The sequence below is a fragment of the Bacillus seohaeanensis genome (assembly GCF_042684945.1).
GTDB classification, from domain to species: domain Bacteria; phylum Bacillota; class Bacilli; order Bacillales; family Bacillaceae_B; genus Rossellomorea; species Rossellomorea seohaeanensis.
Window position 1 is genome coordinate 1095435 of record NZ_JBHUMF010000031.1, and the last position, 57671, is coordinate 1153105.

Genomic DNA, 57671 nt, shown 5'->3' on the forward strand with positions numbered 1-57671 from the left:
CAACTATTTCCTTCAAAATCCTCTTGAACTACTAGCATCTAATATCTATTTAAAAGGATTAAACGAAATTACTTTTTCCTAGAAACCACTTCTTTTACCTGTAACTCACCATTTCTTAAGATTGGTACTTCTTCGAATGAACTATGTTGTGTAATAAACTCAAGTTCCCTTTCAAACCCATAGTCCATCAGCATTTTCCCGACACGGCTTTCTTGAAATAATTCCACTGTGTTCGTACGATGTGCTAAATAAAATAAATGTGCTGCCTTTGCAGAATCTGTGTAGTTCAAGTCAATTTCGTTTTTTAAGCACTCGATAAAATAGCCTGCACCATAAAAATCCTCAATACAAAACGTATCGGAAGACCCTGCACAAACAAGCAGTATGTTTTCTTCCTTCAAACTTTGAACTATATCATTTACTACTGATTCGCTATTTAACAACGAAGCAGCATAGACTCTTTTTCCAGTAGTAGCTTTCTTAATCGCGACAGTACCATTTGTAGTAGACAAGATTACGTTTCTATCCTTTGCTTCACTTTTGAATGCCGTCGGATGCGGCTCTAAAAAACCATGAATCGCCTTTCCCTCATATTCGCCAACAAGCAAGTAATCCTTTTCCTTGTTTGAGTTCGAAATTTCATAGGCTTTTTCACCATTCTCAACAGGGATTACAGACTTGGCTCCATAATGAAACAGAGTTGCTATTGTAGATGTAGCAAGCAAAATATCAAACACTACAACCACTTTATTATTTATTTTTGAAGGATCAAGTTCTTCTTTTTTTAAAATGACATGGATGTTTGTCTTCATTTTTCCCATCCTTCATGGGCTGTCGATAAGGAATGCTGTATTAACGCTTTCACAAAGTGATTCATCTGCGAAAATCGTTCATCATTTGTTTGGCCCTTATAATATCGATAATAGATTTGTTGACAAATTACAGCTAACTTAAAGTAGGCAAAGGTAATATAAAAATGAATATTAGATACATCTCTGCCAGTTTTCTTACTATATGCTTCAACAAATTCTCTTCTAGTATAAAATCCATTCATTATAGTAACTGGAGGTTTTCTAAAGTTGCTTTTTATCAGAGGGGGGTCACTATCTTCCATCCAGTAACTCATAGCAGCTCCCAAATCTGCTAATGGATCCCCTACTGTAGACATTTCCCAGTCAAATAATCCAGTTACTTTTGTTAAATCGTTAGAGAAAAGCGTATTGTTCAATTTAAAATCATAGTGAATGACTGTTGGTTCTTGCGATTCCGGAATATGCGAGGCTAACCATTTTGTTAACAGTTCCACTTCCTTAATCTCCTCTGTCTTTGAACGTTCATAACGCTGTATCCATCCATGCACTTGTCTTTCCATAAACCCCTCTGGCTTGCTTATTTTTTCAAGAAACGTGTTTTTGTAAGGAACTTTATGAAGATCAACCATCGTATCGACCATTAGTTCTGAAACACGTTTGCAATTGGCTTCTGTTGCCTCTATTTCTTCTGGGAAAGATGTGTCTAACAATACACCATGTTTTCGTTCCATAATAAAAAATGGTTTGCCTACAATAGCTTTATCCCCACAGAAAAGATATGGTTTTGGTGCTTTGGGAAAATGATGGTGCAATGCCGATAATAATTGATACTCTCTTTCCATATCATGTGCTTTAGGTGCCACTGGACCAAATGGAGGCCGGCGTAAAACGGCCTCCCACTCTCCTATTTTTATTGCATAAGTCAAGTTAGAGGCGCCTGTACCGAATTGCTTTATTTCCAGAGAACCTTTGGGCAGGTCGGGAATTTCTCTTCTAAGATATTTCTCTAAATTAGTTAAGTTTAATTCTTCCCCTTTTCGAACTGGTATAAGCTGAGACATATACAAGCCTCCTTATCTTAATATTCAGTCACTTAAAACTGTAGAATACCCCATTAATAATGCTTTCATATTGTCTGGAATCTTTTCACTTCTTTGTTTTTCAAAATCAAAATAAACAATTGCCGCTTCTCCTCGAGCAATTAATTCGCCTGTATCTTTGTCGATAACTTCATGATAGAGTGTGAAACTTTTTGTACCAACACGTGATACTGTCGTCTTAATACTTAGAAATTGCTTAAAGTATCCTTGTGAAACAAAATCACATTTTGTGGACGCTAGTATGAATTGCCATTGATTCGGACTCGTATTCGCACCAATTTCATCGAAAAATTGAATCCTTGCTTCTTCAAAATAAATAAAATAACTTGTATTATTTAAATGACCAAGAGCGTCTGTTTCCCCAAAACGGGTTTTAACATTCATCTCATGAACCACAGGAATCCCCCCTCACTAGTAATAAAATTAAGTTATCCCTTTACTCCTTCTTTCGCATACTCATAAAAGCCGCGTCCTGTTTTTCTACCTAGATCCCCCTTGTTCACTCTTTCTTCCACACATTTAGCGGGTTTATCATTTGGATCTCCTGTCTCTTCAAATCGTTGTCTCATAACAAAATTAACGACGTCAATTCCCGATAAATCCATTAATTCAAATGGGCCAATCGGATGGGATAATGCTTTTTTGCATATTAAATCAATATCTTCAAAACTCGCATAACCATTTTCATAAAGGTATACTGCTTCCCTTTGTAATGCTCCTAAAATACGGTTTGCAATAAATCCGGAAATTTCTTTATTTAGTAGCACGGCAGTACGATTGATTTTTTCACATACCTCCATCGTCAATCGGGCAGTTTCATCACTTGTCGCATCACTTTTGACGACTTCCACACAATCCATCACAAGTGGAGGGAAAAAGAAATGCATATTCACCACGTTTTCTTTACGATTTGTCACTTCAGCAATTAGTGAGTTTACGATAGTTGAGCTGTTCGAAGCAAAAATCACATTTGGATTTGCTAATTCATCAAGCTGCTTAAACAGTTCTCGCTTTACATCAAGCTTTTCCACTATCGCTTCGATAACAAAATCTGTTTCCTTTACTGCTTCTCTCAAGTCTGTTGTAAAGGTAAGACGACCAAATGCTGCTTCAATAGCCGCTTTTGTCAATTTACCTTTCCTTTCCCATCTTGACATAATGGTTTCTAATTTCTGTTTAGCATCATGTAAAGCACCCTGTGATAAGTCTTGAATAACAGTTTCATAGCCACCGATAGCACATAACATCGCAATCTGGTGCCCCATTTGTCCTGCCCCTACTACCGTAATATGTTGAATTGACTCTGTTCTCATAAAAACTCCCCTTCCTACTAACCGGATAGTATGTCATAAATATATTTCTTTAAAAAATTTTTAAAAACTCTACGATTCGTTGTGTCGATCATAGGCCTCACTCAAATAAAAACATATCCTCAAGTATGACGATTACTCTTTGCGCGAGGCTTAAGTTAATCATTGGTCCTCCTGTACTTTTCTTAATTACTACGAATTTTTCGGTCCATTCATCCCCTGAACTAATATTTCATGAAATATTTTTGATACTTGCTCATCTGTTTTTTCTCCATCGGGCTGAAACCAAAAATAACTCCAGTTCGCTATTCCTAAAATTCCAAACGTAACAATATCTGCAGGTAAATCTGATCTAAATTCGTCTGCTACGATTCCTTCCTCAACGATTGATTGAATATTCAATCTGAATTTATCTCTCTTCGAAACGATAACATCAAGGTTTTCATCACTAAGATGTCTCATTTCACGGAAAAACACTTTCGCTGTTAATCCTTCCTTTTTAATATCATGAATTAAACTGTATATAATTTGGTACAATTTCTGTTCACAGTTCAAAGATTCATCATTTATAATAGATTCTTGGTGTTGGACCAGTCGATTTATATATTGTAGATGAATATCCTTTAGTAGTTCTTCTTTGCTTTTATAGTAATAGTAGAAAGTACCTTTTGTAACTTTCAACTCATCCATTAAATCTTGAATAGATGTTTCTTTAAAGCCCTTCTCACCAAACAATTGGATGCCTGTTTCCATAATCATATCTTTCATTTTAATTTCCCTCTCAGTCTTTATCTATCTAAGATAGCTAAGTTTAGTGGGCGGGTCTCCAACAGAAAGAGGCCCCGCCACCATGGGAAAATTATATCATAGCTTCCTTATTCTGTTTTCTTTCTTATTTTTTAACTTCTTCTCTCAATGCTCGACGAAGAATTTTACCTACATTTGTTTTAGGAAGCTCTTTCCTATACTCGATTACTTTCGGAACTTTATAAGGGGATAATCGTTCCTTACAGAATGTAATGATTTCCTCCTCTTTAGCACTTTTCCCTTCCTTAAGAACAATATAAGCTTTTACCGTCTCACCTCTATAAGAGTCAGGGATTCCGATAACTACCGCCTCCTGAACTGCAGGGTGCTCATATAATACTTCCTCAATATCACGCGGATAAATATTATAACCACTTGCAATGATCATGTCTTTTTTACGGTCTACTATGGAAACATAACCTTTTTCATCCACTTTGGCGATGTCCCCTGTATATAGCCAACCGTCTCTTAATGTAGTTGCTGTTTCTTCAAGGTTGTTCCAGTAACCTTTCATTACTTGAGGACCTCTTATAATCAACTCTCCCAATTGATTTGTTTCCACTTCTTCTGTCCCTGTTGCTACATCTACCACTTTATACTCTGTCCCAGGAAATCCAATCCCTACTGTTCCCGGTTTCCGGTCAGCAAAAGGAGGATTACAATGAGTAGTAGGTGAAGCTTCTGACAAACCATATCCTTCTAAAATTTTGGAACTGGTTTTTCTTTCGAACTCTTTTAATAATTCTACCGGCATTGGGGCACTTCCACTGTTGCATGTTCTGATACTATTAATACCGTATTCTTCTGCTTTAGGATGATTCGTAAGAGCAACATACATCGTTGGAACACCCGGAAATACAGTTGGTTGTTCTGTTTTGATTGTTGACAGAACTTCCTCAATATCAAAACGAGGGAGAAGTAGAATTGTATTTCCAGCATATATGGAAAGATTCATACATGATGTCATGCCAAACACATGGAAAAATGGGATAACAGAGAGGCAAATTTCTGCTCCTGGCACGAAATCATTTTTAAAGAATTCAAAGGTTTGAATAACATTACTAACCAAATTTCGGTGGGTTAGCATCGCACCTTTTGAGCGTCCTGTAGTGCCACCTGTGTATTGTAAAACTGCTATATCATTTTTGGGATCAATGTTGACGGGAGTAAATACTGGATCTGGGTTGGAAAGAAATTGTTTAAAGCTACTATCAGGTTCTGGTGGGGAAAACTCCTGTTGTAGACTTACAGTTATAACATTTTGGATATTTGTTTTGTCTTGAACACTTTTTAGCTTTGGATAAAGCGCATCTAATAGGATAATAGACTCTGAGCCAGAATCTCTTAATAAATACTGAAGTTCTCGTTCCACTAACATTGGGTTTACTTGTGTTACGATTCCACCTGCGAGTAAAATTCCGTAATAACTAATAACGTATTGCGGACAATTCGGAAGCATGATCGCAACTCGGTCTCCTTTTTGCACCCCCTTTTTCTGTAATGCGGCCGCAAAAACGACGGCACTCTGATAAAGCTCTTGGTAGGAGAGTGTGTAGTCATAGAAACGTACTGCCTTTTTCTCTGGAAACTGTTTCGCCGAGTCTTTTAGAAAGTCTGCTAATGAGATATTAGGAATGTCTAAGTCATGCGTGTAACCTTCTGGATATTCAGCCAACCATTGATTCTTACTCATTAACTATACTCCCCCTTATACATGTAGTAGTAGGAACCTTTTCCTTACATTGCATGTGAGCCACCATCAACAACTACTACTTCTCCAGTAATAAAATCAGCTGCCCCTGATGCAAGAAAAACAGCAACACCTTTTAAATCCGATTCTCCTCCAAACCTGCGTAATGGCGTTCTTTTTAAAAAGTATTCCTTTCCATGCTCCATTACTTCCTTCGACATTTTTGTTGGAAAAAATCCTGGTGCAATTGCATTAACATTAATATTATGACGTCCCCATTTCACTGCTAAATCTTTTGTGAACGTAAGGACTGCACCTTTACTCGTGTTATAGCCGATAGTATTCATATATTCAGGGTCAGTGCCGCCAAGACCAGCAACGGATGCTATATTAATAATTTTGCCACCTTGTTGCTTTATCATCACTTTTCCGACTTCCTGACTGAAGAGAAAAGTTCCCGTAATATTTACATTTATAACCTTTTGCCAAGCTTGAAGAGGCATTTCCTCTACAGGGGCCCCCCATGTAGCTCCACTATTATTTACTAAAATATCAATACGACCATATTTTTCTACCGTTTGTTCTACCACATGTTTTACTTGATCAGGATCTGTAATATCACATGCAAAAGCGCTAGCATTTACACCTTTTTCTCTTAAACTAGCAGCAACTTCCTCACAATTTTCTAGTTTCCGAGAACATACAACGATATTTGCTACTCCAGCCTCTGAAAATCCTTCCGCCATTTGTTCCCCTAAACCTCTACCACCGCCTGTGATAATCGCTGTTTTTCCTTGTAAATTAAATAATTGATTAATATGCAATTTCTTCCCTCCCTTATAACTTTTGAAGTGTTGATTCATACTCTTTTAATTCAAGTCTAGCCAATTGCCTGCGATGAACTTCATCTGGCCCATCTGCAAGTCGTAATGTTCTTGAATTTGCCCACAATGCAGCAAGTGGAATATCGCCACTTACTCCAGCAGCACCAAAACCTTGAATAGCACGATCGATTACTTTTAATGCCATATTAGGTGCAACTACTTTTATCATAGCAATTTCCTTCTTCGCTACTTTATTTCCGACAGTGTCCATCATATATGCAGCCTTTAATGTAAGTAACCTTGCCTGCTCAATTTCAATTCTAGAGTCAGCGATCCACTCTTGAATTACCCCTTGCTGTGCTAATGCTTTTCCAAAGGCAACCCGGTTTTGAACACGCTTACATAATTCCTCAAGAGCTCGTTCCGCTGCTCCAATTAGTCGCATGCAATGATGAATTCTTCCTGGTCCAAGTCTACCTTGTGCAATTGCAAAACCTTTTCCTTCTCCCCAGATAATGTTTTCTGCAGGCACTCGAACATTGTCAAAACTAATCTCTGCATGACCGTGTGGAGCATGATCATAACCGAATACACTTAACATTCTTTCTATCTTCACTCCAGGTGTATCCAAAGGTACTAAAATCATTGATTGTTGTTCATGCTTTGGTGCATTAGGATCATTTTTCCCCATAACAATTGCTATTTTACAACGAGGATCTCCTGCACCCGATGACCACCATTTTGTACCATTAACTATATATTCATCACCATCTCTAACTATACTAGCTTGTACATTAGTCGCATCTGATGACGCTACATCCGGTTCTGTCATGGAAAAACAAGAACGAATTTCTCCATTCAATAAAGGCAACAACCACTTTCTCTTTTGCTCTTCTGTGCCGTATCGAACAAGCACTTCCATATTCCCAGTATCCGGTGCATTGCAGTTAAATACTTCCGGCGCTATCAAAGAACGTCCCATTATTTCACAAAGAGGTGCATATTCTAGGTTGGTAAGACCTGCGCCATAGTCACTTTTAGGTAAAAAAAGATTCCACAAATCCTCTTTTTTTGCCTTTTCCTTTAGCGACTCTACAATTTCAGGAACAACAGACCATCTTGAAGGCTGTGCACTTAATTGTTCCTCATACCTTTTTTCATTTGGGTAGACATGCTCATCCATAAATCGGGTTAATTGGGATCTTAACCCTTCTACTTTTTCCGAATAAGAAAAGTTCATTCTATTACCTCCTCTTTTTATTTACTAACCGGTTGGTATGTAGCACATTTACATCATAAACTCTCTGTGTGAAATTTTCAAGTAATTTTCATAAAATTCTAAATCTACAAACTAATAAAAAGACCCTTATCCCGCTTCATCTATCTTACAAAAATTCCAGACATACATAGGGCAAATCATTTTAACTTTAAAATTCTAATAGTAATGTTGTCCACAAATACCTTCCTTGTATAAAAAATGATCCTGTAAACAATTGTTTACAGGATCATTTTTTTATTTAGCATATTCTACAGCTCTTGTTTCACGGATAACCGTTACTTTTATATGACCTGGATAATCTAATTCTTCTTCAATTCGTTTACGAATATCCCTCGCTAGACGATGTGATTCTAAATCGTCAATAGCTTCTGGTCTAACCATAATACGAACTTCCCGTCCTGCTTGGATAGCAAAAGATTTTTCTACTCCTTCATAGGATTCGGAAATATCTTCTAGCTTTTCAAGACGACGGATATAGTTTTCTAACGTTTCACTTCTGGCACCTGGTCTTGCTGCTGATAGTGCATCTGCAGCAGCGACTAGAACCGATAAAATGGACGTTGGTTCTGTATCTCCATGGTGAGAGGCAATACTATTGATTACAACTGGGTGTTCCTTGTACTTAGTAGCCAATTCTACACCAATCTCAACGTGACTGCCTTCTACTTCATGGTCAATGGCCTTACCAATATCATGCAGTAAACCAGCACGACGAGCAAGTGTTTCATCTTCCCCCAATTCAGCCGCTAACAACCCGGATAAATAGGCAACTTCCATCGAATGTTTTAGTACGTTCTGACCGTAGCTTGTACGGTATTTTAATCGTCCTAATATTTTTATTAAATCCGGATGGAGCCCGTGAACTCCCACTTCAAATGTAGTTTGTTCACCAATTTCACGAATATGTTCATCTACTTCACGGCGGGATTTATCCACCATTTCTTCAATACGTGCAGGATGAATACGTCCGTCCTGAACTAACTTTTCTAATGCAATTCGAGCCGTTTCTCGTCGAATTGGATCAAAACCAGATAAAATAACTGCCTCTGGTGTATCATCAATGATAAGATCTATTCCTGTTAACGTCTCTAAAGTACGGATATTACGCCCTTCTCGCCCAATGATACGCCCTTTCATTTCATCATTTGGCAGATTGACAACTGAGACTGTTGTTTCAGCAACATGTTCCGCTGCACAACGTTGAATTGCAAGAGAAAGAATATCTTTTGCTTTCTTATCCGCATCTTCTTTTGCACGTGTTTCGTGCTCTCTCACCATCAACGCAATATCATGGGAAAGCTCGTTTTCAACGCGTTCAAGAATGATTGTTTTCGCTTCATCACGAGTTAGGCCCGAGACTCGTTCAAGTTCAGATTGCTGTTTTTGTACCATCTCGTCCACTTTGCTTTCCATCTCTTCAATATGTTGTTGTCTTTCGTTGAGAGTATCCTCTTTTCTTTCAAGTAAAGATTCACGTTTATTAAGCGATTCATCTTTTCGATCGAGGTTCTCTTCTTTTTGCATTAAACGGTTTTCTTGTTTTTGCAATTCATTCCTTCGTTCACGTAAGTCATTTTCCATATCAGTACGAAGCTTATGATTTTCGTCCTTCGCTTCTAACAGTGCTTCCTTCTTCAGAGCATCCGCCTGGCGCTTAGCATCTTCTAATATCTGCTCTGCAGAACCTTTAGCACCTGCAATTTTTGCCTCAGCTATGGACTTACGAATAAAGTATCCAACAACTACACCGACGATTAGGCCAAGCAAAATGAAGATGATTGTAATGGGTTCCATCATTTCACCTCCTCTTGCTATGAACTTTCAAAATGTCTTTTTACATGTCGGCTTGTACATTGTTCCGTAAGAATTCAATATACAGCGCGCTAGGCTTTCAAATATTTCATTCGAAAAAATTTGTAAAATATACATGTTAATTTTAAATCTCTGAAAATTCATTGTCAAGGGGTTGGGCATGATAAGACTGGATTTCTCTGTGTTTTCTAGTGGAAAATTCACATTCGACAGAATATGACACCGACAAAAAAAGAGAGAAACAAACTTATATAGTAAGATTTGTTTCTCTCTTAATAGATTAGTCTTCTAATAAACTCTTTTCTCCGTCGTCGCTTGTTTCAGCACGACCAGTATCAAGTCCGTAATGTTCACGGATTTTATACATAATCTCTGAACGTACTTCTGGATTTTCTTTTAAGAATTGCTTCGCATTTTCACGTCCCTGACCAAGACGTTCTTCATTGTAAGAATACCACGCACCGCTTTTCTGAACGATATCTAGCTCAGAACCTAGGTCGACAATTTCTCCTTCTTTCGAAATTCCTTGTCCGTACATAATATCTACTTCCGCTACACGGAATGGCGGAGCAACTTTATTCTTAACAACCTTAATTTTCGTTTTATTACCGACGATATCATTACCTTGCTTCAATGCTTCGGCACGGCGTACTTCTAAACGGACTGACGAGTAAAACTTCAATGCGCGCCCGCCTGGAGTCGTTTCAGGATTTCCAAACATAACCCCAACTTTCTCACGAATCTGGTTGATAAAGATAGCAATTGTTTTTGATTTATTAATAGCACCTGATAATTTACGCAGTGCTTGTGACATCAAGCGCGCTTGAAGACCTACGTGAGCATCTCCCATTTCGCCTTCAATCTCAGCCTTTGGTACAAGTGCAGCTACGGAGTCAACAACAATAGCATCTACTGCACCGCTTCGTACAAGAGCTTCAGCAATTTCGAGTGCCTGCTCACCTGTATCTGGTTGTGAAAGTAATAACTCATCTATGTTAACACCAAGTTTTTGAGCATATTCAGGATCGAGCGCATGTTCAGCATCGATAAAGGCTGCTTGACCACCTTGAGCTTGTACTTCTGCAATGGCATGAAGTGCTACAGTCGTTTTACCGGATGATTCAGGACCATACACTTCAATAATTCTTCCACGTGGGTAGCCTCCAACTCCAAGAGCTGCATCTAATGCTAAAGATCCACTTGGGACTGTTACAACGTTTCTATCCGTTTTTTCACCAAGCTTCATAACGGATCCTTTTCCGAATTGTTTTTCAATTTGTTTAAGAGCCATATCTAAGGCTGCTTTACGATCGCTCACTAATATTTCCTCCTTCAAAATAGAAATAAGGACAAACTAATATCTTGTCTCATATCCAACCTATCTATACTATAAACGTTTTTATTATAGAAAACAAGCAAATAATCGAACGTTCATTCGGTTTTTTTACACTCAGTTTCTTCCCGATTTGCATTTTTCTTCTAGGAGAAAAATAATAAATTCAAGGAGCTTTTTTCTAAATAAGCAATTTCTAGTAGTTATCTGAATTTTATATTCACAAACAAAAAACTCCCTCGTAAAAAGGGAGCTTTTTGAAGCAATTTACTTGCTAAGTTCTTTAATAAGATAGAACCAGCCATATTTTACCGCTCTATTTCTATTCGCATTTCTGCCTCCAGCTAAGTTTAATTGGAAGGCCTTTGTTTTTTGATTAGCTCTTGAGATTCCAATCCATACGGTACCAGCTGGTTTACCATTGGCAGGACCAGGACCAGCCACTCCAGTAAAACTAATTCCTATATCAGTAGAGAACATTTTACGGACATTATCTGCAAGCTCTAACGCACATTCTTCACTTACTGCTGTATATTTTTGCAAAGTAGTTTCCTTTACAGATAGAATATTTTGTTTTATCTCATCTTGATAACAAACTACTCCTCCACTTAACACCGAGCTTGCGCCTGAAAAAGCAGTAATTTGAGATTGGAATAACCCTCCAGTCAAACTCTCAGCACTGGAAATAGTTACGCCCTGCTCTTTTAATAAACGAAAGCCAACTTCCATTAACGATGTATCATCATACCCATAGAAATATTCGCCAACAATATTTTTAATTTCTTCTTCAACCTTGTCTAACATCTCATTTGCAATTGCTTTCGAATCATGCTTTGCGGTAAGCCTTAATGTAACCTCCCCATCCGAAGCGAGGGGTGCTACCGTTGGGTTCGATTGTGCATCAATAATATGCATTATTTCTGTTTCAAGCTGCGCTTCCCCAATCCCAAAAAATCTTAACACTCTCGAATGAATCGTTTCTGTTTTCTTTAACGATTTTAACAGTGCAGCACAACCATACTTACGAAACATTGGTTCCATTTCAAAAGGAGGTCCAGGAAGTAGCATATAATAGTTATTTTCTGTTTTAAGGAACATTCCAGGAGCCATCCCATATTCATTTTTTAAAACGGTAGAGGATTCCAATACAAGTGCCTGTTTTTCGTTATTAGCAGTCATGACCCTATTTGTTTTACTAAAATATTCTTTAATGGAAACAAGAGCTTCATTATCTAAAACAAGGTTTCTATTTAACTTTTTAGCAATTGTTTCTTTTGTTAAATCATCTTTTGTCGGACCAAGCCCGCCTGTAAATATAATTAAATCCGCTCTTTTCTCTGCTATGGAGATCGCTTCTTCCAGCCGGGAATTATTATCTCCCACTACAGTATGAAAAAAGACATTCACACCTATTTCGGCTAATTGTTCTGATATAAATTTTGCATTTGTATTAACAATTTGTCCAAGTAAAAGTTCTGAGCCCACGGCAATAATTTCTGCGTTCATTTTCTTTCCCCCATTTCTTCTAAAAAGAAAAGCTAACCCATAGATAATGTTCACTTTTGGGTCAGCTTTTACTAATAGTATACAATTTTCATATCCTACTTGGAATTTATAAATACTTTACGACCTTTATAGAAGTAATCCCAACCTGACCATATAGTAAAAATCATTGCTATCCACAACGCAATAGTAGCAAATGGGAATGAGATCGCTTCAAAAATTATATTGTGTAAAAGCAATGCAGAAATAGCCACAATTTGCGCCCATGTTTTCACCTTACCAAGCATATTGGCTGCAACTACTTCCCCTTCTCCCGCTAATACAAGGCGAAGACCTGTTACAGCAAACTCTCTGCTGATAATGATGATAACAATCCACGAAGGAGCTAAGCCCAACTCAACGAGCACAATAAGAGCTGCTGAAACTAATAACTTGTCCGCAAGCGGATCTAAAAACTTCCCAAGATTTGTAACAAGATCCAGTTTTCGAGCATAATAGCCATCAATCCAATCCGTTGTAGAGGCAATTATAAAAATTAGTCCCCCTACAAAGTGTTGTATAGGCATCGCCGCTCCAAGAAACGTCATGTCTCCCCAGTTAAAAGGAACGAGCATAATAATTAAAAAGATTGGAATTAAAAAAATCCTTGATACTGTAATTTTATTAGGTAAATTCACCTTACAACCTCCAATAATCCAATCCGAACAATAAACATTATTATTGTTCGGATGATGGTGCATATTCAATAACAATGTCTTGGCGTACAAATTCTGTTGCAGATATCTGATATTCTAGTAGTTGTTCATTTACTTTAATATCTGTGTTCGCAGCATTGCCTACGATAATATAAGCTAAGCTATCATCCGAGAGATCCGCCGTCTGTTTTTGTCCATCTTTCAATAAACCAGCAAAAAGTTTCTCATCTTTCGAATTATATATCTCAACCCAAGTGTCTCCTTTAGCGGAAATGTCGAGTTGAAATTCATTCGCATTCTTTAATTCATAAGTAGTCTTTTTACCAGCTGTTTCGACTGACTGCAGTGATTGCTCAGAAGCTTTTTCCTCTTTCTCTTTCTCGTCATCTTCTTTCGCTTCACTATTTTCATCTTTCATATCTTCTGTTGATTTTTCTTCTTCCTTTTTCTCTTGTTCCTCTTTAGCAGTCTCTTCCTCTGCCTTAGAAGCCTGCTCTTTATTTTCATCAATTGTTACTTCCTGCTCCGTTCCGTTGTTACTACCTTCATTATTATCAGCACCTACTTTATTTTGAACAAAGTACCATACAAACACCAAGGCACCAATAACAAATAAAATAACAAGCAACATCGGAACAAAGTTTAAAACTTTTGAAGAGTTTTCGGACACAGTCTTTCTTGTTTGAACACGTGAAAGCTGCTCTGGTAATTCTTCATTAATAGTCGTAGGGATTTCCTCTTGATATTCTTCAAATATTTCTTCAGTGGGAAGATCCACTGCCTCACAATACTGTTTTATAAATGCTCTTACATAAAATTTACCCGGCATCATATCATAATTACCTTCTTCAATGCCGACTAAATAACGTTTTTGAATCTTTGTAACTCTTTGCAAATCATCTAGGCTATACCCTTTCGCTTCACGAGCATCTTTTAAACGATTTCCTAGTTCAGTCAATGATTAACACCTGCCAATATTAAAAATCAAAGCCTCCAAAATCAGAATTTTGGAAAAGGTTGTTGTTTTCAACAAGTTCATATGTAATTTCTTCATCAGGATTATTTCTAAGTTCGATAATATAATCGAAATCATTTAAGGTGTATTCAGAGTTTTGTACAAATACATCAGGGTGTTCGATTACCTTAACCGCAGAAAGTCTCATTATTTCCCTAACTAACTGCCAATGTCTTTCACTAGCACGACGCGTCGACACAATCCCATCAATAATAAAGATGTTTTCCGCGGAATATTCATCTTCAATTAGCTTGCTTCTTATTGTTTGTTTTAACAAAGTAGAAGAAACAAACAGCCACTTTTTGTTGGCACAGACACTTGAAGCAACCACTGATTCTGTTTTCCCTACCCTAGGCATTCCACGAATACCAACAAGCTTATGTCCTTCCTGTTTAAAAAGTTCTGCCATAAAGTCAACAAGCAGACCCAATTCATCACGAACGAAACGGAAAGTTTTTTTATCATCTGCATCTCGCTGAATGTAGCGACCATGTCGAACAGCTAAACGGTCTCTTAATTTTGGTTCTCTAAGCTTTGTTATGTTTATCGTATCCATTGTTTGCAATATAGATTCAAGTCTTATTATTTGTTCATCATTATTAGCAAGAAGAAGCATCCCTCGTCTACCCTGATTGACCCCATTAATTGTTACAATGTTGATAGACAACATTCCTAATAAAGAAGAAATGTCACCTAACAGACCAGGACGGTTTTTTTGAATTTCATATTCTAAATACCATTCTGTGCGATCCATAGGTTCCCTCCTAAAACTTCTTATATTACTTATTCTAAAAAATGAATTTAGTTGTCTCCTTCATTGAAACGTCTAGATATTATAATATATGATTTCTACACAATAGAAAAGGAAAACCTACAGAATTATGTATAAAATTTATTTTTTGACTAACTATTCAATTTAAATTGTATTATTTAGAATTATCTATTTTTACTGTTGATAATAATGAAAGATAAATGTACATTTTTGTATAAAAAAAGAGAGGAATGACTCCCCTCTTTATTTTGTACCGTTATTTTTCACAAGCTTTACCATCATGTTAGCGATAGAATGTTGTTCTTCAGGAGAAGCAACGGACCATAAGTCTGCAAGAACTCTTTCTTGCTCATTTTTTGGTTCTACTTGCTCTGACAAGTATCCACCGATTTGGTAAGCTAAGTCGGAAACTACATTGTTATCCATTCCCTCTTGACTAGCATGATTTAAACGATCACCTAAAAAGTTTTTCCAATCTTCCCAGTTATCAAGTACAGACATGTTTGTTACCTCCTTAATTGAAATACAATGTTAGTTTGTATCGTAAAGGTAAAAATATTCGTTACGTAAAAATTAAATTTTTGTCAATCTATCATGTCCTAGACAATAGGATATAAAAGCCTTTTCAGGAGGGTATATAAAGAAAGACAACTCACTACACTAAGTTGCATACACTTTTGCAACCTCTATTATGTATACCAGCCACCATTAACAGCTAATACTTGCCCTGTTATATAAGACGCTTCGTCGGAGAGCAAAAAACGGATAGCTGAAGCAATTTCTTCACTATTTGCAAGTCTCCCCATTGGTATATCTTCTTTCACATCTTCTAACTCCTCTTCCGTAAAACTATTTAACATACCTGTGTTAACAGCCCCTGGTGCAATTGCATTAATTCTTACTCCATTTCTTGCGATCTCTTTACTGAAGGATTTGACAAAAGATAATTGTGCCCCTTTCACTGTAGAGTATAATACTTCACATGCCGCACCGGTTTGTCCCCAGATACTGCTTACAATCACTATTTTCCCTCGTGCACGTATTAATTTTTCTAATAACTTTTGGATAATAATCATTGGACTCTTGACATGTATATTCCATAGGTCGTCCATATCACTCTCTGAATGATCTTGAAATAATCCCCATTTTGAAACGCCACTAGCATGAACTACTGCATCAATTCCAAATATAGATTCTGTGAGTTGATTTGCCCCCGCTGCACCTGTTAAATCTGCCTGTATTGGAATGACTTCAACAGGATAGTTTGAGAGTTCTTTTACAAGATCATCCATTTCTTTCTTATTTATATAATAATGAAGATATAAATTCCATCCGTTTCTTGCTAAAAGCTCTGCAGTTTTTCTACCGATACCTCCAGAAGCACCGGTAATCAATGCGAATTTCGCCAATTTTATCACCTCTATTTTTGTACAAAAAACAGAGGCTGACTTATCATGCCTTGCTCCCTCCCTTTAACCGCTTATTAGTACTCGTACAATAAAGTACATCATCAGTCAGAGAGGTGCACCGCACTTTTTAGTCAACCCCTAATGGTAACTATCATGAAGATTTCGGAACAACTTGACAAACCGTTAGTCGTTTTTGATCAATGATTCTGTCTGCCACACCTTGAATATCAGAGAAAGTTAATGTTTCCAAGGTTGGAACGACTTCAAATAAATCCATGTCATTAAATGCATACCGAGTAAATTGATTTGCAATAAACTCAGGAGAATTAATAGCTCGTAGAAATGAGCCAATTTTTTTCTTCTTTGCTCTTTCTAGTCCTTCTTCTGTAAATAACTCACCATTCTTCGCCTTCAAAAGTATCTCTTCTACTCTTGCAGCTAGTTCATCTGGTTTTTCTGTGTCACCGCCGATGGAAGCAAACCCAAAACCTTTTTCTTGCGTATAATCATAACTAAATGTTTCATCAATAAGACCTTCGTTATACATATCAAAATAGTGTTTGGAACTTTTTCCGAATAATAAATCTAATAATACGTTCATAGATAGCTCTTGTTTTAACATTTCACTTCCTTGTTGATGAGGATCAGGAGCTTTTAACCCCACCAAACATTTTGGTGATTGAACGTTCATTTTTAATACTTGTTTCTTCTCTGCTACTTCTTCCGGCTCATCTTCAAATTTCCGCTCAATTTCTGGCATTTTTTCATAATCTTTGCTGTCTTGATTTGTTCTTACTTGATCCATTACTTTTTCTGGCTCAACCGCACCAACAATGAATAATACCATATTACTTGGGTGATAGAACGTATGGTAACATTGATAAAGCATGTCTTTTGTAATAGGTGTGATTGATTCGATTGTGCCAGCAATGTCGATTTTCACTGGGTGATTTTTATACATATTTTGTATGACACCAAAATATAATCTCCAGTCTGGATTATCATCGTACATTGTAATTTCTTGTCCGATAATTCCTTTTTCCTTCTCTACTGTTTTTTCCGTAAAATATGGAGCCTGCACAAAATCAATTAGTGTTTCCAAGTTCTTTTCTACATCAGAGGTGCTAGAAAATAAATAAGCTGTACGGGTAAAAGATGTAAATGCGTTCGCAGATGCACCTTGTCGACTGAATTGCTGGAATACATCCTCATGTTCTTTTTCAAATAATTTATGTTCTAAAAAGTGGGCAATTCCGTCCGGGACTTTGACAAAGTCCTTTTCCCCTACTGGGACAAAGTGATTATCAATCGAACCATACTTTGTCGTGAACGTAGCGTACGTTTTGTTAAATCCTTTTTTGGGAAGTATATACACATCTAATCCGTTAGACATTTTTTCATAATATAAGTCTTCTTGTAGCTGCTCGAAGGAAATCTTCTTCATTGTCTATCCCTCCATTCCTGTCAAAAAATAAATCGTATCTGTTTCAACTTTTTGGGCGACTTTCACAATTTCATCTTTAGAAATAGTTTCAATGCTATTTAGCCATTGTGCTAAGTCAATTGTTTGACCGGATATAGCATTATGATATAACACTTCGATTAACCCTCTTGATGTATCAACCGTTTCAAGAAGTTGATTACGGATAACCGCTTTTGTTTGTTCTATTTCTGCATCAGAAAAGTCACCATTTTTCATCGCTTGCAACTGCTCTTTAATGATTGTGACTGCTTGTTCAAAATTTTTAAAATCTATTCCGGACATTACCATCATTAACCCTTTATGACTTTCGAGTCTGCTCGCTGCATAGTAAGCTAGGCTTGCTTTTTCCCGTACATTAATGAAAAGTTTAGAATGAGAAAAACCACCAAAAATACCATTAAAAACTTGGAGAGCAAAATAATCTTCATCACCATAAACCGTGTTTGTACGGTAACCTATATTAAGTTTTCCTTGCTTTACATCTTGTTTTTCAATCACTTCATTCTCTTTATTAACAGAAGAATTGGATTTTTCAGCTGTTCGTGCTGTCCTTTCATTTAAAACGAAGTGCTGGTCACAAAATGCTTCCACTTCCGAAACATCTACATCACCAATGACGTATAAATCAAATTGGTCTTCATTAATAGCCTTTTTATAAAACTGATATAATTCTTTAGAGCTTATTTCATCTACTTTATCCGCCTTCCCATTTGCATGGAGAGCATACGGTTCGCCTTTACACATTTCTTCAATCAGCCTTGAGTTGGCATAACGCATTTTGTCATCATAAACGGCTTGAATTCTAGACTTTTGATTATGCTTTTCTTTTTCTACTGTTTGATTATGAAATTGATCACTTTCTACATTTGGATTAAAAACAACATCTGATAAAAACTGTAACCCTTTATTCAAAAGTGGTTCCGAGTCTTTTAAAAACTTTTCATTCGCAATTTCAACAGAAAAATTTGTAACATGATATTCTCCTTTTTTACCAAGGTCTACAAAAAAATTCGCCCCGTATAGCTCGTCTAAATAGGAACGTAGCTCGGTTGTTGTCGGCAAATTTTTCGTACTACTTTGCAACACGTATGGAAGCAAACCTCTTAATGTAATGGTCTCTTCTTCCAAAGGTGCTTTCATTTTCAATACTAAAGTATTCGTTTTATATTTCTCAGTTTGGACGATATGTAACGTATAGCCTTGTTTCTGTTTTATTACCTCATTAATGCTTGTCATGTTCCGTCCTCCTTTATATCGGGCTTAACTTTTAATATATCCTAATAAATTACAGAGTATCAGATATATTTTACGACGTTTCCATTTAACTATACATGTTGAGACGAAGGAATTTCAAGCATCTTCCTCTATTGGAAATTACAACTTGAATTAAACATTATATGCAAAATTGCGATGACTATGATTACGGTATATTAAAATACTATTCAAATAAAATATAGACAAAAAAATAGAACAAGCTCTCGGCCTGCTCTGTTTTTTCTGTTTAAGTTCAGTGGCTAGCTCACTGTGAAAAAGAGGATTTCCCTCTAAAGGCAAAATGCGCCTTTTGAGGGGAACCCCTATTTTCTTCACGAGCTTATCGAGCCACTTCCGCTTTTCTTTTTGTCTAGCTACAGTGGCTAGCTCGCTGTGAAAAAGAAGATTCCTCTCTAAAGGCAAAATGCGCCTTTCGAGGGAAATCCCTATTTTCTTCACGAGCTTATCGAGCCACTTCCGCTTTTCTTTTTGTCTAGCTACAGTGGCTAGCTCGCTGTGAAAAAGAGGATTCCCCTCTAAAGGCAAAATGCGCCTTTCGAGGGAAATCCCTATTTTCTTCACGAGCTTATCGAGCCACTTCCGCTTTTCTTTTTACCTAGTTCCTTTGATGTACGGGGTTCCTGATGCTTTAGGTGCATCAGCACGTCCGATAAATCCTGTTAAAGCTAGTATTGTTAATACGTATGGAGCAATTAACAAGTAGACGCTTGGTATGTTTTCAAGAAATGGCAAGCTGTTTCCGATAATACTTATACTTTGAGCAAATCCGAAGAAAAGAGCTGCTCCCATTGTACCAAGTGGGTGCCATTTCCCGAAAATAAGTGCTGCAAGTGCCATGAATCCTTGGCCGCTGATCGTTGCATGGCCAAAGTCGGAAGAAATGGACTGTGCATATACTCCTCCACCAATTCCCGCTAACGCACCTGACAAGATAACACCGATATAGCGCATTTTTGTAACGTTAATCCCCATCGTGTCTGCCGCCATTGGGTGTTCCCCTACTGAACGAAGACGGAGACCGAATGGGGTTTTATACATTACGTACCATATAATAAAGGATACTAAAATAGCTACAAACGGCGGCCAATACGTATTGGAGAAAAAGATTTCTCCTATTATAGGGATATCACTCAATAGTGGAATGTCCACTTTCCCAAAGCTTTCTTGAATAATATCTGTTTGGCCTTTTCCGTAAATACGTTTTACTAGGAACAGTGCTGCACCAACAGCTAGTAAGTTGATTGCTACACCTGATACAACTTGGTCTGCTCGAAAAGTAATAGAAGCAACCGCGTGTAGTACGGATAAGAGTGCACCAATAATCATCGCTACAACTAACGCTACCCAGGGTGTAGCTCCTCCTAAAGTATCGGCATAGGCAAGGTTAAACACAATACTAGAAAATGCACCAATTACCATTAACCCTTCCAAACCAATATTAACTACACCAGATTTTTCAGAAAATGCACCGCCTAAAGCTGTGAAAATAAGTGGTGATGCCCAAAGTAACGTTGATGGAATAATAATCGTTAAAATATCCATTAAGCCCACTTATTTCACCCCCTTTTTACTCATTCGCTGAATGATCCAGCGAATCATATAACTTGAAGCAACAAAGAATATAATTAATGCAATAATAATATCAACAAGTTCGTTTGGAATATTTGCCTCGAGTGGCATATTTAATGCTCCAACCTTTAAACCACCAAATAATAGTGCAGCTAATATGACACCGATTGCTGCATTTCCGCCTAATAAAGCGACTGCGATACCATCAAATCCTACACCAGTAAATCCACCCTTAATGGATGCATAACCAAATGTCCCTAATCCTTCCATTGCACCGGCCAAACCTGCAAAAGCACCAGAAATGACCATGGACAGAATGATATTCCCGTTAACATTCATTCCTGCATATTGCGATGCATCCTGATTGAAACCTACAGAACGAAGCTCATACCCTCTTGTCGTTTTTTCAAGAATAAACCACATAAGAAAAGCACATAGCAAGGCAACAAGTATTCCCCAATGTAACCTAGAATAATCTGTTAGACCTTGTAAGAAAGGTGATGCAAACGAAGCAGAGTCAGCAATATTTTCTGTTCTGTCACTTCCATCGGATAATACATCTTGAATAATAGCATTTGCCACATGAAGTGCTACATAGTTCATCATTATTGTGACAATTACTTCATGAACCCTGTACTTTGCTTTTAACAGACCTGGAATAAAGCCCCAAAGAGCTCCTGCTGCTGCAGCTGCAATAATCGCAAGAGGCAAATGAATTATTTTTGGAAGGTCAAATGAAATACCAACCCATACCGCTGCAAGCCAGCCTACAATTAACTGACCTTCAACACCAATATTGAATAGACCTGTCCGAAAAGCAAAAGCAACTGCTAAACCTGCCAAAATATAAGGTGTAACTTGACGAACTGTTTCCCCCATATAATATACTTCACCAAATATTCCATTCCACAATGCTGTATACCCGGCAACAGGATCATAACCGCTTACAAGCATGATTATCGTTCCGACGACGACACCTAGTACTACAGAAATCACCGGAATTAATATATTAGATAAACGATTAGACATCAGCTCATTTCACCTGCCTTTTTTTGTTTTGAGCCAGCCATTAACAAACCAAGCTCCTGTTCCGTTGTTTCTTTCGGATTGACAATATCAATTATCTGTCCTTCATAAATAACGGCAATCCGATCACTAACATTCATTATTTCTTCTAATTCAAAAGAAAGTAATAATACCGCCTTTCCGTTATCTCGTTGTTCAATAAGACGTTTATGAATAAATTCAATTGCTCCAACGTCAAGTCCACGGGTTGGTTGTGCAGCAATAAGCAAATCTGGATCACGATCCACTTCTCTTCCGATAATAGCCTTTTGCTGATTCCCACCTGATAGAGCACGAGCTAACGTATATTCAGAAGGAGTTCGCACATCAAACTCAGAAATTAGTTTTTTAGCCTTTTTATAAATATTTTTATAGTTTAATATACCGCTTTTTGAAAATGGTTTTTGGTAATACGTTTGCAACACCATATTCTCCCCAATTGGAAAATCCAAAACGAGTCCATGTTTATGTCTATCTTGTGGAATATGCCCAACACCTGACTCTGTAATTTTTCTAGGCTTCCTATTATGAATTTCTTTTCCATTTAACATAATAGAGCCACTTTCTGTTTTCATTAGACCCGTGATTGCCTCTATTAATTCGCTTTGACCGTTACCATCAACACCCGCTATCCCGACAATCTCTCCTGCACGAACATTTAGATTCAAGCCTTTTACTACTGGAACGCCACGATTGTCTTTTATAAATAAATTACTCACCTTTAGTACATCCGCTTGTGGGGATGCTTCACTTTTTTCGGTTTTAAACGTAACTTCCCTACCGACCATTAAATTTGCTAGTTCTATAGGATTGGTGTCTTTAACATCTACTGTCCCGATACCTTTTCCTTTTCGAATCACTGTAACTCTATCACAAACTTCCATGATTTCTTTTAGTTTGTGCGTAATTAGAATAATGGACTTTCCTTCTTTTATAAGCGTCTTCATAATCTGAATAAGTTCATGAATTTCTTGTGGTGTAAGTACTGCAGTAGGTTCATCAAAAATTAGGATCTCTGCTCCGCGGTACAATGTTTTTAGGATTTCCACACGCTGCTGCATTCCCACAGAAATATCGGAAATCTTAGCAGTAGGATCCACTTTCAAATTATATCTTTCAGAGATTTCGCGAATCTCTTTCTCTGCCTTTTTAATATCTACTCTTCCAGCAGTTTTTGGTTCTTTCCCTAAAATAATATTTTCGGTAACAGTAAACGTATCAACAAGCATAAAATGTTGATGAACCATTCCTATTCCCAAATCATTAGCTATATTAGGGTTTGTAATATTCACCTTATTACCATTCACTTTGATCTCACCTTGCTCAGGCTGATAAAGACCAAAAAGAACGTTCATTAAGGTAGATTTACCAGCTCCATTCTCTCCAAGAAGTGCATGAATTTCACCTTTTTTGAGCTGGAGGGTTATATTATCATTTGCTACGATGCCTGGAAATTCTTTTCGAATATTCAACATCTCAATTACATAATCCATTATTCCTCACTCCTTGCAAATGTCAGTTATCCCCAGTAGTTAGAGGTCAGACCTTAATATTTTTAAAAAATAGGGGGATAACCCCTAAGGTAAAACCTTAAATGAAAAGCGGAATTTAATGATTCTACTCTTCAGTTAAGATTTTAAAAAGGGGATAAGGGGCAGCTAAATTAGCCTGCTTATCCCCTTTTACATTTACTATTATTGTACAGAGAAAGTTTCTAACTCTTTGTGAGTTCCAGGAACTGTAAGTTCACCATTTTTAATTTTTTCTTTGAACTCATCAACTTTAGCCAAAACTTCATCTTTATTTGCAAGATCTTCATTTAAAGGTGCAAGCCCCACACCATCTTCAGCAAGGCCATAAGTAGTTACTTCTCCACCAGGGAAGTTTCCTTCTTTTGCTTTTGTTGTTAAATCCACTACTGCGTTATCAACACGTTTTAATGCAGAAGTAAGAACAACATTTTTCTCTTCACCATCAATCTCTACAATACCTTCAGCTGTTTGATCAGAGTCAACTCCGATTGCCCAGATTTCACGAGATGGATCTTTTGCCTTCAAGTCACGAGCTTCTTTGAAAAGTCCATTTCCAGTACCACCTGCAGCATGGAAAACGATATCTGCTCCGGAAGAATACATTTTAGAGGAAATTGTTTGACCAAGTTCTGCTTTGTCAAAAGCACCAGCATATTGAGAATCAACTTTTGCATCAGGGTTTACCGCCTTAACGCCTGCTAGAAAACCAGCCTCAAAACGCTCAATTACTTCACTTTCCATTCCACCGATAAATCCGATTTTATTTGTTTTAGTAGCTAGACCTGCTGCAACACCTGCTAGGAAGGATGCTTCTTGCTCCTTAAACATAATGCTCGCAACGTTTGGTTGGTCTACAACTGAATCAACAATAGCGAAGTGAGCATCCTTTTGTTGTTTTGCAATATCAGTCATAGCTTCTTGCATCATATAACCAATTCCATATATTAAATCAAAGTCTTGACGTACTAATGTATTTAAGTTTGTTGCATAGTCAGCATCTGATTGAGATTGAAGATAATTGAAACCATCATTACCTTTTTCCAATCCGTTTTCTTCACCATACGCTTGTAGCCCTACCCATGCTGATTGGTTAAAGGACTTATCATCTACCCCACCAACATCTGTTACCATTGCAACAGTGAATTGATCTTCTTTGCCTTTATCACCTGATGTATCTTCTTTGTCATCACTTGCACCACATGCACCTAAAATTGTTCCTGCTGCTAGTACTAGTGATAAAGCTAAACCGTATTTACGCTTTTTCAACTCGAGGACCCCCTATTAATGTAATAAATTAGTAGAAAGAAAGTTACCAAATTTGCCTACACACGTTTTCGTAAAACATGAAAACTGAATTTGTCTGATTTAAAATAGTTCATTGAGTAAAGAATTGGCTCGTCCATCTCATCATAGTGCATTTGCTTCAAACAGAGTAAAGCGGTTTCAGGTTCACATTCAAGGATAGGCGAAATTTTATCATGATAGCCTAACGGTTCAATCTGTGCAACCGCATAGGTAATTCTTCTATTTCCCTGTGTTTCGAGAACGTGAAAAATCGAATTATCCTCATGATTAAAATCCCTCGGAAGCACTTTTATAGGAAGTTTATCAATACAGTAAACGACCGGTTCGCCATTTGCTGTTCTTACTCTCTCTATCGTGATAATTTCTTCTTCCTCGTGACAAGTAAATCTTTTACTATCTTCTTCCGTAGGTTCTTGAGTCGTTGAACTTAAAAATATTGTTCCAGGCTCCATCCCTGCTTGAAGTATCATATTAGTGACACTGTTTAATTGCTCAATACCTGATTCGAAAACAGGTTTTGCATTCACAAATGTCCCAACACCATGTCGACGGATAATGACACCATCTTCTTCAAGAATTCGTAAAGCCTCCCTTAAGGTCGCTCTACTTACCCCTAATTGCTTGGAAAGGTCAAATTCAGAAGGAAGTTTCTCTTTTTCTTTAAAAACTCCCGCTTCCATGTCCTTCTTCAATCGATCAATAACTTGTAAGTATAAATGTCGATTGTCTGTTTTTATTGTCATAGAACCACCACCAATTTCCCTCAAGACATCAGACCTCTGATGTATATCTTTCCTACTAATCGAAAATACTATAACACTTTTTAAATCATAAATAAATAGAAATGTGTGATTTTGTCTAAGAAACTCAAAAAAGGTAATTTTCAAACAATTAAATTGTGATTTTATAGGTAATTTCCCTTACGATAATCCGCTTTCATGTTAAAATATCCCTACTTTTTAAATGAAACAATACGCTTCCTTTTCCTTTTTTATAATTTTATAACAATTTTATTACAAAAGAAATCGCTTTCAATAGTATATCACATTAGTGGATAACTACCAATAGCCTATTCTCATTACCAGATATAACGGAGAAAAAATAATGTTTATCTTTCTTTCTAGTAAATATAACCTAAAAGAAAAGGGTACTTAGCTTGATCTATCCCAACATTTGACCTTGCAGGGTTAGACATTAAAATCAAAAGAAAGAGGCTGGGACATAACTAAAGTACTATCCCCTAAAGACGAACAATGTCAGGTTAAATTGTTTAGTAATCACTGTTACACACCGCTGTTGATTTCCGTGTCAAGACTTCGCTTTCCGCGGGCGGTCGGTGAGCCTCCTCATCGCTGCGCTCTTGCGGGGTCTCACCTGTTCCGCTTTTCCCGCAGGAGTCTTCGTCTTGCACTCCAATCAACAGCTAGAACAAGTTAAAAAGAACAACAAGTTTTATGAAGACTTATAAAAAAAACGAACTAATTCGCCTTCAAATGAAAGAATTAGTTCGTTTTTTTATTCACCTAGAGCACATTTGTCCCAGCCTCTTTCTTGATTATGAACTTTGCTCTTCAGTAGGTTTCCCAATTAGGACGGTTCTTGGTTTACTACCCTCATAAGGACCTACAACACCTCTTACCTCCATTTCATCAATAAGTCTAGCAGCCCTCGTATATCCAATCCTAAATCTTCTTTGAAGCATTGAGACAGAAGCAGTTTGCATTTCAGCAATCAGCTGAACGGCATCTTCGTATAAGTCATCCTCTACCTCTTTTCTAGATTGTTGATCTGGTTCATCATCAGGAATCATTTCTTCTTGATATTGAGCCTGTTGTTGAGAAATAACAAAATCTACTACCTCTTCTACTTCTTCATCAGATAAAAATGCTCCCTGTACTCTTGTCGGTTTTGATGCACCGACAGGCGTGAACAGCATGTCTCCCCGTCCAAGTAGTTTCTCCGCCCCACCAGAATCAAGGATTGTTCTAGAATCTGTTTGTGAGGAAACAGCAAATGCAATACGAGAAGGAATATTTGCTTTAATGACACCAGTTATTACATCTACTGATGGTCGTTGGGTAGCAATGATTAGATGAATACCTGCTGCACGTGCCATTTGAGCAAGTCTTGTTATCGCATCTTCTACATCATTTGATGCCACCATCATTAAATCTGCTAACTCATCTACAATTACAACAATGTAAGGTAGTAATGGCTGCTTTTCATCATTTTCGAGATTTTGCTTTTTTACATAATCATTATAGCCTTCGATATTTCTTGTTCCTGTATGGGAGAACAGTTCGTAGCGTCTTTCCATCTCACTGACAACTTTTTTCAATGCCTGTGACGCTTTTTTTGCATCTGTGACGACAGGTGCCAACAAGTGAGGAACACCATTATAAACGTTTAATTCTACCATTTTAGGGTCAATCATCATTAGTTTTACTTCATGAGGTTTTGCTTTCATTAAGATACTTGTAATAATACCGTTGATACAAACACTTTTCCCGCTTCCTGTCGCTCCGGCAACAAGCAGATGGGGCATTTTATTTAACTCTGCTAGTACTGCCTCTCCAGTAATATCTCTACCTAGTCCAATTTGCAGCTTAGATTCTGGATTATTATTTTCTTTTGATTCTAATACCTCTCGTAACGATACCATTGCCACTTCCGAGTTAGGAACCTCAATACCTATTGCTGACTTTCCAGGTATCGGTGCTTCGATACGAATATCTTTTGCAGCTAATGCTAATGCGAGGTCATCGCTTAAATTAACAATACGACTAACTTTCACACCGACATCTGGATGTACTTCATACTTCGTTACCGCTGGACCCAGATGGACTTGCGTTACTTTTGCTTTCACCCCGAAGCTTTGAAAAGTTCTTTCTAATTTCGCCGCATTTGCATGTATTAACTGGTACTCGTTACTTTGATCTGTTTGACGCGGTCTTGTCAGTAAACTAATTGGTGGAAGCGTATAATCTTTATTTTCCACTTCTGTAAACGTAATCGGTGGTACTGCATCCTCTTCCTCTTTTTTAGCATTATTTTGATCACTGCTTTCATTTTCCTTATTAGGTACAGCTTGATGCACTTCAAGTGTTTCTGTATTTACTTCATTATGTTCTGGATAAGCTCGTTCAGCAAAATTGCTAATAATTGGTTCTGTTTTTTCATCCTCTAATTCTGCTTCTGCTTCCACCTGTTGCTCTTGATTAGTTAGAGCCTTTTTAGCTTGGACTTCTTCTTTCTGTTTTCTTTTTTCCTCTTTCTTATTTTGCTTTTCTTCTTTCCACTCTTTCATATCGTCTTTAAATGCCGCCCATTGCTCGTTAAAGAAAATACCAATTTTATTTCCAACCTTGCCCAGGAGTTCACCGAACGATTTGCCTGTAACAAGGATCAATCCAATCAAGATAAAGGTAAAACTTAAAATTTTCGCTCCTTCTGATTCAAACAGAAAAAAGGACACAGCAAAAAGAATTGCACCTACTATACCCCCACCAAGATCGGAAGTACTCGTTTCCCCTTTAATATCCATCCAATAAAGGTCCCATGTATTTTTTATTACACTCGGATTTTCAAATGCACCATTATTAGATAATAAATCAAATAATTTCACATGACTCAATAATAAAAAACTAGCAATAATTATGTAAATCCCAATAAGTCGTCTTGTAAATACAATAGGCATTTTTCTTTTAATCATTAAGTATCCTGCTATATACAACATACCTAGTAGTGCTGTTATATACCATTCTCCTAGGAAAAAACGGTAAAAATAAACAATTCCTTTTCCTACAGCTCCTAGCTCAATAATAGATATTAAACTTAACGCTATCAGAATCATACCTATTATTTCGTATTTGATTGTTTGTTTTACTTTGGAAGAAGTTGATTTTTTTCTACTTCTCTTTTTTTTCTTTGCCAATATGTTCACCTAAATTCTACTGAAGTCTTTCTTTATCTCACATTAACGGGCAGTAATATCCCCACCTCAAGGCTTAAAGGAAGCGGAGAAGTATAGATGAGGATAACTGTCCGTAAACGTCCAATTGGTGAAATACAGTGAAACTTACCGATGCGTTTGCAAAGGTTTAGTTGAACCAATCGGGTTCGTACTGTCGGTTAAGTATCCGCTCGCTGACAAGCGGAGTTTTATCAACAGTAGAACAGGACTAACAATCAGTCGGGGATGGAAAGCCCCCATTGATTGAAATTTCACTTTATACCGAAGATGAAGAAAAGGGCTGACCCTATAGGTCAGTTCTGTATGCCTAAGGTGTCAGTCCCTTATAATAAAAACCTGCTTTAAAACAATAGTTTCCAGTATCATTATAGCATAAGCCATCTTCTATATGATAATCCAAATTCCGAATTAATTAAGAAATTGCCCTGGACTGATAGTGTCATCTAAAAAATGATTAGGATCACAGCTCATAATTCTTACTACCTTATACCCCTTTTCTACCTGTTGAACAAGCAAAGGTATGCCTTGCCAATCTACCACCTTCTGATTATCGAACTCACTCTGTTCCGTCGGAAATATTAAATCCTGTGGAACCGTTGTATAAAGGATCATTGAATCAACCCCTCTTGATGATTAGCCTTCTTCTCTTCAATTAACTCATTTAATTTTTTCAGTGCCTCCCCTACTCCTCCTACTCCATCTATTAATCCGTAACTAACCGCATCTTCTCCAACTACATTCGTTCCAATATCTCTTGTTAAATTTCCTTTTGCAAACATCAATTCTTTAAAATCCTCTTCTGCAACATTGGAATGTTTTGTAACAAAATTCACGACACGGTCTTGCATTTTATCAAGATATTCAAATGTTTGAGGAACTCCGATAACAAGTCCTGTTAGCCTAACTGGATGAATCGTCATCGTAGCTGTACTAGCAATAAGGGAGTAGTCACACGAAACAGCTATCGGTACTCCGATTGAATGCCCTCCACCAAGTACAATGGAAACGGTCGGCTTCGATAGAGATGTAATCATTTCAGATATGGCAAGTCCCGCTTCCACATCTCCTCCTACCGTATTTAGTACAACTAAAAGTCCTTCGATTTTAGGATTTTGTTCAATTGCAACTAGTTGAGGTATAACATGTTCGTATTTCGTCGTTTTATTTTGCGGTGGTAGCTGCATATGTCCTTCAATTTGTCCAACTATTGTTAAACAATGGATATTGGAATCATTAGAAAGCTGTGGAACGTTTGTTTGTCCCAACTGCTGTATTTTTTCCATTAATCCAGACGGTTTATCTTTGCCTGAATCATCGTTTTTATCTGGTTGCTCTGTCTTTTGTGTCATATTTACATTTTTCTGATCCATTTAATCCATCTCCTTTAAACAAATGATATTATTAGTATCTTTTAAAGGAGAAGATTTCATACTGATATAGTTTTATTATAAAAATAGTTATCCTAAACTTATTAGTTAATTTTGAAGAATAGTGAAGATGAGAGGAATATTTTATAGTTTCCTGAGCAATAAAAAAGGACAAAGAAACCAGTCAGTTTCTTTTGTCCTCTTTTAAAACATTCATTTCAGTAATTGACTTAGTGCCGTTCTTTCTTGTTCTGTTAAAGGAAGTAATGGTAATCTAACAGAACCAACATCCAAGCCTTTCATCTGTAAGGCAGTTTTTACAGGTGTCGGACTTGGTGAGGTAAACAACCCTTTCATAATCGGAAGGATCTTCTGATGAATTTTTGCTGCCTTTTCCACTTCCCCTGAATGGAAAACGGTTATCATCTCTTTCATTTCACTTCCAATTACATGTGAGGCTACAGAAACAATACCAGTACCGCCTATGGAAAGGACTGGCAATGTCAAGCCGTCATCACCGCTGTATAGTAAAAAGTCTTCTGGCGTATTGGCAATGATTTCAGTCATAGCATCCAAATCACCACTCGCCTCTTTTACAGCAGTTATATTTTCAATTTTGGATAATCTAATGATTGTTTCTGGTACTATATTTATGGAGGAACGACCAGGAATATTATAAATCATTACAGGCAAGTTTGTCGCTTCGGCAATTGTTTTAAAATGCAGATATAATCCTTCTTGACTGGGCTTATTATAATATGGTGCTACTAGCATAACAGCATCCACACCAGCCTCTTCTGCTTTTTTCGTCAATTCAATGGAAGCGTGGGTATTATTACTACCAGTTCCTGCGATAACAGGAATTCTTCCATCGACAACCTTTACAACATGATGAAATAAAGCCACTTTTTCTTCTTTTGTCAACGTTGGAGATTCTCCAGTTGTCCCTGCGACGACTAAGGAGTCTGTTCCATGATTGATTAAATAATTTATTAATTGTGTCGTTTTGGTAAAATCAATATTTCCTCTATTATCAAATGGAGTAACCATTGCAGTAGATATTCGACCAAAATTCACGATAATTCACACTCCCGATTAAACATTATTCTGATATTTCGAATGTAGCGAACTCATCTTGCAGTTGAAAGGTATCATGCAATGCATTAATAGCAAGCTTAAGTTCTTCTTCTTTTACAAGCACCCATATGGTCGTATGGCTATCCGCTGATTGCAGTATTCTAATACCTTTATCAGATAAGGAAGACACAATTGCAGAAGTTATCCCAGGCACACCTGTCATTCCTGCTCCCACTACAGATATTTTCGCACATTCCTTCTCTATTACCGGATCATAACCTAAATCGGTTAGCACTTTCATGGCACGGTCAGCAACAGTAGAGGAAACTGTATAAACAACACCCCTTGGTGAAATGTTGATAAAATCAACGCTAATACTTTCATTAGCCATCGCTTTGAATACTTCGGCTTGCAAATTATATTGATCCTTTTTCGCAAAAACCTTTATTTGTGATACATGACTAACATGTGCAATCCCTGTGACAGGACGCTCTATAAACTCCGAATGTGTTCTGCTTTTATCAATAGTAGTGACAAGCGTTCCAACACCAGTCGTATGGGTAGAGCGAACTCGAATCGGGACCTGTGCATTCATCGCTATCTCCACTGCACGTGGATGAATCACTTTTGCCCCCTGGTTCGCCATATTACAAACCTCATTGTAAGAAACGACGGATATCGGTCGTGCTTTTTCTGTCATTCGTGGATCTGCTGTCATAACACCTTCTACGTCGGTGAATATATCTATCCATTCTGCATTTAAAGCAACACCTAAAGCAGCTGCAGAGGTATCACTTCCTCCTCTACCGATAGTCGTAATCTCACCAGTCTTTGTAGCCCCTTGAAAACCTGCCACAACCACTACATCGTGCGATTCAAGTTCCTTCTTAATTCTCCCACATCTCATCTCAATTATTTTTGCATTAGTAAAATCACTGTTTGTGTAAAAACCTGCCTGAGCACCAGTTAACGCGACAGAAGAAATTTCATGATGCAAAAGCATATTTGTAAAAACTAATGTAGAGATTACTTCTCCGCAAGAAAGTAGCAGATCTTGTTCCCTTTTACTAATAAGAGTATCTTCCCCGTCAACAAGAGAATAAAGTGAATCCGTTGAATACGGTTCTCCTTTTCTTCCCATTGCAGAAACTACCACAACAACCTTATATCCTTCATTAATAGCAAACTTAATATGAGAGAGTGCTTTTAAACGTGTTTCTTCATCCCGTACCGATGTTCCACCAAACTTCTGTACAATTAATTTCATGACTACACCTCATTGTAATCGTCTCTAGAGGATTGGTCGGGATTAGTTTACGTAAATAAGCTGGGGCTATTAGAAGAAAACCTCTAGTCCTTTTATGTTCATTAACAAAGATAACAACCAGTTTGGGCTGGATAAGCCCCCACTGATTGTCGTTTCACTTTATTTTTTTACTAAACCTAATTTAATTAAACTTTCCGCAATTTGAACTGAGTTCCAAGCAGCACCTTTAAGAAGGTTATCCGAAACCACCCACATATGAAAACCATTGTTATCATCCAAATCTTTACGAATTCGACCAACAAATACATCCGGTTTACCAACTGCATTTGCTGGCATTGGATACACTTGTTCTTCTGGAATATCTTCAAGAACTACTCCAGGTGCATCTTTCAACAGGTTTTGAATCTCCTTCACAGATACAGCATCATCTTCAATTTCAATATATACACTTTCAGAATGTCCTGTGACAACTGGTAAACGTACACATGTTGCCGTTACCTTTAATGACGGCATATGCATTATTTTTTTTGTTTCATTTATCATTTTCATTTCTTCAAAAGTAAAACCATTTTCTTCAAACTTATCAATTTGAGGCACTGCATTAAATGCAATTTGATAATGTTTTTTATCCCCTTTAACAGGTAAAACTTTAGGTTCAAACGATTCTCCGGAAACAATCGCTTTTGTTTGCTCTTCTAATTCGTTTATTGCAACGGCACCTGCTCCAGACACTGCTTGGTAGGTTGAAACAAGAACTTTTGATAATCCATATTTTTTCCGAATAGGTTCTAGGGCAACCACCATTTGAATCGTAGAACAGTTAGGATTAGCGATAATTCCTTTATGACGTTTAATATCGTCTTCGTTTACTTCTGGTACGACAAGAGGAACTTCTGGATCCATTCGGTAAGCACTTGTATTGTCTACAACCACTGCTCCACGTTTAACTGCTTCCGGTGCTAATTGTTTAGAAACACTTCCCCCAGCACTAAATAAAGCAATATCGACACCATTAAAACTCTCCGGTGTTGCCTCTTGTACAATATATTCTGTCCCTTTGAATTCCACCTTTGTTCCCGCTGAACGGGCAGATGATAATAAAGTTAATGTTCCAATTGGGAAATTTCTTTTTTCTAATGTATGAAGCATTTGCTGTCCAACAGCACCTGTTGCTCCTACAACCGCAATGTGTAAACTTGATGTTTCCAAGTTCTTCTCTCCTTCCAATTATCTTAAAAGTACTTTTCATTTATAAAATACCTTTAATCTTTTACTTTAATAAAGAATATTTTAACATAAACAATTATCCGACAATAGAGGAGAAGTAGTTTTTATTGCACATTAATCTAATAAAAATACTTTACTTTCTTAACTTTTCTACAAAAACACCCTTGGGGTCATAAGCTAAGAATTCCTAAAAGGCCAAAAGCGCCTTTCCGGTATTCCCCCCTTATGCTTATTGGGCCTGACCAAGCCTCTTCCACTTTTAGGATAGCAAATTGCATGAAAAGAAGGCCATCGTTAAATTAATGATAGCCTTCTTTTCCTTCCTGTCAATCTAAAAACCTTTCAATTACGACTGGCTGTAATTGTTTCCCTTCCATTGCTGCTTCGACTGTTTCTTGTAGTGCAGTCATTCTTGCTACCATCGATTTGGGTTTCTTTTCTGGTGCATCCTGCCCAAATGGAATGAAGTATATATCTTTTGTTGAAATTAACCTCATTAAATTAACCCCATTTAATCCTAATGCATCATTGGTCGATATACCAAGTACAACAGGTCTATATGTTCTTAATGTTGCCTTTGCAGCCATTAGTACAGGATTATCTGTCATTGCATTTGCAAATTTACTCATTGAATTTCCTGTCATCGGTGCAATTACCATACAATCTAAAGGAGTTTTAGGTCCTAAAGGTTCTGCATCTACAATCGAGTCAATAACTTTATTACCTGTCACCTCTTCAATTCTTCTTATCCAATCTTCCCCGTCACCAAATCTAGTTTCCGTGTTCTTAACAGTCGAGGTAACAATAGGCACCACTTCAGCACCATTATTGACTAACCTCTCAATCTCAGGAAACACTGCATCGTAAGTACAATGGGAACCAGTTAAGCCAAAACCTATTCTTTTTCCCTTTACACTCATTTAAGAATTCCCCTTTCCATTTGTAGTACTTTCGGTCAGTAATTGACAAAGGACATTAGCTAATATTTTTCCGGCAGTTTTTGGTGCCACAATTCCTGGTAATCCAGGTGCTAAGAGCGCCTTAATACCTCTTTTTTCTGCATATCGAAAATCCGTCCCACCAGGCTTTGATGCAAGATCAATAATCAACGTATGGGAAGGCATTTTCGCAATTACTCCTGCCTCCACAACCGGTGCAGGAATGGTATTTATACATATGTCACAATTTTTTACTTCCTTTTCTAGATCACCTAACTGGAAAGGAGTAAGCCCCATTTCCGTTATTCGTGCCAAATGTTCACTTTTTCTGGCACCTACTTTAATCTTTGCACCTAAATGATGAAATGTTCTGGCAACACTCATTCCTACCCTTCCTAATCCAAGCACTAAAATGTTAGAGCCATGAATTGTGAAGTCTGTATGTTGGATAGCCATCATAATCGTACCTTCAACAGTTGGTATGCTATTGTAGATTGCTACATCATCCCGTTCAAACAACTGAACTAACTTTCTTTTGGAACTAGATACTATTCCATCTAAAAATCCATTACTTATTCCCGAGTAGATCGTACAATGCTCTGGCGTTTGCAATAAAATATCTTCCGTCAACACAATTTTTTCATTTGAAAATATTGTTTCGACTTCCCCCTCATTCGATGTTCCAGGTACCGGCAAAACAATTGCATCTATTTCAGAGAAATTTATTTCATCTAATTTTTCTTTTGTTGCACCAGTAAAGGAGTGGTCTAACTGTTCAAACCCCACTAGGGAAATCTTCGCATCTAGCTCTGTTAGCTTCCGAATAATCTCCAGTTGACGAGCATCACCGCCAAGAACTGCGATCTGCATTCCGGTTAACATCAATGTTTTTCACCTTCTTTTTACATAATCGCATTTCAAACAAAATCGCTATTCACTTCAACAGTGTATGTATGGAACTGCTATTAGGTGAGTTTTTCAACATTTTTGAATAAAAAAAGGGTAGAGCCTACTTAAAAGACTCTACCTTTTCATCGTTGTTTAAAAAGTTTCTATCTCCATATCAGTCCCACCCCAAAACACCAAGGTTTAAAAAGGGCTATTCAGGGCGTTTTCCTATTTTACTTTATTCCTTTTGTTTCCCGTATCAAGTATCGGTTAAAATAATCATCTGTTTCGCTTTTTATCACTTTAAATAATAAAAGTAACGCAATTAAATTGGGAATCATCATGAGTGCGTTCGCCATATCAGCAAAGGCCCAAATAGTTGTTAAGTCGACAACGGTACCAAGGAAACATGCTAATACATATAGCAAAGCATAAGCATACGTTATTTTAGTTCCTGCTAAATATTCAAAACATTTATAGCCATATACATACCAGCCAAGGATTGTTGAGAACCCAAAGAAAATAACCGAGAAAGTAACAATATAAGCACCAATCGTACCTAAACTCGATTCAAAAGCTGCCTGCGTCAATGCCCCAGCTTCTAAATTAGGATCATGAGTTACTCCTGATAACGCACCACCCGTTGGGTCCCAAAAACCTGTCATTAATAGAACTAATGCAGTCATGGTACAAACAATAAGCGTAACAATAAACGTTCCTGTCATCGCAACTAGAGCTTGTCTAACCGGGTGTTCTGCTTTTGCATTACCAGCAATAAGCGCGGCTGTACCAAGACCGGCCTCATTGGAAAAGATCCCTTTTGAAACTCCTGATTTCACTGCTTCCATAACAACAATTCCCGAAAAACCACCAACTGCAGATACAGGTGTAAATGCATATGTAAAAATCAACTCAAATGCTGGTACAATTTGCTCCCAATTTAAAGCAATGATAACAATTGCTCCGCCCATATAAAGAACAGCCATAATCGGAACAAAATATCCTGCAACTGTGCTAATTCGCTTTACTCCACCAAAAATGATCAAGCTGGTAAAGAAAGTTACAACAATACCTGTTACCCATCCATTAATATGAAAGCTCTCATCAACAACACTAGCTATTGTATTCGATTGAACGCTATTTCCAATCCCAAAAGCAGCAAACGCACCAAAGAAAGCAAAAGCGATAGCGAGCCATTTCCACTTGCTTCCTAAACCTCTTTCCACATAGTACATTGGCCCACCTGCATACTCACCGTTATCTCTTTTTACTCTGTATTTCATAGCAAGTAGGGCTTCAGCGTATTTAGTCGCCATCCCAAATAAACCGACAACCCACATCCAAAAAACCGCCCCAGGACCACCAACTGTAATGGCGGTTGCAACCCCAGCAATATTTCCGTTTCCTATAGTTGCAGCTAATGAGGTCATTAGCGCTTTATAATTACTTACATCACCTTCCGCGGAGCTATCCTCATCCTTTTCCTTTGAAAAAGCAAGTTTAAAGGCATATCCCAACTTTCGAAACTGCAGACCTTTTAAGACAAATGTTAGAAACAACCCTGTTCCAAACAGCAGAATCATTGTTGGAGATCCCCATAAGACTCCATTAATTGATTTTATAATCTCTAAGATGTCCATTTTTGTACCCCTTCCAGTTGTTAACGCTTTCATAAAAAAACGACTATACTAAACTATCATTTTTTTAGCGTTTTAGCAACTTTTTTGTCGAAAGGATAAGATGAAATTTATTTGTTAGGGTTGTTACTTTCTTATCGCCCAACAACGACTATCCTATTTTCGAGGTGTCCTCTTCTTAAAATAGCGGCATCTCGCCAATCTTTATGACGCTAGAATTAAAACACGGACACTACTATTAAAATTGTTATAACACCATCTATATCGGTACCCAAAAAAGAAGGTTGTCGAGACTTTCGACAACCTACTCTTCTGACACTTCCAAAATGATCATGTCTGCCCCAATAGTTCGGATATGGTGCCAAGGAACCCTTATCTCACCAGTTTGTTTTCGCAACCATTTTCCAGTAGGAATTACAAGAGCATTAATTTGACCCGTTTTATCATTGAATTCTAAGTCAGTATGTCCAAGAACCCCTAATCTCTCTGCCTTTTTATAATCGACTATCTCTTTCCCACTTAATTCACTAAGCCTCATTACAATTCCTCCTAAAAAAAAGTGGACGCGGCTAGGCTAGCCGCTCGAACTGAATAAACAAGGCTCTTTTCTCATAGATTGTTGTTTTTACTTATGAATTTTGTCCGTTGATTTCCGCTACGGGCACTAGACTCCTCGGGGAGGAATGGGAGCCTCCAGGAAAAGCGGAAGCGGCTTGCCCAGCTCGTGAAGAAAATAGGAAAATTCCCTAAAGGCGCCCTTTGCCTTTTAGGAATTTTATCTTTTTCACAGCTAGCTAGCCGCTGGAGCTAGACATACGCTTCGCCTGCGGGGTCTCCCACTTTCCTCTCCTCCCGCAAGAGTCAAGTGCCCTCCGCTCCAATCAACTCAGTAGGTCCAACTTAGTTTTCCGTTAAAAAGCAACAATCTTTACGAAAATAGCCATAAACAAAAAGACTCTGTACTAAAATGTATACACTGTCCAATGTTTTTAGAAGTTTAATTTATGAATTGTATAGGCTCATTATAAAGAGGCCCTCTGCTAGAGACTGTTAAGTTGATAAAAGTTACCACAAATTATTGTTTAATGTTTGCTGGTAGTTTACCTTCAGGACTGATTAAAGAAACTGCAAAATCATCTGTGAAAATATTATTTCCTAAACGGTTTACTTTTTCAATCGTTACAGTATCAATTTCTTCTACTATTTCATCTAGTGAACGATGGCGTTTTAATAATAATTCATTTTTCCCGTTACGACTCATTCGACTATTGGTGCTTTCTAAACTTAACATCAGGTTACCTTTAAGTTGCTCTTTACTATTACGTAATTCTTTTTCTGTAATACCTTCTGCTTTTAGTGTATTTAATGTACTCTGAACCGTGTCGAAAAGCTGATCTAATTGCTTTGCACCAGTTCCACCATAAATGGTTACGATTCCGCTGTCTTCAAATGCAGAATGATACGAAAACACGGAATAAGCAAGCCCGCGCTGTTCTCTTACTTCTTGGAACAATCGTGAGGACATACTGCCGCCAAGAACGTTATTTAGCACAATTAGGCTATATACGTCTTCATGTCCAATATGAAGTCCATTGAAGCCTAAGCAGAGATGTGCTTGTTCGGTGTCTTTTTTACGGGCAAGTTTATTAAAATGAAAATTGGGCTTTTCTCTAGCTTCCGGTCCTTTTCCACCTTCATAAGAACCAAATATCTTCTCTACCTCTTTTAAAAAGCTTTCATCCACGTTTCCTGCTACGGAAACGACTACTTGCTCCGGTGTATACATTTCGTGCATATATTGTCTTAGCGACTCTCCGTTGAATCGGTCAAGCGTTTCCTCTGTTCCCAATATAGGATAACCTAGTGGATGCTCCTCATATACTGCCTTACTTAATAAATCATGCACAATATCATCTGGTGTGTCTTCATACATTTTTATTTCTTCATATACTACATTTTTTTCTTTGTTTAATTCTTCATCAACAAAGGTTGAATTAAAAAACATATCAGAAAGCGTATTAAGTGCGTAATCTGCATGGCTATCCAAAACTTTTGCGTAGTAGCATGTATACTCTTTTGATGTAAAGGCATTAACTTGACCGCCTATGCTATCGAATGATTCTGCAATTTCACGAGCCGACTTTGTTTTCGTTCCTTTAAAGAACATATGTTCAAGAAAGTGCGAAATACCATTATTCTTAATTGTTTCATTCCGTGAACCGGTAGCAATCCAAATCCCAATCGCTACGCTCCGTACAGTTGGAATTTCTTCTAATACAATTCGTAGTCCATTTTGACAAGTATGTTTTTTTATCAACAAAATTTCCTCCTGTTCTTGCTGCAAAAATCAGTGATTACTCTTAACATTTCCTTGTTGCGTTGAATTATTGCTATTCGTAACAATTCTTTCTTCTTTTAACAAACTAGTAATAGTACCAAGCCTAATTTCTCGATCCTTTATTTGTAAAATCAATGAATTTAAAGCATTAGCAGTTGATGCCGTAGGATGCATTAAAACAATTGCCCCTTTATGCATTTTTCTCATCACTCTATCGATGAGAACTTGAGGATCAGGTTTCTGCCAGTCAATTGTATCGACACTCCACATGATGGTTTTTAAGTTTAAATTGTCCGCAATCTTCACTACCTCGTCCCGATAACTCCCACTCGGAGGTGCAAACCATTTTACCTCTTCACCGGTAGTTGCTTTGATCATCTGACTCGTCTTCTGTATTTCCTCTTTCACTTTAGCAGACGATAGTATTTCCATATTAGGATGCGAAAAAGAGTGATTTCCCACTTCATGCCCCGCATCTACAATCATCTTGGCCATTTCAGGGTTATGCTGAACCCAGCGTCCCTCTAAAAAAAAGGTGGCGTATACATGATGTTTTTTTAATGTCGCAAGCATATCCGGTATATATTCATTCCCCCACGCAACATTAATGATTAACGATGCCATTGGTTTATCCGGATGTCCTCTATAAATAGGAGAAGATGGTAAATCTTCCAGATGAACTTTTGGAGAAATTTGCTTGTAAACTAATTTATCCTCATCAAAGGTTTTATCCTTTTTCATTTTATTAAGCGATGCTTTCACATCTATCATTACACCATTATACCCAGGTGTCGCTTTCCAAACTGGATCTATCTTAGCATCTTGTGGATCTGCCTTCCTTTTATCTGCCTCTTCTTCAATTATCGTGCGAAGATCTTCTACTGAATAGGAGACTTCAAAACCTGTTTGTTTTAAACTTGTAACATATTTACTAGTTAATGGATTTTCAACTGCCAATATTGTCAGAATAGCAATCAAGCTTATTCCAATCAAGTATTTTCTTTCCACTATTTTATTCACCTTCCTTCTCCCTCTATCTTATGAAGGGATTGGACAAGGTAGAACGATAGTAGTTTGACAATACTTCTTAAGACCCTATTTTTCCTTTATTCACTAAACAACTGGTGTGGGAACGACTGTGTTAAAATTAGCATCATCCAAAACCGATAATTTATTATTCCCATGACTGCGCTAACAGTATCCTAAGCTATTTTTTGGTAAAAACCTCAAACTATAAATAAAAAGCTATCCAATTAAGCTTTAGCTTTGTAATTGGACAGCTTTTTGATCATGAAAGAGTAAAGTCATTTCCTCTACATTTTTTATTTATTTTGTTCCTCTTTTTCGCGTTGTTCTTTTAGTACAGCTTTTCTTGAAAGATTAACTCTTCCTTGTTTATCAATATCAATTACTTTTACTAATATTTCATCACCAAGTGCTAAAACATCCTCAACTTTGCCGACTCTTTCTTCCGCTAATTCAGAAATATGAACAAGACCATCTTTACCACTGAAGATCTCTACAAAAGCCCCAAATTTCTCAATACGTTTCACTTTACCTAAATACATTTGGCCGACTTCTACTTCCCTTACAATATCTTCAATGATTTTCTTGGCTTTTTTATTCATTTCATCATCCACAGAGGAAATGAATACTGTACCATCTTGCTCGATATCAATTTTAACACCGGTATCATCAATAATTTTATTGATATTTTTACCGCTTGGTCCAATGACATCACGAATCTTGTCTGGCTTGATGTTCATCATCAAAATTTTAGGAGCATATTGAGAAAGTTCTGTCCTTGATTCGCCTAATGTTGCAAGCATACTTTCAAGAATCTGCATACGTCCTTTTTTTGCTTGGAGTAAAGCTTCTTCTAAAATTTCTCTAGATAACCCATCAATCTTTATGTCCATTTGTAAGGCCGTAACACCCTTAGACGTTCCTGCAACTTTAAAGTCCATATCGCCAAGATGGTCTTCCATCCCTTGGATATCCGTTAAAATAGAGTAGTTCTCACCAGATTTAATAAGTCCCATGGCAATCCCTGCTACCGGAGCTTTAATTGGAACACCAGCATCCATCATTGCTAGTGTACTTGCACAGATACTCGCTTGTGATGTGGAACCGTTTGATTCAAGTACTTCTGAAACAAGTCGAATCGTATAAGGAAATTCCTTTTCGTTTGGTATAACCGGTTCTAATGCACGCTCTCCTAGTGCACCGTGACCAATTTCACGACGTCCAGGACCTCTTATCGGACCAGTTTCTCCAACACTAAATAGAGGGAAATTATAATGATGCATAAAGCGCTTGGATTCTTCGATACCAAGACCATCTAATATTTGAACATCCCCCAATGCACCAAGTGTACATATACTTAACGCTTGAGTTTGTCCTCTTGTAAATAAGCCAGAACCATGTGTGCGTGGTAGCTTTCCTACTTCCGAAGAAAGTGGGCGAATTACATCCAATTTACGTCCATCCGGTCTAACCTTATCCTCTGTTATTAAACGACGAACCTCATTTTTGACAAGCTTATCTAATACTTTTTTCACTTGCTTTAACGTAGCTTCATCTGCTTCCTTCTCTTCATATTGTTCTATCACTGTGTTTTTGACACTGTTAATCGCTTCCTCACGTGCATGTTTTTCTTGCACCTGAATTGCTTGAAGCATGTCCTTTTCACATATATCTCGAACAACGGATTCGATTTCAGCATCTATTTCAGCTAATTGTACTTCCATTTTTTCTTTACCAACGGCAGCAACAATTTCTTCCTGGAATGAAATTAGTCGTTTGATCTCTTCATGACCAAACATAATTGCTTCTAACATCGTTTCTTCCGGAACTTCATTAGCGCCAGCTTCTACCATATTAATAGCATCTTTTGTTCCAGCAACAGAAAGGTGAATTTCGCTCTTTTCTTGCTGCTCCCGAGTAGGATTGATGACAAAGTCACCATCAACTAAACCTACGATAACACCAGCAATCGGACCTTCAAAAGGAATATCCGATACAGAAAGTGCTAGTGAAGAACCGAACATAGCAGCCATTTCGGAGGAACAGTTTTGATCAACGCTCATCACCATACTTATGACTTGAACTTCATTTCTAAATCCATCTGCAAATAATGGACGAATTGGTCTATCAATTAAGCGACTTGCTAGTATAGCTTTTTCACTCGGACGTCCTTCACGTTTAATAAAGCCCCCAGGGATTTTCCCTACAGCATATAAACGTTCTTCATAATTAACTGTCAACGGAAAGAAATCAAGTGGCTTAGGTTCTTTAGATGCAGTAGCTGTACTAAGTACGACAGTCTCTCCATAACGTATTAAAGCGGCCCCGTTCGCTTGTTTCGCTAACTGACCGATTTCTACTGTAAGCTGTCTTCCAGCCCATTCAATCGAAAACGTTTGTTTAGATTGTTCCATTAACTTACCCCTCTCTTTACTCACTTACTTAATGGATCGGTTTTACCGTATCCGTAAAATCTATTTCATGCACATTGTGCAGTTATATATAAAATAAAAAGGAACACATTATGTATTTTTAACAAAGTAGCGTGGAATGAATACAACTTCTTACTATAGTGTTCAAAACTATCTGGGTATTTAAACATTTTTTTCCACTTTTTAATGCTAAAGAAAAAGCGGGAAAAAAATCCCGCTTTTTTGTCTTATTATCGACGTAAACCTAATCTGTTAATTAACTCACGGTAGCGTTGTACATCTTTCTTACGTAGGTAAGTTAAAAGATTACGACGATGTCCTACCATTTTTAATAGACCGCGACGAGAGTGGTGGTCTTTCTTGTGAGTACGTAAATGATCATTCAAATTGTTAATTTCTTCTGTAAGGACAGCAATTTGAACTTCTGGAGATCCAGTGTCTGTATCGTGAGTTCTGTACTCAGCGATTAGTTCATTCTTGCGCTCTTGTGTGATAGCCATCCTATTCACCTCCTAATATTCTTTCAAATCCCCAATTACTGAGCAAGCGTTGGTGAATCGCATTGCCAAGCAACGGTTCATTTCATACTTTTTAAGAATACTACTTTTTTCTACAAAAAGCAAGTCTAAGCGTTCAAATTTTGAAAGTACTCTAATGCTCTACCTTTGTCTTTTTCTATTTGAGCGATTAATTGTTCAATACCGTTAAATTTTTTTTCATCACGTAACCTTTCATGCCATTCAATTTTTACTTCTTCACCATATATAGAAGAGTCAAAATTGAAAATATGAACTTCAATCGATAACGAATAATCGTTTGGATCCTTAAAGGTAGGTTTGTATCCTACATTACACACGCCATTATACCACGTATCATAAATATATAACCTTACAGCATATACACCAATTTTAGGTGTTATATATTCATCAGAAGGCGTAATATTTGCGGTTGGAAATCCAATTTTACGACCTCTTTTATCTCCGTGAATAACAGTGCCTGTCATGCTGTATGATCTACCTAGAAGCTCATTTGCTTCTCCCATATTGCCCTCTTTAAGATGGTGTCTAATAAGAGTGGAACTCACTTTTTCCTCCTCCATTTCCAATTTAGGTATGACAGTCGATTGAAACATATTCCGTGAGTGAAAAGGCAATGATTCCATTGTCCCTTTTCCTAACCGTCCATATGTATAATCGAAACCAGCAACAACATGTTGAACATGAAGACCAATGATATACTGATCAATAAACTCTTGGGGATGAAGATTAGCAAATTCTGATGTAAACCTTACAATAAACAAATAGTCTACACCTAAATTTTGAATAATCTCTGTTTTATCAGACAATGGAGTAATATACTGTACATGTTTATGTTTACGGCCTAATACTACTGATGGGTGCGGATCAAAAGTCATGACAGCACTTTCTATATTCAATTCTTTTGCTTTATCTACTGCAGTACCAATGACTTCCTGATGCCCTCTATGTACTCCGTCGAAATACCCTAATGCCATTGCCAAAGGTGGCAGGTCATTTATTTCAATTGAATGCGGATGGTGCAAAGTTATGACTTTCACTATGTCTCACCTATTTCACTAATCATTAAACAGTACTTTTACAGGCTTAATTATCCCCGGCTTTTCTGGATGTTCTTGATAAATAGCAATAGCCTTATCGTCATGGAGCATGACAACTTCACTCTTATCAGGCCAATCCGGGAACTTTTGTAATCGTGCACCGTTCTTTACCCTCTCTGCTAATGTATCATTTATTAGTATTTTCGGCAAATAAGAAAGTCCCATTTCCATTGGTAGAAGCAAATCACTTATCTCAAGCAAGTCCACTTTTTCTTGTACTTCTTCCAATGTAAAACAATTTTCTTTTGTAAAAGAAGCTGATTTCACTCGTGTTAAAGAAGACATATGAGCAGGAAATCCTAGCAGTTCACCTATCTCAACCGCAAGAGTTCGTACATATGTACCTTTGCTGCAAGAAACTCTAAATGAAAAGCTAACAGTACTTCCTGACTTTTCTTCCCAGCTATCTAACAGTTCAAGTTTATGTATATGAACCTTTCTAGTAGGACGTTCTACTTCAATCCCTTCCCTCGCGTATTCGTATAAACGCTTACCTTTCACTTTTACTGCGGAAAACATTGGGGGAGTTTGCTCTATTTCACCTGTCAATTTTTCAAAAACAGATAAAACCTCAGCTTTAGTTATTGTTCGATCTACTGGGGTTTCTACTACTTTTTCACCAAAAGCATCTTCGGTTGTTGTGGAGAATCCTAACGTGACTTCCCCCTCGTAAACCTTCCCAGATGCTGTTATATACTCAGCAATTTTTGTTGCTCTTCCCACACAAATTGGAAGCACTCCAGAAACTTCGGGATCTAACGTACCTGTGTGTCCAACCTTTTTCGTTCTTAATATTTTTCTTATTTTGAATACACAGTCATGAGAAGTCATTCCTCTTGGCTTCCATAAAGGCAAAATACCATTCATCTTTCTCACTCCATTTCTAATGACAATTCAGTACGAAGAAAATAAGGACTGATCCACACGTGCATTAGCCGTTTGGATCAGTCCCAAGTTATTCTTCGATATTTTCCGGATTATCTTGAACTTTTTTAAGTAGCGTCTCAATACGGTTACCATAGTCAATTGACTCATCAAATTCAAAAATAATCTCAGGTGTTTTACGTAGTCTTATCCTTTGACCAACCTCAGAACGAATAAACCCTTTGGCCTTGGCTAACCCCTTTAATGTATCTTCTCTTTTATCTTGATCTCCAAGCACAGTAATATATACTTTTGCTTGTTGGAGATCCCCAGATACTTGTACATCCGTAACCGTAACAAATCCAACCCTTGGGTCTTTAATTTTTCGTCCGATAATATCGCTGAGCTCTTTCTTCATTTGCTCACCAACACGAATAGCACGGTGGCTCATCAATATCACCTCTTTTTCTTTGTCGTTTGTCGCAAAGTTAAATGAAATGACAACAAAGCTCAGAGAATCTCTTTACTTGTATCCAATCTTTCCCATTCCGGAAAAGAATCAACAAATTTTAAAGCATTCTCTATTTCTTTTTCTGCTGCACCTTTAGAAGAAGCAACCGTAATAATAGCTATCTTTGTTCGTTGCCAAACATCTTGATAGTCTATTTCAGAGACAGCCACATTAAATTTTTGTTTAAGCCGTGTTGTTATTCTTTGCAACACAGCCCTCTTTTCTTTTAACGAATGGGCATCATGAATCATGCATTCACATTCAACGTAAGCAATCATTTCGGAGTAATTTCCTCCATGATATAAGCTTCGATTATATCGCCTTCTTTAATATCATTAAAGTTTTTAATTGTAATACCACATTCATAGTTTTGAGCAACTTCTTTAGCATCATCTTTGTAACGCTTAAGCTGATCTAACTCACCTTCAAAAATAACAATACCGTCACGGATTAGTCTTATACCACTGTTACGTGTTATTTTCCCATCAGTGACATAGCTTCCTGCAATCGTACCAACTTTAGAAACTTTGAAAGTTTGGCGCACTTCAGCTTGACCGATGATCTTTTCTTCAAACTCAGGATCAAGCATCCCTTTCATCGCAGCTTCAATTTCTTCCATCACCTTGTAAATGATACGGTGCAGACGAATTTCAACACCCTCAGCATCAGCTGTACGTTTCGCGTTAACATCAGGACGTACATTAAATCCAATAACAATTGCATTAGAAGCAGACGCAAGTGTAATATCGGATTCGTTAATAGCACCAACACCTGTATGAATAATGCGAATGTTTACACCTTCAACTTCAATCTTTTGAAGCGAAGCCGCTAATGCTTCTACAGAACCTTGTACGTCAGCCTTTACAACGATATTAAGGTCTTTCATTTCGCCTTTCTTCATTTGGTCGAATAAGTTTTCTAAACTTACCTTCGTTGTTTCACTTCGTTGTGCTTGAAGTGCGATTTGCGCGCGAGATTCACCAACGGAACGAGCCGTTTTTTCATCTTCAAATACAACAAATCTGTCACCAGCCTGTGGTACATCATTTAAACCAGTTATTTCTACTGGTGTAGATGGTCCAGCTTCTTTTACTCGACGGCCTAAATCGTTAACCATCGCACGAACACGGCCAAAAGTATTTCCAACTACAATTGGATCTCCCACTCTCAATGTTCCGTTTTGAACTAATAGCGTAGCAACAGAACCGCGACCTTTGTCTAATTCTGCCTCAATTACAGTACCGATTGCTCTGCGATCAGGATTTGCTTTTAATTCTTCCACTTCACTTACAAGAACAATCATTTCAAGTAGGCTATCAATACCGTCACCACTTAATGCGGAAAGCGGTACAAATATAGTATCCCCACCCCAAGCTTCTGGAATCAGTTCATATTCTGTTAATTCTTGCATAACACGGTCAGGGTTTGCCGCTTCTTTATCCATTTTATTAACTGCAATAATTATTGGTACTTCCGCTGCTTTTGCATGGTTAATTGCTTCTACAGTCTGAGGCATAACACCATCATCCGCTGCAACAACAATTATCGCAATATCTGTAACTTGAGCACCACGAGAACGCATTGTCGTAAATGCTGCGTGTCCAGGTGTATCAAGGAAAGTAATTTTTTTGCCCTCTACTTCTACTTGGTAAGCACCAATATGCTGCGTTATTCCACCTGCTTCGCCAGCTGTTACTTTTGTATTTCGAATCGAATCCAAGAGCGTTGTTTTACCATGGTCAACATGCCCCATGATCGTTACGACAGAAGGACGCTCAGATAAATCTTCGACTGCATCTTCAGAAAAATACACATCTAAATCTGTTACATCTACTTTAATTTCCTCTTCCACTTCCACACCATAATCTGATGCAATTAATTCAATGGAATCTTTATCAAGTTCTTGATTAATCGTCGCCATTGTTCCAAGCATAAACAATTTTTTAATGATTTCTGATGGCTCTTTATGGAGCTTTTTCGCTAACTCTGCTACTGAAAGAGACTCAGTAAACGTAATTTTGGATGGAAGCTCTTTTTTCTTTTGAGTCTGTTGTTGTGGAGCTTGTCTTTGATTTCTTTGATTATTTTGTTTTGCATTTTTCTTATTGTTTTTATTCTTTTTAGAATTGGAATTATTAAATGATTTCTTATCTTTCGCTTGGCTATTTTGTGCAGTCTTCTTGCCTTCACGATTCCCTGATCCTGATTGTGCCTTTGATTTAGACTCATTATCATTTTTAGTATCAGCACTTTTATTGGACGGGCTGTTTTCTGTCGAGGATTTTTTATTAAAAAAACCATCTAATTCTTTCACGGTGTCATCTTCTATTGTTGCCATATGATTAGATACCTCAATATTCAATTGTTTTAGTTTATTAATAACATCTTTACTTGATAAATTATATTTTTTTGCATATTCATAAATACGGATCTTGCTCATATATTCACCCCCATTGAGATTCATCGAGCAATTCAGATAGTTTTTTGGCAAAGCCATTATCAGCTAGAGCTACAACAACTCTCGCTTCCTTCCCAATTGCCTGTCCAAGAGAATATCTATTATCAACAGATACTAGTGGAACCTTATAGTATCGACATTTGTCTGATATTTTTTTTCTTGTATTATCAGAAGCATCTTGTGAAAGGATGACGATTTTTGCCTTACCATTTCGAACTTCTTTTATAACAAGTTCTTCACCTGAAATAACTTTTCTTGCTCGATTTGCTAAACCAAGCAGTGACATCCAACGACTTTGTTTCATACGTTAAACATTACCCTTTTCAACAAACGCGATTAACTCATCGTATAGTGAATCATCAACCTTTGTTTGTAATTGATTAGCTAGTGTATTCTTTTTTTTCGCTTGCAAGATTGTATCTTTATCTTTTGAAAGATACGCACCGCGACCTGATTTTTTTCCCGTAGGATCCATTGACACGTCTCCATCTTTGGAACGTACAATTCGAATCATTTCTTTCTTTGGTTTCATTTCTCCAGTAGCAATACATTTTCTTAATGGAACCTTTTTTCTAGTGCTCAACTGTTTCACCTCTTAGTCTTGATCATCAAAATCAATATTTAAAGGTTCATCGGCATCGTTTTCCTCTGCTTCAAGTGGCAAGAATGCTTCTTCGCGTGGATATACACCCAGCTCACGAGCATCTGTTTCACTTTTAATATCAATTTTCCAGCCTGTCAATTTAGCAGCTAGTCTCGCATTTTGACCACGTTTTCCAATCGCAAGCGATAACTGATAATCAGGGACGATGACTCTAGTTGCTTTTCCTTCTTCATCGACTTGCACATCAAGAACTTTTGAAGGACTAAGCGCATTTGCAACAAACGTTACCGGGTCTTCAGTCCATTGGACAATATCAATCTTTTCTCCCTTAAGTTCGTTTACAATCGCTTGGACACGAGCACCTTTTGTTCCGACACAAGATCCAACTGGGTCTATGTCAGGATTATCTGCATGAACGGATATTTTCGAGCGATCTCCTGCTTCACGAGCAACTGATTTAATTTCTACAGTACCGTCAAAAATTTCTGGCACTTCAATTTCAAACAAACGTTTTAGAAGACCAGGGTGCGTCCGTGAAACGAAAATTTGCGGTCCTTTAGTCGTTTTTTCTACCTTCGTAATAAACACTTTAATTCGATCATGCGGTTTATATGTTTCATTAGGCATTTGTTCACTTACAGGTAACAGCGCCTCAATTTTCCCTAACGCTACATAGATGAAACGATTATCTTGGCGCTGCACAATCCCAGTCATGATGTCTTCTTCGCGGTCAACAAATTCAGAATAGATAATTCCTCTTTCTGCTTCTCTTACTCGCTGTGTAACTACCTGTTTAGCTGTTTGTGCTGCAATACGACCGAAATCTTTCGGTGTGACCTCAAGTTCCACTACATCTCCAACTTCGTAACTTGGGTTTATGTCTGCTGCATCCTCTACTGAAATTTCTAGGCGAGAATCGAACACCTCGTCTACTACTTCTTTACGAGCAAAAACACGCATTGTTCCGGTACCTAAATTAAGATCTACCCGAACATTTTGTGCTTGATTAAAATTTCTTTTGTAGGCGGAAACAAGTGCAGCTTCAATTGCCTCTATAATAACATCTCTTGAAATGCCTTTTTCCTTCTCTAAAACAGTTAGAGCATCTAGTAATTGCGTGCTCATGACATAAGTCATCCCCCTTCTAGGCTAAGGTTGCTTCTTATGAAAAAGTGACTGCAAGCCTTGCTTTTGCAACTTTCTCTGTAGGAATCTCAACCTGTTTTTTTCTTGTTTTAATTGTAATTTCAATTGTAAGAAAATCTTGTTCATAAGAAACAAGCTTTCCTTCAAATGTTTTCTCCCCATTTATCGGTTCATACGTCTTTACGTGTACATTTTTTCCGATTGCTTTTTCAAAGTCCTTTTCTTTCTTTAATGGACGTTCAGCACCTGGTGAAGAAACTTCTAGAAAATAATTGTGTGGAATGGGATCGATACTGTCGAGTTTTTCACTTAAACGTTCGCTTACAACCCCACATTCCTCAATATCAACACCTGTATCCTTATCAATAAATACGCGAAGAAACCAACTGGAACCTTCTTTTACATACTCTACGTCAACTAATTCGAGTGACATATCATCTAAGATTGGTGTGATAAGCTCTTCTACAAGTGTAGTAATCTTACTCATACATAACCTCCTGTTTAGTTCAAGCGGCAAGAGGCTTGGATATTTTCAAATGGACAGTAAAAACCCTCTGCCTTTTGAAAATGGCTGGTGCCTGGTGAACCACTACCAAGCATTTACACGACAATCGTGCCGTCCATAATAAAACGAAGCCGCTTCCACTTATGTGACTGGTTTATATGATAATCTTCATAAATAAAGACTGAAGAAACAAAAGAATTTCTAAAAATCTCCATTAAATAATAACGAAAGAGTGGGGAGGTCCCCACTCTTTTCCTAGAACTATCTTAAGTATTACCAATAAAAATATAACATAACCAAATTTTATATGCAAACTCTTCCCTTACTAGAAGCGAGTCTAAAACAAGGAAAGTTGGTTTTTTTCTGGCAACGCTTCTAGACAACCATGATTATCTAAGTATTCGATAATTGTTTTAGAAACTTTTCCTCGCTGTTGCAGATCTTCCTTCGAAAGGAATTCCCCATTTCCCCTTGCGTTTACAATGTTAAATGCAGCATTAGTTCCAAGACCAGGAATCGAGTTAAACGGAGGAATTAATGTATCTCCTTCAATAACAAATTCTGCAGCTTGTGAACGGTAGAGATCTACTTTTTGGAATTTGTAACCCCGTTCGCACATTTCAAGTGCTAACTCTAAAACCGTTAGCGTATTCTTTTCTTTTGGTGAAGCATCTAGCCCTTTTCCATTTATCTCTTCAATTTTTGCACGGATTGCTTCAGAACCTCTTACCATTGCTTCAATGTCAAAATCCTCCGCCCGCACTGTAAAATAGGCAGCATAGTATAAAAGAGCGTGATGTACTTTGAAATAGGCAATACGAACCGCCATTAAAACATAGGCAGCAGCATGCGCCTTCGGGAACATATATTTTATTTTCAAACATGAATCAATATACCAGTCCGGTACACCGTTTTTCTTCATTTCCTCTATCCATTCATCTTGAAGACCTTTTCCTTTACGAACAAACTCCATAATTTTAAAGGCAAGTGATGGCTCAAGTCCTTGATAGATTAAATACACCATGATGTCATCACGACATCCAATTACTTCACTCAATGTACAAATATTGTTGTGAATAAGCTCTTGTGCATTTCCTAACCAAACATCTGTCCCATGTGAAAGTCCAGAAATTTGTACAAGTTCGGAAAAAGTTGTTGGTTTCGTATCTTCAAGCATTTGACGTACGAATCTAGTTCCAAACTCTGGGATGCCGAGTGTCCCTGTTTTACACATTATTTGTTCTTGTGTGACCCCTAATGACTCTGTACCACTGAATATTTTCATCACTTCCGGGTCGTCTGTTGGAATTGTTTTAGGATCAATTCCTGAAAGGTCTTGAAGCATACGAATAACTGTCGGATCATCATGACCTAATATATCAAGCTTCAACAAATTATCATGAATGGAATGGAAGTCAAAATGCGTTGTTTTCCATTCTGATTTTGTATCATCTGCCGGAAATTGAATTGGAGAAAAATCAAAAATGTCCATATAATCAGGGACAACAATGATACCACCTGGATGCTGCCCTGTTGTTCTTTTTACACCAGTACACCCTTGAACTAATCTATCTACTTCTGCTCCGCGAATATGCAGATTATGATCGGAAGCATATCCCTTCACATATCCAAAAGCGGTCTTTTCAGCTACAGTACCAATTGTTCCAGCACGGTAAACATTGTCTTCACCAAAGAGAACTTTTGTGTAATCATGGGCTTTTGGCTGATATTCCCCTGAGAAGTTCAAATCAATATCCGGTACCTTATCCCCTTTAAACCCTAGAAATGTTTCAAATGGAATGTCATGTCCATCTTTTTTATAAGGTATATTACAGGTTGGACAATTTTTATCCGGTAAATCAAATCCTGAGCCTACTGAACCGTCATCAAAGAATTCAGAATGCTTACATGTTGGACACACATAATGAGGAGGTAAAGGGTTGACTTCTGTTATTTCTGTCATCGTCGCAACAAAAGATGAACCTACAGACCCCCTTGAACCTACCAGATAACCATCATCAAGTGACTTTTTCACTAGCTTGTGAGAAATCAAATAAATGACGGCAAACCCATGACCAATAATACTTTTTAATTCTTTTTCAAGCCTTTCTTCCACTATTTCAGGAAGTGTTTCACCGTAAATACTCTTAGCCATATCATAACTTAGCCGACGCATTTCTTCGTCTGCACCTTCAATTTTAGGTGTATAAAGATCATCTTTAATCGGTTTAATCTCATCAATCATATCTGCAATTTTGTTAGAGTTTTCGATAACGATTTCTTTTGCCGTTTCCTTTGGCAAGAAGGAAAATGCTTCGAGCATTTCATTTGTTGTTCTAAAATGAACATCAGGCAAATTATGTCGATTTAACGGATTTGCTCCTCCCTGCGATCTTACAAGTATCTCCCGGTATATTTTATCTGTTTCATTTAAATAATGAACATTGCCGGTAGCCACAACTGGTTTATCAAGTTTTTTTCCTAGTTCAACAATATTTACAATAATGTCTTCAAGATTTTTACTATCTTGTACTAGTTCTAATTCAATAAGATGCTGATAAACTTGTTTTGGATGTACTTCTAAGTAATCATAGAATTCAGCCTTCTCCTCTACTTCTTCGCTCCCTTTTTGCATCATTCCTTCGAAAACTTCTCCCTTATCACACCCTGAACCGACCAATATTCCTTTCCGGTATTTTTGTAATTGAGAGCGGGGAATTCTAGGAACTCGATAAAAATAGTTTAAATGGGAAATAGAGACTAATTTAAAAAGGTTTTTTAACCCTTCCTCCGTTTGTGCGAGTAGCGTGCAGTGATAAGGTCTTGAACGTTTGTATGCATCGCCTTTTCCCATATAATCGTTAAATTGGTTATGGTTTTCAATACCTTGTTCTGCTGCATCCTTCAGCATTTTTATTAGTAAGTACCCAGTCGCTTCCGCATCGTAAATCGCTCGGTGATGCTGTGTTAGCTCAACATCAAACTTTTTCGCCAGCGTGTTTAAGCGATGATTTTTGAATGTAGGGTAGAGCAGTCTTGCAAGCTCTAGTGTATCAATTACAGGGTTTTGTGCCTTACCAAGACCCGCTCTTTGGTAGCCTGCATTTAAAAATCCCATGTCAAATGAAGCGTTGTGAGCTACTAGTATGTCGTTACCTACCCAATCATGATATTTCGTTAAAACCTCATCAATCTCTGGTGCAGTTTGCACCATATCATCTGTAATCCCCGTTAAATCAATGGTTGTCGCAGATAAACGATGATGTGGGTTGGCAAATGATTCAAATCGATCAATAACCTCACCATTTTTGACTTTCACTGCAGCTAATTCAATTATTTTGTCGTACACAGCAGATAACCCTGTTGTTTCTACATCGAAGACGACATATGTTTCGTCTGCTAGTATTCTATCTGCGGAATTATATGCAATAGGAACGCCATCATCTACTAAGTTTGCTTCAAGACCGTAAAGAACTTTAATATCATGTTTTTTACTAGCACTGTATGCCTCAGGAAACGATTGTGCAACAGCATGATCTGTAATAGCAATCGCTTTATGACCCCATTTTTTTGCTTGTCCTACTAAATCACCTACACTAGATACTGCATCCATTTGACTCATCGGAGTATGCATATGCAACTCTACCCGTCTTTCTCCCTCAGGTGCTGTATCTTTTCGAATAACAGGAGTAATTTCATTAACGTCATTTGCAATCATCACCAAATCTCGGACAAACGTATCATTTTGAATGCTTCCTCTACAACGGACCCACATTCCTTTTTTCAAGTTGCCCATCAGTGCCGCGTCTTCTTTATCACGTGAAAACATTTTAACTAAAATCGAGCTCGAGTAGTCCGTGACCTTAAATGTTAATAATGTACGTCCACTTCTTAGCTCTCTCGTTTCTGCTTCGAAAACATAGCCTTCGATAGCAATTCGTCTTTCTTCATCCTGGATATCTTCAATTTTCCGGAAATCAGCATCGTCTTTAATCTTTAATCCAAGCATGAACGGACCGCTAGGAGCTTCTGTTGACTGTTCTTTTTCACGTTTTTGCATGTCAAGAACCGCCTGTTTTGCACGTTCTTCATCTTCTTTTCGCTTTTCTTCAAGGAATTTCTCATAATCCTGGTTTTGTTCTTTCACTTCTGAAACTTCCGCATCAATTACTAGCCTTGGAAACCCGTAACTTTCAAATATGGTTGAAATAAGCTCACCATATTTTTTCTTTAATGTTATAGCTTCCATATCATTAGATGCCTGAATGATAATTTTGTTCCCCTGTACTTTTGGTGCTTGATTATGAAGCAGCTGTAGCATTGGTGGGGAAATCCCGTCAATTTCTTTTATACAGTTGTCCCAATATTGTAAAACTAGTTCCTCTGTAAAAGAAGTATCTAAAACTTTTAAACTGAATTGAACTTTTGCTATATGCTGAAAAGATGCTTGTAAGCTTTGAGAAAATTTTGTCCACACATTACATGGTATTAATTTTTGCAAAGTAAATTGGAAATGCCACTTTCTTTCCTTTTGATCAACTATTAACTTTTCAATTTCTGCTTGATCAAAATGTTGAACAAACATATCGTCGGTTAACTGTAATTGTTGAAGCAATATTCTAAACCGTTCTTTCTTTCCAGCGGGATTTTCTTGCATGTGTACCTCCCCCATCTTATCTATCAATTTTTCTAGTTACTATCTTAAATAAATAATCACTTATACTCAATGCATATTTATTGGCAAGTCCTTAGGTTTGAATGAGAAAAAGGGCTGACATTTATCCCTATGTCTAGCCCTTTTTCTAGTTATCCCACGTTAACGGGAAATCCCCCCACTGATTGAAGCTTCGCTTTATGCTAATGTTTCAAATAAGTTTTGAATAGTATCAAGTAATTCTTCTTTTTTTACTTCAAGCATTTCGCCTGTTTTCCTTACCTTAACCTCTACAATGCCTTCTCCAGCTTTTTTACCAACCGTAATTCTGATTGGCAGCCCAATTAGATCGGAATCAGCAAATTTCACTCCTGGCCTTTCTGCACGATCATCCATTAAAACATCATATCGATGTTGCTTTAATTGTTGATAGAGCTCCTCTGTGAGAGTTTTTTGAGCTTCATCTTTCATATTGATTGGTATTAAGTGCAGATCAAACGGTGTAAGATTTGAAGGCCATAAAAGCCCGTTTTCATCATTATACTGTTCCGCAATCGCTGCGAGTGTACGAGACACACCTATTCCATAACAACCCATAATTATCTCTTTAGCTCGGCCATTTTCATCAAGGTAAGTACCATTCATTGCAGCCGAATATCTTGTTCCTAATTTAAAGACATGCCCAACTTCTATTCCTTTAGCGAATAGAATTTTTCCCTGCCCATCTGGGGAAGGATCTCCCTCTTTGATAAAGCGTAAATCTGCAAACCCTATCGCTGTAACGTCTCTACTTATGTTTACATTTACATAATGATACCCATCTTCATTTGCACCAGTTACAGCGTTAGTCATGTATTTTACAGCATTATCTGCAATGACTCTAATATCCTTATTAATAGAAATCGGCCCAATTGACCCAACTTCACAACCAAATACAGCTTTTGTTTCAGATGCAGAGGCTAATTCTACTACTTTTGCATTTAAGTAATTCTTTACTTTAATATCATTGATCTCATGATCTCCACGCGATAATACTAGAACATATTCTTCATCTACTTTAAAGAGTAATGATTTTACACATTGTGATGACTCTTTATTTAAAAACACCGAAACATCTTCAATTGTTCTTTGATTTGGAGTAGATACTTTTTCTAATTCTTCTTCTTTCTCTTCTGAGACAGTATAGTGATCAACCACCTCTGCCATTTCAATATTTGCTGCATAATCTGATGAATCTGAATAGGCAATGATATCTTCTCCTATATCAGACAACACCATAAACTCATGCGTATCTTTCCCTCCCATTGCTCCAGAATCCGCTATAACTGCACGGAAATTCAATCCGCAACGCTCAAAAATCTTACAATACGCCTCAAACAATTTTTCATACGTTTCATCTAGGCTTTCAAAAGAAGAATGAAAGGAATAGGCATCCTTCATGATAAATTCTCTACCTCTTAACAAACCAAATCTTGGTCGTTTTTCATCGCGAAACTTATTTTGAATTTGGTAAAGCGTTAGTGGAAGCTTTTTATACGATTTAATTTCATCTCTAACCAAACTCATAATAACTTCTTCATGGGTTGCACCAAGGGCAAATTCCCTGTCATGGCGGTCATTTAATCGCATTAATTCTGGACCGTATGTAGCCCATCTGCCTGATTCCTTCCATAATTCCGATTGTTGCAAGGCAGGCATTAAAAGTTCTGCAGCGCCTGCGTTATCCATTTCTTCGCGAACAATTTCTTCTACTTTTCTCAGTACTTTCTTTCCTAATGGCAGAAAACTATAAATGCCGCTTGCAGTTTGTCTTATATACCCTGCTCGCAATAATAGCTGGTGGCTTTTCACATCTGCACCTGCTGGAACTTCTCTTAATGTAGGAATAAATGTCATACTTTGCTTCATATTTTAGCACCTCTAAACAATTTAAACTTCTATAGGTTAATAGTAAATAAAGAACGGAGTAAGCGACTCCATTCTTTATTCACATTCTTACTCTTTTAAAAATTAAGTTGAATATTAAGCTTGCTGAATTGTACCTAGTTCTTATAAAAAGAACCGTTGAATATCATTCCAAGTAACGACTAACATTAGAACCATCAAGAGGGCAAAACCGATAAAATGAACCATTCCTTCTGCTTGTCGATCAATCGGTTTTCCTCTCACTGCTTCTATTGCAAAAAATAACAGTCTCCCTCCGTCAAGTGCAGGGATAGGAAGAAGATTCATGATTCCAAGGTTAATACTTAATATTGCAGCCCATCTCATAAGATAATAAATCCCGGATTGTGCAACAATATCTGTTGATTGATATATTCCCACTGGTCCTGATAAAGCATCAATGGAAAATTCTCCAGAGACTAGTTTTCCAAGAAGAACAAAAATCATTTTCGTCCATTCATACGTTTGCTCAGCACTGTTTGTTACTACCTTTAACGGAGATTTCTCTACAGGCGTATGGACTCCAATAATCCCTATTTCCTCTCCTTCTACTTCTTGAGGTTTAGGCGTAACGGCAATCTCTTTTGTT

Annotated in this window: 49 protein-coding genes (1 of these 49 only partly in view); all 49 read right to left on the reverse strand. The window is 37.4% G+C overall.

The annotated features are described in order from the left end of the window. Positions 1-68: 68 nt before the first annotated feature. Positions 69-812 carry a 2-phosphosulfolactate phosphatase gene (locus ACFSUL_RS18590; protein ID WP_377937377.1) on the reverse strand — a complete coding sequence of 248 codons (744 nt, stop codon included), beginning with the start codon at positions 810-812 and terminating at the stop codon, positions 69-71. After that, positions 809-1873: a phosphotransferase family protein gene (locus ACFSUL_RS18595; protein WP_377937378.1), complete on the reverse strand. Its 1065-nt coding sequence runs from the start codon at positions 1871-1873 to the stop codon at positions 809-811. The genes ACFSUL_RS18590 and ACFSUL_RS18595 overlap by 4 nt, the downstream gene beginning before the upstream one ends. A gap of 24 nt (positions 1874-1897) precedes the next feature. Continuing rightward, positions 1898-2296, reverse strand: coding sequence for an acyl-CoA thioesterase (locus tag ACFSUL_RS18600; protein WP_071413977.1), 399 nt, complete (start codon positions 2294-2296; stop codon positions 1898-1900). A gap of 44 nt (positions 2297-2340) precedes the next feature. Beyond that, positions 2341-3225 carry a 3-hydroxyacyl-CoA dehydrogenase family protein gene (locus ACFSUL_RS18605; protein WP_377937379.1) on the reverse strand — a complete coding sequence of 295 codons (885 nt, stop codon included), beginning with the start codon at positions 3223-3225 and terminating at the stop codon, positions 2341-2343. A gap of 189 nt (positions 3226-3414) precedes the next feature. After that, positions 3415-3990, reverse strand: coding sequence for a TetR/AcrR family transcriptional regulator (locus ACFSUL_RS18610; RefSeq protein ID WP_377937380.1), 576 nt, complete (start codon positions 3988-3990; stop codon positions 3415-3417). A gap of 124 nt (positions 3991-4114) precedes the next feature. After that, positions 4115-5722: a long-chain-fatty-acid--CoA ligase gene (locus tag ACFSUL_RS18615; RefSeq protein ID WP_377937381.1), complete on the reverse strand. Its 1608-nt coding sequence runs from the start codon at positions 5720-5722 to the stop codon at positions 4115-4117. Between the two features lie 44 nt (positions 5723-5766). Then, the gene (locus ACFSUL_RS18620) at positions 5767-6543 is read right to left on the reverse strand and encodes an SDR family oxidoreductase (RefSeq protein ID WP_071412751.1); all 777 of its coding nucleotides are present in this window, start codon (positions 6541-6543) and stop codon (positions 5767-5769) included. Positions 6544-6556: 13 nt separating this feature from the next. Continuing rightward, positions 6557-7783 (reverse strand): acyl-CoA dehydrogenase, encoded by a 1227-nt coding sequence (locus ACFSUL_RS18625; RefSeq protein ID WP_377937382.1) that lies wholly within the window; start codon positions 7781-7783, stop codon positions 6557-6559. A gap of 273 nt (positions 7784-8056) precedes the next feature. After that, the gene (rny, locus tag ACFSUL_RS18630) at positions 8057-9616 is read right to left on the reverse strand and encodes a ribonuclease Y (protein ID WP_071412753.1); all 1560 of its coding nucleotides are present in this window, start codon (positions 9614-9616) and stop codon (positions 8057-8059) included. Positions 9617-9914: 298 nt separating this feature from the next. Next, positions 9915-10952 carry a recombinase RecA gene (recA, locus tag ACFSUL_RS18635; RefSeq protein ID WP_377937383.1) on the reverse strand — a complete coding sequence of 346 codons (1038 nt, stop codon included), beginning with the start codon at positions 10950-10952 and terminating at the stop codon, positions 9915-9917. A gap of 282 nt (positions 10953-11234) precedes the next feature. After that, the gene (locus ACFSUL_RS18640; RefSeq protein ID WP_377937384.1) at positions 11235-12473 is read right to left on the reverse strand and encodes a competence/damage-inducible protein A; all 1239 of its coding nucleotides are present in this window, start codon (positions 12471-12473) and stop codon (positions 11235-11237) included. A 95-nt stretch (positions 12474-12568) separates the two neighbouring features. Further along, on the reverse strand, positions 12569-13147 hold the full coding sequence (gene pgsA / locus ACFSUL_RS18645; protein WP_377937385.1) for a CDP-diacylglycerol--glycerol-3-phosphate 3-phosphatidyltransferase: 579 nt from the start codon (positions 13145-13147) through the stop codon (positions 12569-12571). A gap of 40 nt (positions 13148-13187) precedes the next feature. Continuing rightward, entirely contained in the window at positions 13188-14123 is a 936-nt protein-coding gene (locus ACFSUL_RS18650; RefSeq protein ID WP_377937386.1) for a helix-turn-helix domain-containing protein, read from the reverse strand. A gap of 19 nt (positions 14124-14142) precedes the next feature. Further along, the gene (locus ACFSUL_RS18655) at positions 14143-14934 is read right to left on the reverse strand and encodes a DUF3388 domain-containing protein (RefSeq protein ID WP_377937387.1); all 792 of its coding nucleotides are present in this window, start codon (positions 14932-14934) and stop codon (positions 14143-14145) included. Between the two features lie 261 nt (positions 14935-15195). Continuing rightward, positions 15196-15453 carry a DUF3243 domain-containing protein gene (locus ACFSUL_RS18660; RefSeq protein WP_377937388.1) on the reverse strand — a complete coding sequence of 86 codons (258 nt, stop codon included), beginning with the start codon at positions 15451-15453 and terminating at the stop codon, positions 15196-15198. Positions 15454-15641: 188 nt separating this feature from the next. Further along, complete coding sequence (gene ymfI / locus ACFSUL_RS18665) at positions 15642-16361, reverse strand: elongation factor P 5-aminopentanone reductase (protein ID WP_377937389.1); 720 nt, start codon at positions 16359-16361, stop codon at positions 15642-15644. 151 nt (positions 16362-16512) lie between these two features. Then, the gene (gene yfmH / locus ACFSUL_RS18670) at positions 16513-17805 is read right to left on the reverse strand and encodes an EF-P 5-aminopentanol modification-associated protein YfmH (RefSeq protein WP_377937390.1); all 1293 of its coding nucleotides are present in this window, start codon (positions 17803-17805) and stop codon (positions 16513-16515) included. A 3-nt stretch (positions 17806-17808) separates the two neighbouring features. Beyond that, positions 17809-19080: an EF-P 5-aminopentanol modification-associated protein YfmF gene (gene yfmF / locus ACFSUL_RS18675; protein WP_377937391.1), complete on the reverse strand. Its 1272-nt coding sequence runs from the start codon at positions 19078-19080 to the stop codon at positions 17809-17811. A 630-nt stretch (positions 19081-19710) separates the two neighbouring features. Beyond that, positions 19711-20670, reverse strand: a complete 960-nt coding sequence (locus ACFSUL_RS18680) for an ABC transporter permease (RefSeq protein ID WP_377937392.1) — start codon at positions 20668-20670, stop codon at positions 19711-19713. Then, positions 20671-21717: an ABC transporter permease gene (locus tag ACFSUL_RS18685; protein WP_377937393.1), complete on the reverse strand. Its 1047-nt coding sequence runs from the start codon at positions 21715-21717 to the stop codon at positions 20671-20673. Beyond that, entirely contained in the window at positions 21717-23246 is a 1530-nt protein-coding gene (locus tag ACFSUL_RS18690; RefSeq protein ID WP_377937394.1) for an ABC transporter ATP-binding protein, read from the reverse strand. Before ACFSUL_RS18690 ends, ACFSUL_RS18685 begins: the two co-directional genes overlap by 1 nt. Before the next feature lie 201 nt (positions 23247-23447). Further along, positions 23448-24551, reverse strand: coding sequence for a BMP family lipoprotein (locus tag ACFSUL_RS18695; protein ID WP_377937395.1), 1104 nt, complete (start codon positions 24549-24551; stop codon positions 23448-23450). Between the two features lie 56 nt (positions 24552-24607). Further along, positions 24608-25333, reverse strand: a complete 726-nt coding sequence (locus ACFSUL_RS18700; protein ID WP_377937396.1) for a GntR family transcriptional regulator — start codon at positions 25331-25333, stop codon at positions 24608-24610. 812 nt (positions 25334-26145) lie between these two features. Then, complete coding sequence (locus tag ACFSUL_RS18705) at positions 26146-28524, reverse strand: DNA translocase FtsK (protein ID WP_377937397.1); 2379 nt, start codon at positions 28522-28524, stop codon at positions 26146-26148. Positions 28525-28971: 447 nt separating this feature from the next. After that, on the reverse strand, positions 28972-29175 hold the full coding sequence (locus ACFSUL_RS18710; protein ID WP_377937398.1) for a YlzJ-like family protein: 204 nt from the start codon (positions 29173-29175) through the stop codon (positions 28972-28974). Further along, complete coding sequence (locus ACFSUL_RS18715) at positions 29172-29933, reverse strand: ClpP family protease (protein ID WP_377937399.1); 762 nt, start codon at positions 29931-29933, stop codon at positions 29172-29174. Before ACFSUL_RS18715 ends, ACFSUL_RS18710 begins: the two co-directional genes overlap by 4 nt. 210 nt (positions 29934-30143) lie before the next feature. After that, entirely contained in the window at positions 30144-31010 is an 867-nt protein-coding gene (dapA, locus tag ACFSUL_RS18720) for a 4-hydroxy-tetrahydrodipicolinate synthase (protein WP_377937774.1), read from the reverse strand. 22 nt (positions 31011-31032) lie between these two features. After that, entirely contained in the window at positions 31033-32274 is a 1242-nt protein-coding gene (gene dapG / locus ACFSUL_RS18725; RefSeq protein ID WP_377937400.1) for an aspartate kinase, read from the reverse strand. A 159-nt stretch (positions 32275-32433) separates the two neighbouring features. After that, complete coding sequence (gene asd, locus ACFSUL_RS18730; RefSeq protein ID WP_377937401.1) at positions 32434-33483, reverse strand: aspartate-semialdehyde dehydrogenase; 1050 nt, start codon at positions 33481-33483, stop codon at positions 32434-32436. A 344-nt stretch (positions 33484-33827) separates the two neighbouring features. Beyond that, entirely contained in the window at positions 33828-34421 is a 594-nt protein-coding gene (gene dpaB / locus ACFSUL_RS18735; protein ID WP_377937402.1) for a dipicolinate synthase subunit B, read from the reverse strand. Next, positions 34422-35321, reverse strand: a complete 900-nt coding sequence (gene dpaA / locus ACFSUL_RS18740; RefSeq protein WP_377937403.1) for a dipicolinic acid synthetase subunit A — start codon at positions 35319-35321, stop codon at positions 34422-34424. 239 nt (positions 35322-35560) lie between these two features. Continuing rightward, entirely contained in the window at positions 35561-36967 is a 1407-nt protein-coding gene (locus ACFSUL_RS18745; protein ID WP_377937404.1) for an alanine/glycine:cation symporter family protein, read from the reverse strand. A 301-nt stretch (positions 36968-37268) separates the two neighbouring features. Further along, complete coding sequence (locus ACFSUL_RS18750; RefSeq protein WP_377937406.1) at positions 37269-37502, reverse strand: YlmC/YmxH family sporulation protein; 234 nt, start codon at positions 37500-37502, stop codon at positions 37269-37271. Between the two features lie 537 nt (positions 37503-38039). After that, entirely contained in the window at positions 38040-39281 is a 1242-nt protein-coding gene (locus ACFSUL_RS18755) for a M16 family metallopeptidase (RefSeq protein ID WP_377937408.1), read from the reverse strand. A gap of 30 nt (positions 39282-39311) precedes the next feature. Continuing rightward, entirely contained in the window at positions 39312-40313 is a 1002-nt protein-coding gene (locus tag ACFSUL_RS18760) for a polysaccharide deacetylase family protein (protein ID WP_377937776.1), read from the reverse strand. Positions 40314-40624: 311 nt separating this feature from the next. Beyond that, positions 40625-42742 carry a polyribonucleotide nucleotidyltransferase gene (gene pnp / locus ACFSUL_RS18765; protein ID WP_377937411.1) on the reverse strand — a complete coding sequence of 706 codons (2118 nt, stop codon included), beginning with the start codon at positions 42740-42742 and terminating at the stop codon, positions 40625-40627. A gap of 248 nt (positions 42743-42990) precedes the next feature. After that, positions 42991-43260, reverse strand: a complete 270-nt coding sequence (rpsO, locus tag ACFSUL_RS18770) for a 30S ribosomal protein S15 (RefSeq protein WP_071412780.1) — start codon at positions 43258-43260, stop codon at positions 42991-42993. A gap of 125 nt (positions 43261-43385) precedes the next feature. Next, a complete protein-coding gene (ribF, locus tag ACFSUL_RS18775; RefSeq protein WP_377937414.1) occupies positions 43386-44336 on the reverse strand; it encodes a bifunctional riboflavin kinase/FAD synthetase in 951 nt (316 codons plus the stop codon). 18 nt (positions 44337-44354) lie between these two features. Next, a complete protein-coding gene (gene truB, locus ACFSUL_RS18780) occupies positions 44355-45263 on the reverse strand; it encodes a tRNA pseudouridine(55) synthase TruB (protein WP_377937416.1) in 909 nt (302 codons plus the stop codon). 88 nt (positions 45264-45351) lie between these two features. Further along, positions 45352-45711 carry a 30S ribosome-binding factor RbfA gene (gene rbfA, locus ACFSUL_RS18785; RefSeq protein WP_071412783.1) on the reverse strand — a complete coding sequence of 120 codons (360 nt, stop codon included), beginning with the start codon at positions 45709-45711 and terminating at the stop codon, positions 45352-45354. 59 nt (positions 45712-45770) lie between these two features. Beyond that, entirely contained in the window at positions 45771-46049 is a 279-nt protein-coding gene (locus tag ACFSUL_RS18790; RefSeq protein WP_377937418.1) for a DUF503 domain-containing protein, read from the reverse strand. Next, the gene (infB, locus tag ACFSUL_RS18795) at positions 46046-48211 is read right to left on the reverse strand and encodes a translation initiation factor IF-2 (protein ID WP_377937420.1); all 2166 of its coding nucleotides are present in this window, start codon (positions 48209-48211) and stop codon (positions 46046-46048) included. The genes ACFSUL_RS18790 and infB overlap by 4 nt, the downstream gene beginning before the upstream one ends. A 4-nt stretch (positions 48212-48215) precedes the next feature. Further along, positions 48216-48533, reverse strand: coding sequence for a YlxQ family RNA-binding protein (locus ACFSUL_RS18800; protein WP_377937422.1), 318 nt, complete (start codon positions 48531-48533; stop codon positions 48216-48218). A gap of 3 nt (positions 48534-48536) precedes the next feature. Beyond that, complete coding sequence (gene rnpM, locus ACFSUL_RS18805) at positions 48537-48812, reverse strand: RNase P modulator RnpM (protein WP_377937424.1); 276 nt, start codon at positions 48810-48812, stop codon at positions 48537-48539. Between the two features lie 12 nt (positions 48813-48824). Beyond that, complete coding sequence (gene nusA, locus ACFSUL_RS18810; RefSeq protein ID WP_377937426.1) at positions 48825-49958, reverse strand: transcription termination factor NusA; 1134 nt, start codon at positions 49956-49958, stop codon at positions 48825-48827. 37 nt (positions 49959-49995) lie between these two features. After that, the gene (rimP, locus tag ACFSUL_RS18815; protein WP_071412789.1) at positions 49996-50466 is read right to left on the reverse strand and encodes a ribosome maturation factor RimP; all 471 of its coding nucleotides are present in this window, start codon (positions 50464-50466) and stop codon (positions 49996-49998) included. Positions 50467-50821: 355 nt separating this feature from the next. Then, positions 50822-55141: a PolC-type DNA polymerase III gene (locus ACFSUL_RS18820; RefSeq protein ID WP_377937429.1), complete on the reverse strand. Its 4320-nt coding sequence runs from the start codon at positions 55139-55141 to the stop codon at positions 50822-50824. Positions 55142-55336: 195 nt separating this feature from the next. Beyond that, a complete protein-coding gene (locus tag ACFSUL_RS18825; RefSeq protein WP_377937431.1) occupies positions 55337-57046 on the reverse strand; it encodes a proline--tRNA ligase in 1710 nt (569 codons plus the stop codon). Positions 57047-57187: 141 nt separating this feature from the next. Beyond that, positions 57188-57671, reverse strand: partial view of an RIP metalloprotease RseP gene (gene rseP, locus ACFSUL_RS18830; protein ID WP_377937433.1) — the 3' end only. It continues 773 nt past the right edge of the window; the window shows 484 of its 1257 coding nt (coding positions 774-1257); its start codon lies off the right edge, out of view — the gene reads right to left on this strand; the stop codon is at positions 57188-57190.

Bases quoted from the DNA above. Each gene is read 5' to 3' on its own strand.
- yfmF (WP_377937391.1), bottom strand. From the start codon at position 19,080: ATGACAAGCATTAATGAGGTAATAAAACAGAAACAAGGCTATACGTTA.
- ACFSUL_RS18745 (WP_377937404.1), bottom strand. From the start codon at position 36,967: ATGGACATCTTAGAGATTATAAAATCAATTAATGGAGTCTTATGGGGA.
- ACFSUL_RS18825 (WP_377937431.1), bottom strand. From the start codon at position 57,046: ATGAAGCAAAGTATGACATTTATTCCTACATTAAGAGAAGTTCCAGCA.
- dpaA (WP_377937403.1), bottom strand. From the start codon at position 35,321: ATGTTAACCGGAATGCAGATCGCAGTTCTTGGCGGTGATGCTCGTCAA.
- pnp (WP_377937411.1), bottom strand. From the start codon at position 42,742: ATGGAACAATCTAAACAAACGTTTTCGATTGAATGGGCTGGAAGACAG.
- ACFSUL_RS18715 (WP_377937399.1), bottom strand. From the start codon at position 29,933: ATGGATCAGAAAAATGTAAATATGACACAAAAGACAGAGCAACCAGAT.
- rpsO (WP_071412780.1), bottom strand. From the start codon at position 43,260: ATGGCTATCACACAAGAGCGCAAGAATGAACTAATCGCTGAGTACAGA.
- dpaB (WP_377937402.1), bottom strand. From the start codon at position 34,421: ATGAGTGTAAAGGGAAAAAGAATAGGTTTTGGCTTAACTGGTTCCCAT.
- ACFSUL_RS18655 (WP_377937387.1), bottom strand. From the start codon at position 14,934: ATGGATCGCACAGAATGGTATTTAGAATATGAAATTCAAAAAAACCGT.
- rny (WP_071412753.1), bottom strand. From the start codon at position 9,616: ATGGAACCCATTACAATCATCTTCATTTTGCTTGGCCTAATCGTCGGT.
- infB (WP_377937420.1), bottom strand. From the start codon at position 48,211: ATGAGCAAGATCCGTATTTATGAATATGCAAAAAAATATAATTTATCA.
- ACFSUL_RS18595 (WP_377937378.1), bottom strand. From the start codon at position 1,873: ATGTCTCAGCTTATACCAGTTCGAAAAGGGGAAGAATTAAACTTAACT.
- ACFSUL_RS18790 (WP_377937418.1), bottom strand. From the start codon at position 46,049: ATGATTGCTTACGTTGAATGTGAATGCATGATTCATGATGCCCATTCG.
- ACFSUL_RS18615 (WP_377937381.1), bottom strand. From the start codon at position 5,722: ATGAGTAAGAATCAATGGTTGGCTGAATATCCAGAAGGTTACACGCAT.
- ACFSUL_RS18690 (WP_377937394.1), bottom strand. From the start codon at position 23,246: ATGGATTATGTAATTGAGATGTTGAATATTCGAAAAGAATTTCCAGGC.
- rimP (WP_071412789.1), bottom strand. From the start codon at position 50,466: ATGAGTAAGATTACTACACTTGTAGAAGAGCTTATCACACCAATCTTA.
- truB (WP_377937416.1), bottom strand. From the start codon at position 45,263: ATGAATGGTATTTTGCCTTTATGGAAGCCAAGAGGAATGACTTCTCAT.
- yfmH (WP_377937390.1), bottom strand. From the start codon at position 17,805: ATGAAGAAGATTTCCTTCGAGCAGCTACAAGAAGACTTATATTATGAA.
- nusA (WP_377937426.1), bottom strand. From the start codon at position 49,958: ATGAGCACGCAATTACTAGATGCTCTAACTGTTTTAGAGAAGGAAAAA.
- ACFSUL_RS18610 (WP_377937380.1), bottom strand. From the start codon at position 3,990: ATGAAAGATATGATTATGGAAACAGGCATCCAATTGTTTGGTGAGAAG.
- dapG (WP_377937400.1), bottom strand. From the start codon at position 32,274: ATGAAATTAATTGTACAGAAGTTTGGTGGAACATCGGTACGGGATGAA.
- ACFSUL_RS18640 (WP_377937384.1), bottom strand. From the start codon at position 12,473: ATGAACGCAGAAATTATTGCCGTGGGCTCAGAACTTTTACTTGGACAA.
- ACFSUL_RS18605 (WP_377937379.1), bottom strand. From the start codon at position 3,225: ATGAGAACAGAGTCAATTCAACATATTACGGTAGTAGGGGCAGGACAA.
- ACFSUL_RS18750 (WP_377937406.1), bottom strand. From the start codon at position 37,502: ATGAGGCTTAGTGAATTAAGTGGGAAAGAGATAGTCGATTATAAAAAG.
- ACFSUL_RS18820 (WP_377937429.1), bottom strand. From the start codon at position 55,141: ATGCAAGAAAATCCCGCTGGAAAGAAAGAACGGTTTAGAATATTGCTT.
- ACFSUL_RS18660 (WP_377937388.1), bottom strand. From the start codon at position 15,453: ATGTCTGTACTTGATAACTGGGAAGATTGGAAAAACTTTTTAGGTGAT.
- ACFSUL_RS18600 (WP_071413977.1), bottom strand. From the start codon at position 2,296: ATGAATGTTAAAACCCGTTTTGGGGAAACAGACGCTCTTGGTCATTTA.
- rbfA (WP_071412783.1), bottom strand. From the start codon at position 45,711: ATGAGCCACCGTGCTATTCGTGTTGGTGAGCAAATGAAGAAAGAGCTC.
- ACFSUL_RS18700 (WP_377937396.1), bottom strand. From the start codon at position 25,333: ATGACAATAAAAACAGACAATCGACATTTATACTTACAAGTTATTGAT.
- ACFSUL_RS18625 (WP_377937382.1), bottom strand. From the start codon at position 7,783: ATGAACTTTTCTTATTCGGAAAAAGTAGAAGGGTTAAGATCCCAATTA.
- ACFSUL_RS18710 (WP_377937398.1), bottom strand. From the start codon at position 29,175: ATGATCCTTTATACAACGGTTCCACAGGATTTAATATTTCCGACGGAA.
- ACFSUL_RS18685 (WP_377937393.1), bottom strand. From the start codon at position 21,717: ATGTCTAATCGTTTATCTAATATATTAATTCCGGTGATTTCTGTAGTA.
- ACFSUL_RS18590 (WP_377937377.1), bottom strand. From the start codon at position 812: ATGAAGACAAACATCCATGTCATTTTAAAAAAAGAAGAACTTGATCCT.
- ACFSUL_RS18800 (WP_377937422.1), bottom strand. From the start codon at position 48,533: ATGAAACAAAGTCGTTGGATGTCACTGCTTGGTTTAGCAAATCGAGCA.